This window comes from Enterobacter sp. Y17, assembly GCF_019730495.1.
Lineage (GTDB): Bacteria > Pseudomonadota > Gammaproteobacteria > Enterobacterales > Enterobacteriaceae > Enterobacter > Enterobacter asburiae_B.
In genome coordinates this window covers 1-57,671 of the sequence record NZ_JAASKP010000004.1, presented here as the reverse complement: position 1 = coordinate 57,671, position 57,671 = coordinate 1, and the positions used below count along the sequence as shown (strand labels likewise).

At 56.2% G+C, this 57,671-nt stretch carries 48 protein-coding genes and 1 pseudogene (1 of these 49 running past the window's edge); 22 read left to right on the top strand and 27 right to left on the bottom strand.

All coding sequences use genetic code 11. The features are described 5' to 3' along the window. From arnC to HCH49_RS17810, 3 genes are all read right to left on the bottom strand, one after another. A protein-coding gene (arnC, locus tag HCH49_RS17820) for an undecaprenyl-phosphate 4-deoxy-4-formamido-L-arabinose transferase (RefSeq protein WP_047059886.1) crosses the window boundary here: on the bottom strand, positions 1-57 show its 5' end (the start). 927 nt of this gene lie to the left of the window's left edge; only the first 57 of its 984 coding nucleotides appear in the window; the start codon lies at positions 55-57; the stop codon falls past the left edge of the window. Position 58: 1 nt separating this feature from the next. Then, positions 59-1,198 (bottom strand): UDP-4-amino-4-deoxy-L-arabinose aminotransferase, encoded by a 1,140-nt coding sequence (gene arnB, locus HCH49_RS17815; protein WP_221703121.1) that lies wholly within the window; start codon positions 1,196-1,198, stop codon positions 59-61. 326 nt (positions 1,199-1,524) lie between these two features. Next, a complete protein-coding gene (locus HCH49_RS17810; RefSeq protein ID WP_008503103.1) occupies positions 1,525-2,028 on the bottom strand; it encodes a phenolic acid decarboxylase in 504 nt (167 codons plus the stop codon). 99 nt (positions 2,029-2,127) lie between these two features. Here HCH49_RS17810 and HCH49_RS17805 point away from each other — a divergent pair, with 99 nt between their 5' ends. Both HCH49_RS17805 and HCH49_RS17800 read left to right on the top strand, forming a co-directional pair. Then, positions 2,128-3,009: a LysR family transcriptional regulator gene (locus HCH49_RS17805; protein WP_032662157.1), complete on the top strand. Its 882-nt coding sequence runs from the start codon at positions 2,128-2,130 to the stop codon at positions 3,007-3,009. Positions 3,010-3,041: 32 nt separating this feature from the next. Then, positions 3,042-3,836, top strand: a complete 795-nt coding sequence (locus HCH49_RS17800) for an SDR family NAD(P)-dependent oxidoreductase (protein ID WP_217073236.1) — start codon at positions 3,042-3,044, stop codon at positions 3,834-3,836. 5 nt (positions 3,837-3,841) lie between these two features. Here HCH49_RS17800 and HCH49_RS17795 read toward each other — a convergent pair whose 3' ends face one another. Next, entirely contained in the window at positions 3,842-4,369 is a 528-nt protein-coding gene (locus HCH49_RS17795; RefSeq protein ID WP_045403295.1) for an NlpC/P60 family protein, read from the bottom strand. Positions 4,370-4,608: 239 nt separating this feature from the next. Here HCH49_RS17795 and HCH49_RS17790 point away from each other — a divergent pair, with 239 nt between their 5' ends. Further along, entirely contained in the window at positions 4,609-5,271 is a 663-nt protein-coding gene (locus tag HCH49_RS17790) for an HAD family hydrolase (RefSeq protein ID WP_014885577.1), read from the top strand. Between the two features lie 60 nt (positions 5,272-5,331). On the opposite strand, the gene HCH49_RS17785 is transcribed toward HCH49_RS17790, so the two are convergent. Then, on the bottom strand, positions 5,332-6,357 hold the full coding sequence (locus HCH49_RS17785) for a TerC/Alx family metal homeostasis membrane protein (RefSeq protein ID WP_024908851.1): 1,026 nt from the start codon (positions 6,355-6,357) through the stop codon (positions 5,332-5,334). Positions 6,358-6,523: 166 nt separating this feature from the next. After that, positions 6,524-6,922: a potassium channel family protein gene (locus HCH49_RS17780; protein ID WP_221703119.1), complete on the bottom strand. Its 399-nt coding sequence runs from the start codon at positions 6,920-6,922 to the stop codon at positions 6,524-6,526. Positions 6,923-7,239: 317 nt separating this feature from the next. Between HCH49_RS17780 and HCH49_RS17775 the strand changes: the two genes are divergently transcribed. Next, positions 7,240-8,574: an MFS transporter gene (locus HCH49_RS17775; protein ID WP_205916384.1), complete on the top strand. Its 1,335-nt coding sequence runs from the start codon at positions 7,240-7,242 to the stop codon at positions 8,572-8,574. 37 nt (positions 8,575-8,611) lie between these two features. Here HCH49_RS17775 and HCH49_RS17770 read toward each other — a convergent pair whose 3' ends face one another. Continuing rightward, a complete protein-coding gene (locus tag HCH49_RS17770) occupies positions 8,612-9,349 on the bottom strand; it encodes an IclR family transcriptional regulator (RefSeq protein ID WP_033146857.1) in 738 nt (245 codons plus the stop codon). A gap of 169 nt (positions 9,350-9,518) precedes the next feature. Between HCH49_RS17770 and HCH49_RS17765 the strand changes: the two genes are divergently transcribed. After that, on the top strand, positions 9,519-10,211 hold the full coding sequence (locus HCH49_RS17765; RefSeq protein WP_058842012.1) for an RraA family protein: 693 nt from the start codon (positions 9,519-9,521) through the stop codon (positions 10,209-10,211). Further along, a complete protein-coding gene (locus HCH49_RS17760; protein WP_094934863.1) occupies positions 10,211-11,149 on the top strand; it encodes an NAD(P)-dependent oxidoreductase in 939 nt (312 codons plus the stop codon). The genes HCH49_RS17765 and HCH49_RS17760 overlap by 1 nt, the downstream gene beginning before the upstream one ends. Positions 11,150-11,181: 32 nt before the next feature. Here HCH49_RS17760 and HCH49_RS17755 read toward each other — a convergent pair whose 3' ends face one another. Further along, positions 11,182-12,378: an NAD(P)/FAD-dependent oxidoreductase gene (locus HCH49_RS17755; protein ID WP_033147086.1), complete on the bottom strand. Its 1,197-nt coding sequence runs from the start codon at positions 12,376-12,378 to the stop codon at positions 11,182-11,184. Between the two features lie 228 nt (positions 12,379-12,606). On the opposite strand from HCH49_RS17755, the gene pitA reads away from it, so the two are divergent. The 3 genes from pitA to HCH49_RS17740 all read left to right on the top strand — a co-directional run bounded on the left by pitA (position 12,607) and on the right by HCH49_RS17740 (position 15,056). Further along, the gene (gene pitA / locus HCH49_RS17750) at positions 12,607-14,106 is read left to right on the top strand and encodes an inorganic phosphate transporter PitA (protein WP_023309552.1); all 1,500 of its coding nucleotides are present in this window, start codon (positions 12,607-12,609) and stop codon (positions 14,104-14,106) included. Positions 14,107-14,281: 175 nt separating this feature from the next. Beyond that, entirely contained in the window at positions 14,282-14,671 is a 390-nt protein-coding gene (locus tag HCH49_RS17745) for a polymorphic toxin type 44 domain-containing protein (protein ID WP_029740249.1), read from the top strand. Continuing rightward, on the top strand, positions 14,649-15,056 hold the full coding sequence (locus HCH49_RS17740) for a hypothetical protein (RefSeq protein ID WP_221703117.1): 408 nt from the start codon (positions 14,649-14,651) through the stop codon (positions 15,054-15,056). The genes HCH49_RS17745 and HCH49_RS17740 overlap by 23 nt, the downstream gene beginning before the upstream one ends. A gap of 43 nt (positions 15,057-15,099) precedes the next feature. On the opposite strand, the gene uspB is transcribed toward HCH49_RS17740, so the two are convergent. Then, complete coding sequence (gene uspB, locus HCH49_RS17735; RefSeq protein WP_003861224.1) at positions 15,100-15,435, bottom strand: universal stress protein UspB; 336 nt, start codon at positions 15,433-15,435, stop codon at positions 15,100-15,102. 282 nt (positions 15,436-15,717) lie between these two features. Between uspB and uspA the strand changes: the two genes are divergently transcribed. Next, positions 15,718-16,155: a universal stress protein UspA gene (gene uspA, locus HCH49_RS17730; RefSeq protein ID WP_003861223.1), complete on the top strand. Its 438-nt coding sequence runs from the start codon at positions 15,718-15,720 to the stop codon at positions 16,153-16,155. 96 nt (positions 16,156-16,251) lie between these two features. On the opposite strand, the gene rsmJ is transcribed toward uspA, so the two are convergent. Together rsmJ and prlC are read right to left on the bottom strand one after the other, a co-directional pair. Further along, positions 16,252-17,004 carry a 16S rRNA (guanine(1516)-N(2))-methyltransferase RsmJ gene (rsmJ, locus tag HCH49_RS17725; protein WP_029740252.1) on the bottom strand — a complete coding sequence of 251 codons (753 nt, stop codon included), beginning with the start codon at positions 17,002-17,004 and terminating at the stop codon, positions 16,252-16,254. Positions 17,005-17,011: 7 nt separating this feature from the next. Further along, complete coding sequence (gene prlC / locus HCH49_RS17720) at positions 17,012-19,054, bottom strand: oligopeptidase A (RefSeq protein WP_048976969.1); 2,043 nt, start codon at positions 19,052-19,054, stop codon at positions 17,012-17,014. 214 nt (positions 19,055-19,268) lie between these two features. Here prlC and HCH49_RS17715 point away from each other — a divergent pair, with 214 nt between their 5' ends. The 3 genes from HCH49_RS17715 to HCH49_RS17705 all read left to right on the top strand — a co-directional run bounded on the left by HCH49_RS17715 (position 19,269) and on the right by HCH49_RS17705 (position 23,366). Then, positions 19,269-20,111 carry a 23S rRNA (adenine(2030)-N(6))-methyltransferase RlmJ gene (locus tag HCH49_RS17715; RefSeq protein WP_032640380.1) on the top strand — a complete coding sequence of 281 codons (843 nt, stop codon included), beginning with the start codon at positions 19,269-19,271 and terminating at the stop codon, positions 20,109-20,111. A 71-nt stretch (positions 20,112-20,182) separates the two neighbouring features. Then, a complete protein-coding gene (gene gorA / locus HCH49_RS17710; protein ID WP_033146863.1) occupies positions 20,183-21,535 on the top strand; it encodes a glutathione-disulfide reductase in 1,353 nt (450 codons plus the stop codon). 181 nt (positions 21,536-21,716) lie between these two features. Beyond that, positions 21,717-23,366, top strand: a complete 1,650-nt coding sequence (locus tag HCH49_RS17705) for an alpha,alpha-trehalase (protein ID WP_033146864.1) — start codon at positions 21,717-21,719, stop codon at positions 23,364-23,366. A 127-nt stretch (positions 23,367-23,493) separates the two neighbouring features. On the opposite strand, the gene HCH49_RS17700 is transcribed toward HCH49_RS17705, so the two are convergent. Then, complete coding sequence (locus tag HCH49_RS17700) at positions 23,494-25,080, bottom strand: STY4199 family HEPN domain-containing protein (protein ID WP_087823654.1); 1,587 nt, start codon at positions 25,078-25,080, stop codon at positions 23,494-23,496. A gap of 148 nt (positions 25,081-25,228) precedes the next feature. Between HCH49_RS17700 and HCH49_RS17695 the strand changes: the two genes are divergently transcribed. Next, positions 25,229-25,768, top strand: coding sequence for a GNAT family N-acetyltransferase (locus HCH49_RS17695; RefSeq protein WP_094934860.1), 540 nt, complete (start codon positions 25,229-25,231; stop codon positions 25,766-25,768). A gap of 71 nt (positions 25,769-25,839) precedes the next feature. Further along, positions 25,840-25,938: pseudogene (locus HCH49_RS22405) on the top strand (lysozyme); the annotation flags it as partial. A 97-nt stretch (positions 25,939-26,035) separates the two neighbouring features. On the opposite strand, the gene HCH49_RS17690 reads toward HCH49_RS22405, so the two are convergent. Beyond that, the gene (locus HCH49_RS17690) at positions 26,036-26,794 is read right to left on the bottom strand and encodes an SDR family NAD(P)-dependent oxidoreductase (RefSeq protein WP_094934859.1); all 759 of its coding nucleotides are present in this window, start codon (positions 26,792-26,794) and stop codon (positions 26,036-26,038) included. Between the two features lie 119 nt (positions 26,795-26,913). Here HCH49_RS17690 and HCH49_RS17685 point away from each other — a divergent pair, with 119 nt between their 5' ends. The 3 genes from HCH49_RS17685 (at position 26,914) to HCH49_RS17675 (ending at position 30,474) form a co-directional block, all read left to right on the top strand. After that, a complete protein-coding gene (locus HCH49_RS17685) occupies positions 26,914-27,813 on the top strand; it encodes a LysR family transcriptional regulator (protein WP_048976957.1) in 900 nt (299 codons plus the stop codon). Positions 27,814-27,865: 52 nt separating this feature from the next. Next, entirely contained in the window at positions 27,866-28,891 is a 1,026-nt protein-coding gene (gene yhjD, locus HCH49_RS17680) for an inner membrane protein YhjD (RefSeq protein WP_047059925.1), read from the top strand. A gap of 260 nt (positions 28,892-29,151) precedes the next feature. After that, the gene (locus HCH49_RS17675) at positions 29,152-30,474 is read left to right on the top strand and encodes an MFS transporter (protein ID WP_023309582.1); all 1,323 of its coding nucleotides are present in this window, start codon (positions 29,152-29,154) and stop codon (positions 30,472-30,474) included. A gap of 106 nt (positions 30,475-30,580) precedes the next feature. On the opposite strand, the gene HCH49_RS17670 is transcribed toward HCH49_RS17675, so the two are convergent. Then, on the bottom strand, positions 30,581-32,623 hold the full coding sequence (locus HCH49_RS17670) for an AsmA family protein (RefSeq protein WP_214538962.1): 2,043 nt from the start codon (positions 32,621-32,623) through the stop codon (positions 30,581-30,583). A 65-nt stretch (positions 32,624-32,688) separates the two neighbouring features. Then, the gene (gene pdeH / locus HCH49_RS17665) at positions 32,689-33,462 is read right to left on the bottom strand and encodes a cyclic-guanylate-specific phosphodiesterase (RefSeq protein WP_039263033.1); all 774 of its coding nucleotides are present in this window, start codon (positions 33,460-33,462) and stop codon (positions 32,689-32,691) included. Positions 33,463-33,691: 229 nt separating this feature from the next. On the opposite strand from pdeH, the gene HCH49_RS17660 reads away from it, so the two are divergent. Then, positions 33,692-34,621 (top strand): sugar kinase, encoded by a 930-nt coding sequence (locus tag HCH49_RS17660; RefSeq protein ID WP_214538963.1) that lies wholly within the window; start codon positions 33,692-33,694, stop codon positions 34,619-34,621. Positions 34,622-34,965: 344 nt separating this feature from the next. On the opposite strand, the gene HCH49_RS17655 is transcribed toward HCH49_RS17660, so the two are convergent. The 9 genes from HCH49_RS17655 to bcsR all read right to left on the bottom strand — a co-directional run bounded on the left by HCH49_RS17655 (position 34,966) and on the right by bcsR (position 50,831). Next, positions 34,966-36,459 (bottom strand): M16 family metallopeptidase, encoded by a 1,494-nt coding sequence (locus HCH49_RS17655; RefSeq protein WP_033146870.1) that lies wholly within the window; start codon positions 36,457-36,459, stop codon positions 34,966-34,968. Between the two features lie 227 nt (positions 36,460-36,686). Next, positions 36,687-37,973 carry a dicarboxylate/amino acid:cation symporter gene (locus HCH49_RS17650; protein ID WP_023309587.1) on the bottom strand — a complete coding sequence of 429 codons (1,287 nt, stop codon included), beginning with the start codon at positions 37,971-37,973 and terminating at the stop codon, positions 36,687-36,689. A 159-nt stretch (positions 37,974-38,132) separates the two neighbouring features. Further along, a complete protein-coding gene (gene hmsP / locus HCH49_RS17645) occupies positions 38,133-40,139 on the bottom strand; it encodes a biofilm formation regulator HmsP (protein ID WP_064673669.1) in 2,007 nt (668 codons plus the stop codon). Between the two features lie 119 nt (positions 40,140-40,258). Continuing rightward, positions 40,259-43,741: a cellulose synthase complex outer membrane protein BcsC gene (gene bcsC, locus HCH49_RS17640; RefSeq protein ID WP_221703116.1), complete on the bottom strand. Its 3,483-nt coding sequence runs from the start codon at positions 43,739-43,741 to the stop codon at positions 40,259-40,261. After that, the gene (gene bcsZ, locus HCH49_RS17635; RefSeq protein WP_033146873.1) at positions 43,723-44,829 is read right to left on the bottom strand and encodes a cellulose synthase complex periplasmic endoglucanase BcsZ; all 1,107 of its coding nucleotides are present in this window, start codon (positions 44,827-44,829) and stop codon (positions 43,723-43,725) included. The genes bcsC and bcsZ overlap by 19 nt, the downstream gene beginning before the upstream one ends. Before the next feature lie 6 nt (positions 44,830-44,835). Beyond that, positions 44,836-47,256 carry a cellulose biosynthesis cyclic di-GMP-binding regulatory protein BcsB gene (gene bcsB, locus HCH49_RS17630; protein ID WP_045143092.1) on the bottom strand — a complete coding sequence of 807 codons (2,421 nt, stop codon included), beginning with the start codon at positions 47,254-47,256 and terminating at the stop codon, positions 44,836-44,838. A 10-nt stretch (positions 47,257-47,266) separates the two neighbouring features. Next, a complete protein-coding gene (gene bcsA, locus HCH49_RS17625) occupies positions 47,267-49,882 on the bottom strand; it encodes a UDP-forming cellulose synthase catalytic subunit (RefSeq protein ID WP_221703115.1) in 2,616 nt (871 codons plus the stop codon). Next, the gene (bcsQ, locus tag HCH49_RS17620; RefSeq protein WP_029740463.1) at positions 49,879-50,631 is read right to left on the bottom strand and encodes a cellulose biosynthesis protein BcsQ; all 753 of its coding nucleotides are present in this window, start codon (positions 50,629-50,631) and stop codon (positions 49,879-49,881) included. The genes bcsA and bcsQ overlap by 4 nt, the downstream gene beginning before the upstream one ends. An 11-nt stretch (positions 50,632-50,642) precedes the next feature. After that, on the bottom strand, positions 50,643-50,831 hold the full coding sequence (gene bcsR / locus HCH49_RS17615; RefSeq protein WP_008503237.1) for a cellulose biosynthesis protein BcsR: 189 nt from the start codon (positions 50,829-50,831) through the stop codon (positions 50,643-50,645). A 175-nt stretch (positions 50,832-51,006) separates the two neighbouring features. On the opposite strand from bcsR, the gene bcsE reads away from it, so the two are divergent. Genes bcsE through bcsG form a run of 3 tightly spaced genes read left to right on the top strand, consistent with a single transcriptional unit; the run spans position 51,007 to position 54,432 of the window. Beyond that, on the top strand, positions 51,007-52,569 hold the full coding sequence (bcsE, locus tag HCH49_RS17610) for a cellulose biosynthesis c-di-GMP-binding protein BcsE (protein ID WP_221703114.1): 1,563 nt from the start codon (positions 51,007-51,009) through the stop codon (positions 52,567-52,569). Then, positions 52,563-52,760 (top strand): cellulose biosynthesis protein BcsF, encoded by a 198-nt coding sequence (gene bcsF, locus HCH49_RS17605; RefSeq protein WP_024908822.1) that lies wholly within the window; start codon positions 52,563-52,565, stop codon positions 52,758-52,760. Before bcsE ends, bcsF begins: the two co-directional genes overlap by 7 nt. Next, on the top strand, positions 52,753-54,432 hold the full coding sequence (gene bcsG, locus HCH49_RS17600; RefSeq protein ID WP_221703113.1) for a cellulose biosynthesis protein BcsG: 1,680 nt from the start codon (positions 52,753-52,755) through the stop codon (positions 54,430-54,432). Before bcsF ends, bcsG begins: the two co-directional genes overlap by 8 nt. A 48-nt stretch (positions 54,433-54,480) precedes the next feature. Here bcsG and HCH49_RS17595 read toward each other — a convergent pair whose 3' ends face one another. The 3 genes from HCH49_RS17595 to murB are packed head-to-tail and all read right to left on the bottom strand — an operon-like array spanning position 54,481 to position 57,477. Next, a complete protein-coding gene (locus HCH49_RS17595) occupies positions 54,481-55,473 on the bottom strand; it encodes a glycosyl hydrolase family 8 (protein WP_064673665.1) in 993 nt (330 codons plus the stop codon). 16 nt (positions 55,474-55,489) lie between these two features. Next, positions 55,490-56,452: a bifunctional biotin--[acetyl-CoA-carboxylase] ligase/biotin operon repressor BirA gene (birA, locus tag HCH49_RS17590; RefSeq protein WP_033146880.1), complete on the bottom strand. Its 963-nt coding sequence runs from the start codon at positions 56,450-56,452 to the stop codon at positions 55,490-55,492. Further along, on the bottom strand, positions 56,449-57,477 hold the full coding sequence (gene murB / locus HCH49_RS17585) for a UDP-N-acetylmuramate dehydrogenase (RefSeq protein ID WP_221703112.1): 1,029 nt from the start codon (positions 57,475-57,477) through the stop codon (positions 56,449-56,451). The genes birA and murB overlap by 4 nt, the downstream gene beginning before the upstream one ends. Positions 57,478-57,671 lie beyond the last annotated feature (194 nt).

Here is a 57,671-nt window from a genome sequence, read left to right as displayed (position 1 = left end):
CTCGTTATAAACCGGGATTACCACGGAAACTTTTTGTACAGTCGGTGCACTGAACATATCAATGTCCTGCAAGCTGATGGAGTGCGGTAATGACGCGGGTTGTGTCGTCATGAGTCATGTCCGGGAAAAGAGGGAGAGAACAAATACGCGCGCTATTCCATTCAGAATTCGGGAGCGATACATCAGGAAAACGCTCGCGGTAGTATTTTTGGGTGTGCGCCGCGCGGAAGTGGAGGCCGGTACCGATGCCTTTCTCTTTCAGCGCCGCCATCAGGTTGTCGCGGGAAATTCCGCAGCGCGCTTCGTCAACGCGAATAATAAACAGGTGCCAGGCGTGCACGTGCGGCCATGACGGAATGGTGAGCGGCTGGAACGGCGTATCGGCAAGCTCACGCAGGTAGCGTTCAGCAATTTCCTGGCGGCGTCTGTTGGCCTCTTTCAGCTTGCCTAACTGCACCAGCGCCAGCGCGGCGTTGATGTCTGCCAGGTTGTATTTATAGCCCGGCGCGATCACTTCCGCCTGCGGCGCGCGGCCGTGCGTCTGGCGGTCATAGGCATCTACGCCCAGGCCATGGAATTTCAGGCTGCGGATCCGCTGCGCCAGCTGGGCATTATCCGTGACGACTAAGCCGCCTTCCGCGCAGGTCATATTTTTAATGGCGTGGAAGGAAAAAATCGCGGTCCCTTTCCAGCCCACATGACGGTTCTTGTAATACGTTCCGGCGGCATGGGCCGCATCTTCAATAACCGGAATACCGTGACGTTCGCCGATGGCATGAATGGCGTCGATTTCACACGGCGCGCCGGCATAATGAACGGGAATAATGGCTTTGGTAAGCGGGGTAATGGCGGCTTCAACGGCTTCTGGCGTCACCATTAATGTATCTTTGTCCACATCAATCATGACCGGTGTGGCACCCAGCAACACGATCATATTCAGCGTGGAGACCCAGGTCTGGGAAGGGGTAATGACTTCATCGCCCGGGCCAATATCCAGCGCCATCAGCGTGACGTGCATACCTGCGGTGGCTGAACAGACGGCAATCGCATGCTGATTCCCGGTAAGCTGACAGAATGCCTCTTCAAGTTCCTGATTCTTTGGCCCTGTGGTGATCCAGCCCGACATCAAAACGTCCTGAAGCGCCGCAATTTCCTCAGCGCCCATCGACGGCCGCGAAAAAGGCAGAAAATCACTCATTATTAATTTCCTTGCAATAAAAATGGCATGTTTTTGATATTAACCAAATGCCAGCCCGTTTATTTCAACGAACCATAAACTTATATCAAAGTAGCTCTCTTTCCTTAGGGAAAAATTAAGACAACGTTTGCAACGTTATAAGACAACTAGCAGCTAGTTGAAAAACAACAAGTTAAATTAATATTAAATATTTTTAATGTGATCTTTTGCAACATTTTAAAATGGATTCATTTAAACCAATCATCAACAAACAAAAAAAATCCCGGCCATTTCAAAATAATATGAAATAGCCGGGAACTTTTCTTTTTAGTTAATTGTCGCGCTTATTAGAGATTATCTGGAAAGTTTTTCGGTAATTCACTGGCCGCACAGGCAATAACGCTTTCATTATTGGCACCGCAGTCGCGCACAAAGGTGATCGTAGCGAATTCATCAATCACTTCCGTTGGATACGCCGGACCCGCATCGCGATAGCTGTTCATCAGCGGAATATGGTCGTTCTGGAAGCAGACGGTTTTTTCCGGGTTGTTCATGACCCAGCGTGGGAAGAAGATGGTGCCGTGGAACAGCTTGTCGCCCAGGTTCACGATCAGGCTGACGTCGGTACCGGTTGGTTCGGTCCAGGAAATTTTATAGATGCTCTCGCCTACCCGCACGATATAAGCCTGCTGATCTTTCACCCAACGGTTGGCCACAAGACCGCTGTGAATACGGTAATCAAGCGTGGTCTCATTTTTTACGTAAATCTCGTAGTTCCAGCCGTTATCGTAGGTATATACAAGATGTTTACCAACAAAGCCGCTTAAGTCGTGTTTGTCGAAGGTGTTCATAAGATGTCTCCTTTGTTTTGATGAGACGATCGTACCCCTTCAAAAAATGAATGAATAACGCTATGTTTTAATCAAATTCATCCAAATTTTAGATAAATCATGCATAAGACGACGCTGGAACAATGGGCTTTACTGGAAAGAGTGGTGGAAGCGGGCAGCTTTGCCAAAGCCGCGGAAGAAACCCACCGCAGCCAGTCCTCGGTGAGCTATAACCTGTCGCTGCTGCAGGAGCGACTCGGCGTGGCGCTGCTGGTCCCGGAGGGGCGACGGGCGGTGTTAACTCCGGCCGGAGAGCTTCTTCTCAACCAGGTTAAACCGCTGCTGAAAGCGTTTTCGTACGTTGAGACGCGCGCAGCGACACTTCGCAACGGGATGCGAACGCGGTTAGATCTGGTGGTGGACTCCATTTTCCCGCGCCGCCGCCTGTTCGCTATTCTTCGTCAGTTCCAGCAGCAGTATCCGCAGACTCAGGTACGTCTGACCGAGGTGCTGGAAAATACCCGCGCCGATGCCATTAACGACGAAGCCGATGTGATGGTCTTAACCCGCCGCCAGGACATTACCGGGCTCGGAGAATGGCTGATGAATATCGACTTTGTTGCCGTGGCCCATTCCCGGCACCCCTTGTTTCACCTCGACGCGCCGCTAAATGATGAGATGCTGCGCCCGTGGCCGCTCATCCAGATTGCGGACAGCCAGCCCGCCGCGCGTGCTGCCGGCGAGTCGTGGACCTTCTCCACCATCGATGCCGCGATTGAAGCCGTCGTCTCTCAGGTCGGCTACGGCTGGCTGCCAGAGGAACGCATCCAGACCCAGTTGGATCAGGGTGTACTAAAACGGCTGCCGCTGAGCCACGGCGCGCGCAGGGCAACGCCGCTTCACCTGATTGTTAAACGTTCCCTCGCCCCGCTTGATGAACAGGTTGAGACGCTGTTGCGCCTTTTTAGCCAGGAGCCGTCATCCTCACCTGCTACGCTTTAAGGTCCGAACGTTAAAACGATAAGGAGCAGATGATGAAAATCGACTTTGCGGGGAAAGTGGCGCTGGTGACCGCCTCAACCGGCGGGATCGGATTCGCCATTGCCAGAGGTCTGGCAGAAAGCGGTGCGGAAGTGATCGTCAATGGCCGCAGCACGGAATCGGTGAATAAAGGCATTCAGCAGCTCCAGCAGGTGGTGCCGGGCGTACAGGTGCGCGCCGCGATTGCCGATCTCAGCACGGCGGAAGGGGTCGAGTCGCTTCTGAAGGTGGCGAATAACGTCGATATTCTGGTCAACAACGCCGGGATTTACGGCCCGCAGGATTTCTATGCCACCGACGATGAAACCTGGGAGCGTTACTGGCAGACCAACGTGATGTCCGGCGTGCGTCTGTCCCGCGCCCTGCTGCCGGGCATGGTGCAGAAAGGCTGGGGACGCGTGGTGTTTATCTCCTCCGAGTCAGCCTGCAATATTCCGGCGGATATGATCCACTACGGCGTGACCAAAACGGCGCAGCTCTCGCTGGCGCGCGGGCTGGCGAAGTTTGTGGCGGGGAGCGGCGTGACGGTCAACAGCGTCCTGCCGGGCCCGACGATGTCTGACGGTTTCGCCGAGATGATGAAAGATGAAATCGAAAAAACCGGCAAATCGCTGGAGCAGCTGGCGAAAGAGTTTGTGATGGCCCACCGCCCCAGCTCGGTTATCCAGCGCGCGGCCACGGTTGAAGAGGTGGCCAATATGGTGATTTATGTCTGTTCGACCCAGGCCTCCGCCACCTCGGGCGCGGCGCTGCGCGTCGACGGTGGCGTCGTGGATGACATCATCTGACGCTGTCAGGCCGCGCTGCCTGCGATGCGACGGGCGGTAATGTAGTGTGCCTGCCAGTAATCATCCGTCAGGGTTGAAACCGTTACGCCCTGACTGGTTGAGGCATGAATAAACTGGTTTTCACCAATATAAACGCCAACGTGCTTGCGGTTCGGGCCCGTCTGGAAGAAGACCAGATCGCCGGCTTTCAGGCGGTATTGCGCCACCTGCACGCCGCGATGGATCTGTTCACTCGTCGTGCGCGGTAAATTAAGATGCGCCGCATCGGTGAACAGGTGCTGCATGAGCGCGGAGCAATCTACCCCGCGATGCGTGGTTCCGCCCCACCGGTACTGGGTGCCTTTCCACTTCTGGTATTGATCGAGAATACGCGAGCGCAGCGGACCTGTTTCCTGATGCACCAGCGCAGATTTCGCCGGTGATGCCGCCAGCTCGCTGTTCATCGATAACATCGACGCTGGAAGTTGAAAGCTGAACGCAGAAAACGAAGCAAAACTTAACGTGAGGATTGAAATAAGCGATCTAAGAGTCATATCAAGAAAGAAGTAGTGAGTGAGTTTTTCCTTACCTGTGGGGGCCAATGGTTCCCCTAAATATCTTGCGATGTGGCGATAATATAGACAGCTCGTTTTTTCACCAATTGTTATCGAGGCCAAAAATGGACTCACTTTGAGATCGCAAGATCGAGAAAAAAAGAGTGGTGATATAAGGACTGTCCAGCTAAAGCAGGTAAACTGATCCGCAGAATGTGTATTTCAGCTAAGACGTATTTATGACCAATATGATTGCCGACGAGACGGTGGCTAAATCCAGCGTGCTCTCTGTCTTCGACTTTGACGGGACATTAACGCACCACGACAGCTTTATTCCTTTCCTGCGTTTTGCCTTCGGCAAACGTTACTTCGCGGGCCGCCTGGTGCGCATGGCGCTGCCCACGCTCCACTGCGTGCGTCGCAAGCTGACGCGCGATGAGCTCAAGGAAGTGCTGATTAAAACGTTCCTGACGGGCGTGGATGAACACTGGCTGCGCCAGCAGGCGGAAGCCTTTTGTGAAAAATACTGGAACAAGCTGATGCGCCCTGAAGGGGTTCTGGCGGTGGCGGCTGAGGTAAATTCCGGTGCGGAGGTGACCATCTGTTCCGCGTCCCCGGCGCTGGTGCTCCAGCCGTGGGCTGATAAGCTCGGCATTAAGCTGATTGGCACGCAGCTGGAAGTGAAAGACGGCAAGCTGACGGGGCGCATCACGGGCAATAACTGCCGCTGCGCCCAGAAGGTGGCAAGGCTGGAAAAAGTGTATGGCGATCTGAACGCCTATCATCTGCGCGCCTGGGGCGACACCCGCGGCGACCACGAACTGCTGGCGGCGGCGCAGGATCCGCACTGGCGGCACTTCCACCACCCGCGCAAGCGTCGGAATTCACCGATTAAGGGTTAGGTGCGGACCGGTGCCCTCACCCCTGCCCTCTCCCACAGGGAGAGGGAGAAAGGCGGTACATCAGGCCTCACGTTTCCCCGGGAACATCACGCTCGCAATAATCCCCAGCGCCAGCACGCCTAATACCACAAACAGACTGGCCGTCGCGCCAATGCTGTAACCGTGATGCCAGAAGTGGTCGGTGGCATTTAACCCCAGCTTGAACGCCACGAAGAACAGCAGCAGAACCACGGCTTTCTCGAGGTGCACCAGATACTGCTTCAGCGCTTCCAGCACGAAGTAAAGCGTACGCAGGCCGAGAATGGCGAACATCATGGCGCTGTAGATAATCAGCGGCTCGCGGCTCACGGCAATAATGGCCGGCACGGAGTCAAACGCGAACATGACGTCAGAGAGTTCGACGACGGCTACGCAAAGCAGCAGCGGCGTCGCATAGCGCTTCGCCTTCTTCACGCGTCCGACCATCACGTCCTGGTTTTCCGGCTTTTCAAGCTCCGCATCCACCTCTTTCTGGGTCAGAATAAAGGCGTTGCTGCTGATTTTCGGCCAGACCGGATAGAAGCGCTTCACCAGGCGATAGGCGAGATGACCCGAGTAATCTTCCACTTCGTCGCTCTCTTCATTGCGCCTGAGCATCATCACCGCCGTCCAGCCAACGACCAGCGCGAAGATCACCTCAACGTACGGCCCCAGGCTTAACAGGCTGGTGCCGATAGCCACAAAGATGCCGCGGAAGACTATCGCCCCCAGCACGCCCCAGTAGAGCACGCGGTGACGGTACTTATCCGGCACGCCGAACCAGGCGAAGATTGCCATCATCACAAACAGGTTATCGACGGAGAGCACCTCTTCCAGCGCGTAGCCGGTGAGGAACAGGCTCGCCATCTCGGCGCCGTGGTGAACATACAGGAATCCGGCGAAGGCCATCGCCATCATGACCCAGAAAATGGACCACATCGCCGCGCTTTTCAGCGAGACGGGTTTATCGTGACGGTGCATAAAGAGGTCGATAAACATCGCCCCTACGGCCATCACCACAAAGACAACAACGGTTTCCGTCGGGAAACCGAGATGAGCAGCAGACATACAAAACCCTTTTGGCAGACAAAACACAACACCATGCAAACTGGCGTAAACCAGGAACAGAAAAGGGCGGGCCGTTAATCAGCCTCTTCGCCCTCAAAGTCGCGGCCTTCCGGCCACGCAAGGAGGAGTACTTTACCTTACCAGGCGGGGATCGTGCATCTGCCGTTTAGGCGCTCATGCCGCGCAAACGCTGCAGCACCGCCACCAGAACCGCGACAGACCAGCCCACCATCAACGCGCCCACCAGCCCTTCCACCCCGCCGATGAGCCGCCAGTGCTGGGGTAACGTGACGTCGCCGTATCCCACGGTAGCGTAGCTGACCAGTGAAAAAGAGAAGCTGGTGTTCCAGTCATTAAACGCGTCGATGACAAAATAAAACGCAGCAAACAGTCCGGCCTCAAGGAGGTGGGCGAAGATCATGGAGATCACGATACCGACATTGCGTAAAACGATGCGTACCGCCGAATCGACTTCTAATTTGATGAACTTTAAAACGCCAAACATCCACAGCGAATGGATCACCACGGTAAGGGTAAGCAAAATAATAATACTGAGTAGCTGCATGATGCGTGCTCGACCAAAAGGAATCTGGCCCCGCGAACGAGGCGGGGCACCTGGTCGAAGCTTAGTTGAATGACGAGGAAAAGTTGGTGCAATAATTGCGTTGCGTGATTATCTCCCTTGCAGCGTGCCCTCTTTGCGGCTGGTTCGACTGCTGTGAGCGATATATCTGCAGCGCACTATCTGTGAGTCACCTCTTATTTACATCATTTAAACCTTCCATTAACTGGATAAAAATAACGCGCCGTCGCTATAGTGGTTTTGTTTAATAAAACTGAGTTGTACCTAATAAAACAAAGAACAAACCCTGCGAGGACACAATGACAGAACATTTACGTAACGGCGCTACCGCCACCGAGGACATAGAAAGAGAGACGATGCGGAAGGTGATCTGGCGTATTCTCCCGTTTCTGATTGTCAGTTACCTGGTCTCCATTATCGATCGCGGGAATATCGGCATGGCTTCGCTGCAGATGAATGAGGACCTTGGCCTCAGCAAAGCCGCGTTTGGCTTCGCCAGCAGTCTTTATTTCGTGGCCTATTTTTTGTTTGAAGTACCCAGCAACCTGGCCATGCAGAAAGTCGGCGCCCGGCTGTGGATCCCGCGCATTATGATCAGCTGGGGCATCGTCTCCATGTGTATGTCCCTGGTGCAGAACACCACGTCGCTCTATATCGTCCGTTTTCTTCTCGGTGCTGCAGAGGCGGGCTTCTTCCCGGGCGTCGTGCTGTATCTGACCTGGTGGATCCCGTCCCGCTACCGCGCACGCATTATTGCGTCCTTTATGGTCGCCATCCCGCTCGCTAACTTCATCGGCTCCCCGCTTTCCGGGTTGATACTGTCACTGGATGGATGGCTGGGTCTTCGCGGCTGGCATCTGCTGTTCATTATTGAAGGCTTGCCGGCGGTGCTGCTGGGTATTGCAGCCTGGTTTATTCTCCGGGATCGCCCTCATCAGGCGAGCTGGCTCAGCAGCGAACAGAAACAGTGGCTGGAAACCACGCTGGAAACCGAGCGTAGCCAGCAAAAGAACATTGGACACCAGACGACGTGGCAGTTGCTAAAGCATCGTCAGATCTGGCTGATGGCGCTGATTTACGCGGGTGCATCTTCCGCGGGCACCACGATCAGCGTCTGGTCTCCTCAACTGCTGAAATCCTTCCATCTGGATAACCTTGAGACAGGTCTGTTTAACGCCATTCCTTACGGTCTGGCATCGGTTCTGATGATTGTATGGGGACGGAATTCCGATCGTACCAACGAACGCCGCTGGCATACCGCGCTCACGCTGTTCATGATTGCCGCCGGCGTGTTCGCCGCCTTTGTAAGCGTCTCGCTGTCTGCCACGATCGTTATCCTCAGCATTATGCTGATAGGCGCTTATTCAATGAAAGGGCCTTTCTGGGCGCTGGCGTCCGGTTGGATGAGCAGTACCTCAGCGGCGGCGGGACTGGCCGCGATTGGCGCCATCGCAAACCTGATAGGTGGGGCGGTGATGGTAAACGCGTACGGCATTATCAATGAGCGGACAGGCAGCTACACGCTGGCAATGCTTCCGCTGGCCGCGCTGTGCGTGGCCGGGGGTATCGCGGTGCTCATTATGGGGCGGCAGGCCCGCCGCGCTCAGCTACACGAAAAACAGGTCACGCATTAACGATGACAGAAGCGGGACATTTGTCCCGCTTCTGCGTTTAAAGATTTTCTTCCGCCGCGTCGCTCGTTTCACCAAAGAACTGCTGACAGAAGGGCTTGCTGGCGCCCATTTTCTGCGACAGACGGCTTGCAGCCGCCTTCATCAACTGCCCTATTTCCTTCTCACGACGATCTTCCGTCAGCCGCGAGATGGGGCCGGTCAGGGCTAACGCCGCAACCAGCTTGTCGTGAACGCCGAAGACAGGCATCGCAAACGCAGCGGTATGGGGGTCGCGCGCGCCTGACGTGTAGAATGGGAGTTCAGCGTCTCCCTCCGGCAGGCTTTCATTGAGCCCCCAATGGCGTAATACCTTACTGATGGCCGAATTATCGAGCGGGAACTGGCTGCCGGGAAGATTGCTGTGTCGCAGGCCATGCGACGCTTCAGCGCGAAACAGGCAAAGCCGCTGCCCTCCCTCCAGCACATACCAGCTGGCACTCTCCTGAGACGCCAGGGATAAGGCCTGAAGCTCTGGCTGAACCACCCGGGAAAGATGGAAAGATTGTTCATACAGCTTGCCGAGGTAAAGCAGACGTGGGCCCAGCGCATAATTGCCGTCTTCATGCCTGACGACGTAATTCATCCGTTCAAGAGAATTCATCAAGCGGTAAACCGTGGTTTTGTGATAACCCGACAGCTGTGCCAGCGCGGTCAGCGTCAGGCTCTCATCTCCAGGACGGAAGCAATCCAGTAAAGCCAGCGCTTTTTCAACCGCTACAACGCCTTCATTCCCCATCATTATCTCCTTTTTAGCCCGGCAGTGAGTGTACCTCAAATTTTGTGAGTCACTTCGTGTTTACATCACAAACGCCACCTCGGGTCTGGCTAAAAGGAAAGCAACACCGCTATAGTTGTTTTGTTCTGTACACCTGCATTGTACTCAGTAAAACAATATGGAGGCATTTATGTCCGTTAATGAAAAAAAACCGATTAATCGCCATTTCGAGCGCGTTTCTGCCGAGGACGTACGTCGGGCGGCCGAGTATCAGGCAGCTATTCTGGCCGACGTGGCCGGTCGCCGCGGTACGCTTCATGGCCGCATCAAACCGCTGGCCCCACACATGTCCGTTGCGGGTCCGGCCATCACCGTTGAAGTCCGCCCGGGTGATAATCTGGCGATTCATGCCGCGATGGCGGTGGCGCAGCCCGGCGATGTCCTGATCGTCGATGGCAAAGGCGACCTGAGCTGCGCGCTGCTTGGCGAAATCATGGCCACTCAGGCTCAGGCGAGCGGCATTGCGGGCATTATTATTGATGGCGCTGTACGTGACGCCGACACCCTGAGCAAAGGTCACTACCCCGTCTTTTCTGCCGGTTTGAACCCCTGCGGCCCGACAAAGTTAATTTCTGGCCGGGTTAATCATCCCATTTCAGTCGCCGGGGCGACGGTTCAGGCCGGGGATCTTGTTGTCGCGGATATCGACGGCGTGGTCGTCATCCCGCGCGATGAGGTTCAGGAGGTTATCGCTCTGGCAAAAGAAAAGCTGGAGATGGAGACCCGGCGTCTTGCCGCCATCCGTGAAGGCGATTTACGTCCACACTGGCTTGATGACGCGCTTCGTAAGGCAGGTATGTTGAGCGACGAGGAGACGCTGTGATGGGGGGCAAAGACGTAGTGCTGGTTACCGGAAGCGACCTGGCGGAGCAGGCCATGGTGATGTTACAGGGCTTTGAGGTAGTGTTTGCGGGCCGCCAGCCCACAGAAGATGACCTGATCGCGCTGTGTAAACGACACAATCCTGTGGCGATCCTGGTACGTTACGGCAGGATCACCGAGAAAGTTATGGATGCCGCCCCGGCTTTGCAGGTTATTTCCAAGCACGGAAGCGGGATCGATGTGATAGACCAGACGGCAGCGGCCGAGCGCAACATCGCCGTCCGGGCTGCGCCAGGTGCAAACGCGGCGGCAGTGGCTGAACATACCTGGGCGCTGATCCTCGCCTGCGCAAAGTCAGTGGTGCCTCTGGACAAGCGGCTGCGAGACGGGCACTGGGATAAGGCGACGCATAAATCCATTGAACTGGAGGGCTTAACGTTAGGGCTAATTGGGTTGGGTGCTATCGGCTCGCGCGTGGCGACTATTGGTCACGCTTTCGGCATGAAAGTGCTGGCTTACGATCCCTATGCTAAGACTATGCCTGCCCTGTGCGAACGCGCAGAAACGCTGAACGGACTTCTTTCCCGTTCCGATGTCATCTCTTTGCACTGTCCGCTGACCGATGAGAATCGGGGGATGATCAATAGCGAAACGCTCGCACACTGCAAGCGGAACGCAATTCTGGTCAATACGGCACGCGGTGGGCTGATCCACGATGAGTCGTTACTGACGGCGCTCAGGGATGGCACGCTGCACAGCGCCGCGCTGGACAGCTTTACCCACGAGCCGCTGACCGCGCCGCACCTCTGGCAGTCCGTAGAAAACGTGGTTATTTCACCGCATATTGGCGGCGTTACCGCAGCGTCATATATCAGGATGGGGACCGTGGCCGCGAGCAATATTCTTGCTGTGACAGACGTCACCACCGTCAGCTCGTAAAGCCAACCGTGACGAGTGGCTGTGCTCTTATGTCACTTGTCTTCTGCCAGCGCCTGAGCGCACGCCCAGGCACTTGCCCATGCCCACTGGAAGTTGTACCCGCCGAGCCAGCCAGTGACGTCCATCACTTCGCCAATAAAATAGAGCCCCGGCACGTTGCGCGCTTCCATGGTGCGGGACGAGAGCTCATTCGTGTCAACGCCACCCAGCGTCACTTCTGCGGTGCGGTAGCCTTCGGTGCCGTTTGGCTGAACGCGCCAGTTTGTCAGGGTCTCGACCAGCGTTTCCTGCTCGCGGCTGTTAAGCTGCTTGAGCGACACGTCCGGGATCTGCCCCAGCGCCTGCAAACATTCCACCAGACGTTTTGGCAGCTGCATTGCCAGGGTGTTTTTGAGGCTTTGATTCGGGTGCGCGGTACGCTGCTCGTTAAGGAACGCGTCGAGATCGCAATCGGGAAGCAGGTTAACCGTGACAAACTCCCCAGGCTGCCAGTAGCTGGAGATTTGCAGTACCGCCGGGCCGGAAAGGCCGCGATGGGTAAAGAGCAGATTTTCGCGGAACACCGTCCCGTCTTCGGCGGTAATGACCGAGGGAACGGACACGCCGGACAGCGTCTGAAGCTGTTCGAGAAGCGGTTTATGCAGCGTAAACGGCACCAGCCCGGCGCGCGTGGGCAAGACTTTCAGGCCAAACTGTTCGGCAATCTTATAGCCGAACGGGGAGGCGCCCAGCCCCGGCATAGACAGGCCGCCGCTGGCGATCACCAGGCTATCCGCACTGACGGTTTCACCGTTCAGCTGCAGCGTATAGCCCTGGTCGTCACGCGCGACCTCCAGCACTTCCGTGCGCAGGCGCATGACGACGCCGCCCTTCTCGCACTCGGCCACCAGCATATCGACAATCTGCTGCGCGGAGTCGTCGCAGAACAGCTGCCCCAGCGTCTTTTCATGCCACGCGATGCCGTGCTTACCCACCAGGTCGATAAAATCCCATTGGGTGTAGCGCGCCAGCGCAGATTTACAAAAATGACGGTTTTGGCTCAAATAGGCCGCGGGTTCAACATACAGATTAGTAAAGTTGCAGCGCCCGCCGCCGGACATCAGGATCTTACGGCCGGGCTTTTTACCGTTATCCAGCAGCAGCACGCGACGACCCGCCTGTCCGGCCATTGCCGCACAAAACATACCCGCCGCACCGGCGCCAATTACCACGGCATCAAACCTTTCCACGTCAAAACCCTCTTTGTTAACTGCCGCGGATTGTAAAGTTTCCTCTGTGGTCACACCAGCGTAAAAAGATATTACAAAGCCATTCCATTGAAATTTAAAGAATATCCTTTCTAGTGCTTTTCTCAAATCAGGTGGTATGTCAAAAAAAGTCTATATTTCACTTTGCCCGCCGCGCATTTGTCCTGGATAATGCGCCGCGTTCATGTCCTCAAAATGGCGTAACGTCCTATGCTACATTTGTTTGCCGGCCTGGATTTACATACCGGGCTTTTATTATTGCTTGCTCTGGTTTTTGTACTGTTTTACGAAGCGATCAACGGCTTCCACGACACTGCAAACGCAGTAGCGACGGTTATCTACACTCGCGCAATGCGATCGCAGCTTGCGGTTGTTATGGCGGCGGTATTTAACTTTTTTGGTGTTCTCCTGGGCGGGCTGAGCGTTGCGTATGCCATCGTGCATATGCTGCCAACGGATCTGCTGCTTAACGTTAGTTCTGGCCATGGCCTCGCTATGGTGTTCTCAATGCTGCTTGCTGCAATTATCTGGAACCTCGGTACCTGGTATTTTGGCCTGCCTGCATCCAGTTCTCACACCCTCATCGGCGCGATTATCGGTATCGGGTTAACCAACGCCCTGATGACCGGGACATCGGTTGTTGATGCGCTGAACCTGCCTAAAGTATTGGGCATTTTCGGCTCCCTGATCATCTCCCCTATCGTGGGTCTGGTAGTCGCGGGGGGATTGATTTTCATCCTGCGTCGCTACTGGAGCAACACGAAAAAACGTGCGCGTATCCACCTGACGCCAGCAGAGCGTGAGAAGAAAGACGGCAAGAAAAAGCCGCCGTTCTGGACGCGTATCGCCCTGATCATTTCTGCTATCGGCGTGGCCTTCTCTCACGGCGCGAACGACGGGCAGAAAGGCATTGGTCTGGTGATGCTGGTTCTGATCGGCGTCGCACCGGCAGGCTTCGTGGTGAACATGAACGCCTCGGGTTACGAAATCACCCGTACCCGCGATGCGGTCAACAACGTTGAAACCTATTTCCAGCAGCATCCTGACCTGCTGAAAAAAGCGACCGGCGTTGATCAATTGATCCCTTCTCCGGAAGCCGGTGCAACCACCGCGCCTGGCGAGTTCCACTGCCATCCGGCAAACGCGATTAACGCGCTGGAACGTGCGAAAGGCATGCTGGGCGATATCGAAAGCTACGACAAACTGGCTGTAGAACAGCGTGGTCAGCTGCGTCGTATCATGCTCTGTATCTCTGATGTGACCGATAAAGTCGCGAAGCTGCCAGAGGTGAATGGTGACGACAAACGTCTGCTGAAGAAACTGAAAAGCGATATGCTCAACACCATTGAGTACGCGCCAATCTGGATCATCATGGCCGTCGCGCTGGCGCTTGGTATCGGTACGATGATTGGCTGGCGTCGTGTGGCGACCACCATCGGCGAGAAGATCGGTAAGAAAGGCATGACCTATGCGCAGGGTATGTCCGCGCAGATGACGGCGGCAGTGTCTATCGGTCTGGCGAGCTACACCGGTATGCCGGTATCCACCACCCACGTACTCTCTTCATCCGTGGCAGGTACCATGATTGTTGACGGTGGCGGTCTACAGCGCAAAACCGTGACTAACATTCTGATGGCCTGGGTGTTCACCCTTCCGGCCTCAATCCTGCTGTCTGGCGGTTTGTACTGGATTTCGCTGAAGCTGATCTAATCGGTTTAGTGCGACAAAAAAGCGGGTCAGGAAACTGACCCGCTTTTTTTATGGCAGCTTTTTTCCATGAAGTGTTTGATAACATGAGGATTTCCTGAACATTTTTTGTTCAATTTTAAAACACAGAAAAAACTATCATGGCGGCCAGAAGAAAAATCCAGACAAAGGAGAATGTATGGCTTCTGTCCCTATCTCAGGACCGGGTTCAATCGTTATAGCGAACAATATGCGTGAGGCACGCCTTAACGGAATGTCACGCAATATGGCTACGCCCTCAACGTATTATTGGTTCTACCAAAAAGTCCGAAATGGCGGTCCCTGGGATTATAAAAAATTCGACCCTTATTTTGCTGCATTTGGTAACTTCAACTTCGGAGCCGCCGGTACTGCGGCAGGTATCCCTGCAAACATCCTCCTTATGGGGGCAGGCTGGGCTCAAGGCCGGGCAGGTACCTCAAAACCGGAATGGGGAAAATGGTACGAAAAGCCGCCTTACGGAGACGACCCAACGGACCAACGCAACATCAGAGAAGGAATAGAGTATGCCATTCAAAACGGCTATTAAATGGATTCATCGCCTTGTTACCTTTTCACTTCTGGTTCTGGTCATTGGATTTTTCTGGTTAAACCATCAGCCCAATCAGCGAAATAGCGATGAGCTACAGCGCGTTTATAAATTATCCGATAGCGTCTGGCTCTATATGACCGTGAACAATCAGGGTGGCACAACCGTACCACCAATCTACCGTTACTATCTCTCGGGGGCGCTTGCAGGGAAAGACCCTGATATTATCCATCAGCTTGCGATGAAGTATCCGGTAATCGAAGGTACAGGCACGATAACCTCGGCCAGTATTGATACAAGCGGGGAAGTGAACATTGCCTATAGCGGAAAGGTTATTTCGATTGAGAACAATATCTCCAGTCTCCGGTTCTCAGTTAAGCCCTGAGCCAGATGAAAGAAGGCGGGGCTTTCCCCGCCTGCTGTGATGCTCAGTGCCAAATCATCAATGCAATCATACTGACTACGACCAGCCCGCACAGGGCACTGGTCAAAATGAACTGACGACGCAGGCGCTCGCAGCGACGAATAAACTCTTCATCGTGATGATCGCGGTAGCGCTGGTAGTAGATGTACCCCACCAGACGCATCTGCTTGCTGGGCTGTCCATGCGAGGTGAAGAACCCTCCACCGTCCACATACTGATAAAGCAACGGATCGCAACCACGAAGTACCACTAACAGCGCACGTAACGATGAGAAGTAGCGCGCCATATTCACTATGCAAACCACGCATAACGCCCAAAACAATGCGACGGTGCTAATCATACATCCTCCCCGGCGTCCGCCCACGAAGCAAGGCTCCTGAGCTACCGCACCCCAATGCCCTGACAGACAGTTCAGTGAAAGAATGACCAAAATCGATCCGGTTCGCGTTTTAATATCCGAACGGCTCATTTAACAGTGTAGGAGATCCGTTAATTTTTTTGCCACAAGGTTAATCGTTATCAACACCAAAGCTTGAAAAATATGTTTAACTGGGCCGTAATGAAAGTATCAGACGACGGCATTCTCACTTAGTCATCGATAACTTAAGGAAGGAGTAACACTATGGCTTACAAACACATTCTCATCGCGGTTGACCTCTCTCCGGAGAGCAAAGTGCTGGTTGATAAAGCGGTATCCATGGCACGTCCCTACAACGCGAAAGTTTCGCTGATTCACGTTGACGTGAATTACTCCGACCTCTACACCGGTCTGATCGACGTGAATCTTGGCGATATGCAGAAACGCATCTCCGAAGAGACTCACCATGCCCTGAGCGAACTCTCCACCAACGCGGGCTATCCGATTACCGAAACCCTGAGCGGCAGCGGCGACCTGGGCCAGGTGCTGGTTGATGCGATCAAGAAATACGATATGGACCTGGTGGTTTGCGGTCATCATCAGGACTTCTGGAGCAAGCTGATGTCTTCAGCGCGCCAGCTGATTAACACCGTTCACGTGGATATGCTGATTGTTCCACTGCGTGACGAAGAAGACGAGTAAGTGCGTTAAACTCCCCTCACCCTAACCCTCTCCCAAAGGGAGAGGGGATAGATCGAGGACACAGGCCGGGTAAGGCGAAGCCGCCACCCGGCTTTTTTATTCCGGCGTACCCGGATAAATATCAAACCGGTGCCCTTTGGTGGTCACCGCGTTAGTGGTCGCAACGTCCGCCAGCGGCGGCGCATAGTCCGGGCGCTTTACCACCACCCGCTTCGTGGCAAGCTGACGAGCCGGCTCCAGCAGGCCATCGGCATCCAAATCAGGCCCCACCAGCGACTGAAACACCCGCATCTCTTTCTTCACCAGCGCGCTTTTCTGCTTATGCGGGAACATAGGGTCGAGATAGACCACCTGCGGGCGCGGGGTGATATCCGTCAATGCCGTCAGGCTGGAGGCGTGGATCAGCTGTAGTCGTTCCTGCAGCCACGGGCCGACTTCCGGGTCCGCATAGCCCCGCGCTAGTCCATCATCGAGCAGCGCAGCGACGACCGGATTACGCTCCAGCATCCGCACGCGACAGCCGACAGACGCCAGCACAAACGCATCGCGCCCCAGCCCCGCCGTGGCATCGACCACGTCCGGGAGGTAGCTCCCTTTGATGCCGACCGCTTTGGCCACCGCTTCGCCGCGACCGCCGCCGAACTTGCGCCGGTGCGCCATCGCGCCGCCGACAAAATCGACGAAAATCCCGCCGAGCTTCGGTTCGTCGCGCTTGCGTAATTCGAGATGTTCCGGCGTCATCACCAGCGCCATCAGGTTTTCTTCATCGTGCTCCAGCCCCCAGCGGGCCGCCAGAACAGATAAGGCGCCGTCTCCGGCGCCTGTTTCATCTACTAAGCAGATCTTCACGTAACAATCAGCCTTTGATCCCGTAATGCTCAAGCATCGCGTCCAGCTGCGGCTCGCGTCCGCGGAAGCGTTTGAACAGCACCATTGGCTCTTCAGACCCGCCGCGGGTCAGGATGTTATCGAGGAACGACTGGCCGGTTTCGCGGTTGAAGATCCCCTCTTCTTCGAAGCGGGAGAAGGCATCCGCGGCCAGCACGTCGGCCCACAGGTAGCTGTAGTAGCCCGCCGCGTAGCCGCCGGCGAAGATGTGGCTGAACGCGTGCGGGAAGCGGCCCCAGGTTGGCCCTGGAATAACGGCAACCTGCTTTTTAATCTCGGCCAGGGTCTCAAGGATTTTCGCACCCTGCTCCGGGCTAAACTCGGCGTGCAGGCGGAAATCGAACAGGCCGAACTCCAGCTGGCGCAGAATGAACATCGCCGCCTGGTAGTTTTTCGCCGCCAGCATTTTATCCAGCAGCGCTTTCGGCAGCGGCTCGCCGGTCTCATAGTGACCTGAGATAAACGCCAGCGCGTCCGGCTCCCAGCACCAGTTTTCCATAAACTGGCTTGGCAGCTCGACCGCATCCCACGGCACGCCGCTGATACCGGCTACGCCTGCGGTTTCGATGCGGGTCAGCATGTGGTGCAGACCATGACCGAACTCGTGGAAAAGGGTGATCACTTCGTCGTGGGTGAACAGCGCCGGTTTGCCGCTTACCGGACGGTTGAAGTTACAGGTCAGGTAGGCGACCGGTTTTTGCAGGGAACCGTCGGCTTTACGCATCTGGCCCACGCAGTCGTCCATCCACGCCCCGCCGCGCTTGTTCTCACGCGCGTAGAGATCGAGGTAGAAGCTGCCGCGCAGCTCGTTTTTCTCATCATACAGCTCGAAGAAGCGCACGTCCGGGTGCCAGACGTCGATATCGGTACGCTCTTTGGCGGTGATGCCATAGATGCGCTTTACCACTTCGAACAGGCCGTTAACGGCTTTGTTTTCCGGGAAGTACGGGCGCAGCTGCTCGTCGCTGATGCTGTAGAGGTGCTGCTTCTGTTTTTCGCTGTAGTACGCGATATCCCACGGCTGCAGCTCGTCCACGCCGAACTCGGCTTTCGCGAAGGCGCGCAGCTGGGCCAGCTCTTTCTCACCCTGCGGACGGGCGCGTTTCGCCAGATCGGTCAGGAAGTCGAGCACCTGCTGCGGGTTCTCCGCCATTTTGGTGGCGAGGGATTTATCCGCGTAGTTTTCGAAGCCCAGCAGCTGCGCCAGCTCGTGACGCAGGGCGAGGATTTCCGCCATTACCGGGCTGTTGTCCCACTTACCGGCATTCGGCCCCTGATCGGAGGCGCGGGTGCTGTACGCGCGGTACATCTCTTCGCGCAGGGCCTGGTTGTCGCAGTAGGTCATCACCGGCAGATAGCTCGGGATATCAAGCGTCAACAGGAAGCCTTCCTGCTCTTTCGCTTCGGCCTGGGCTTTTGCCGCCGCCAGCGCGCTTTCCGGCATACCGGCCAGCTCAGCTTCGTCGGTAATCAGCTTCGTCCAGCCCATGGTGGCGTCGAGCACGTTGTTGCTGTACTGGTTGCCCAGCTCGGACAGACGCGCGGCAATTTCGCCGTAGCGGGTCTGCTTCTCTTTTGGCAGGCCAATCCCGGACAGCTCAAAATCACGCAGGGCGTTATCGACCGATTTTTTCTGCGCCGTGTTCAGTTCGGCATAGTGGTCGCCGTCGCGCAGGTCGCGGTAGGCTTTGTACAGCCCTTCGTGCTGCCCGACCCAGGTGCTGTACTCAGAGAGCAGCGGCAGGGTCTGCTCGTAGGCTTCGCGCAGTTCCGGGCTGTTTTTTACCGAGTTCAGGTGGCTCACCGGGGAGAAGATACGCCCCAGCACGTCGTCCACTTCGGCCAGCGGCTGACACAGATTTTCCCAGGTGTACGGCGCGCCCTGCGCTACCACGCTTTCTACCGCCGCGCGGCAGTTGTCCAGCGATTGCGTAACGGCTGGAACAACATGCTCAGGGAGGATTTTAGAAAACGGCGGCAACGAAAAAGGCGTCAGTAATGGATTGGTCATAAACGCTGTCCTGTTGAAATAGGTGAATGAAGCGCGCATCCGGCGCTGTGCATATGAGATCTAGAATGGGGTTAAGTGTAGAGGATTTCAATGCCGGACGTTGCGCTTTCGCGGCGGTGGAAACTTTTCTGTATACTGTGGCGATACGCTCTATTTTTGCCCGATGGCGTTACGCTTATCGGGCCTACGTTTACTACCTGGAACACATTCATCCATGCTCAGTTATCGCCACAGCTTCCACGCAGGCAACCACGCCGACGTCCTTAAACACACCGTTCAGAGCCTGATCATCGAATCGCTCAAAGAGAAAGAGAAGCCGTTTCTCTATCTGGACACGCACGCGGGCGCGGGCCGTTATCAGCTGAGCGGCGAGCATGCCGAGCGTACCGGTGAATATCTGGAAGGGATTGCCCGCATCTGGCAGCAGGACGATCTGCCTGCCGAGCTGGAGCCTTACATCGGCGTAGTAAATCACTTCAACCGCAACGGCCAGCTACGCTACTACCCTGGCTCACCGCTGATTGCACGCCAGCTGCTGCGCGAGCAGGACAGCCTCCAGCTGACCGAACTGCATCCGAGCGACTTCCCGCTGCTGCGTTCCGAATTCCAGAAAGACAGCCGCGCCCGCGTGGAAAAAGCCGACGGTTACCAGCAGCTGAAGGCCAAACTGCCGCCGGTTTCCCGTCGTGGCCTGGTGCTGATCGACCCGCCGTACGAAATCAAAACCGACTATCAGGCGGTGGTAACCGGCATCCACGAAGGCTACAAACGCTTTGCTACCGGCACCTATGCCCTGTGGTACCCGGTGGTGCTGCGCGCGCAGATCAAACGCATGATCAAAGACCTGGAAGCGACCGGCATCCGCAAGATCCTGCAGATCGAGCTGGCGGTACGCCCTGACAGCGATCAGCGCGGCATGACCGCCTCCGGCATGATTGTGATCAACCCGCCGTGGAAGCTCGAAGCGCAGATGAACAACGTGCTGCCGTGGCTGCATAAAACGCTGGTCCCCGCCGGTACAGGCCACGCCACCGTCAGTTGGATCGTGCCGGAGTAATCGCAGTCATCGGTGGAAACTATTGATTTCAGGTATACAATCGCGGCAATTCACGATTAAGGACAAAAGCAATGACTAAGCATTATGACTACATCGCAATCGGCGGCGGCAGCGGCGGCATCGCCTCCATCAACCGTGCGGCCATGTACGGCCAGAAGTGCGCGCTGATTGAAGCCAAAGCGCTGGGCGGCACCTGCGTGAACGTGGGTTGTGTACCGAAGAAAGTGATGTGGCATGCGGCGCAGATCCGTGAAGCTATCCATATGTATGGCCCGGACTACGGCTTTGACACCACCATCAACCGCTTCGACTGGGACAAACTGATCGCCAGCCGTACCGCCTACATCGACCGTATTCACACCTCGTACGACAACGTGCTGGGTAAAAATAACGTCGATGTTATCCACGGTTTCGCCCGCTTTGTGGACGCGAAAACGATCGAAGTGAACGGCGAGACGATCACCGCCGATCACATCCTGATCGCCACCGGCGGTCGTCCGAGCCACCCGAACATCCCGGGCGTGGAATACGGCATCGACTCCGACGGTTTCTTCGAGCTGCCTGCCCTGCCAAAACGCGTTGCCGTTGTTGGCGCGGGCTATATCGCGGTGGAACTGGCTGGCGTGATTAACGGCCTGGGCGCGGAAGCGCACCTGTTCGTACGTAAACACGCGCCGCTGCGCAGCTTTGACCCGCTGATTGTCGATACGCTGGTTGAAGTGATGAACACCGAAGGCCCGACCCTGCACACCAACGCCGTGCCAAAAGCGGTGGTGAAAAACGCGGATGGTAGCCTGACGCTTGAGCTGGAAGATGGCCGCAGCCAGACCGTCGATTGCCTGATCTGGGCGATTGGCCGTGAACCTGCGAACGATAACTTCAACCTGGGCGTGACGGGCGTGAAAACCGACGAAAAAGGCTATATCGTCGTCGATAAATTCCAGAACACCAGCGTACCGGGCATTTATGCGGTCGGCGATAACACCGGCGCGGTTGAGCTGACGCCGGTCGCCGTTGCGGCGGGCCGTCGTCTCTCCGAGCGCCTGTTCAACAACAAGCCGGACGAGCATCTGGACTACAGCAACATCCCAACCGTGGTCTTCAGCCACCCGCCAATCGGCACCGTCGGCTTAACCGAGCCGCAGGCGCGCGAGCAGTACGGCGACGACCAGGTGAAAGTGTATAAATCGGCATTTACCGCGATGTACACCGCCGTCACCTCTCACCGTCAGCCGTGCCGCATGAAGCTGGTCTGCGTAGGTCCGGAAGAGAAGATTGTCGGTATCCACGGCATCGGTTTCGGCATGGACGAGATCCTGCAGGGCTTCGCCGTGGCGCTGAAGATGGGCGCAACCAAGAAAGACTTCGACAACACGGTGGCCATCCACCCTACGGCCGCGGAAGAGTTTGTGACCATGCGTTAATCCTGATGCCCCTCTCCGGAGGGGCATTTTTTTAACATTCATAAATCGTTGCAAAACGAATGCTCCGAAAATAGTGATCTACCGCACATATCCCTCCCCATCTACCGAAGCGAATGTCTACGCTTATAAGACGCCCGGATAAACCTGTCTTTTGAACACACAACCGGAGGTCCCTATCACCATGTTCAACCAGAAACTACAGGCTACCGAGAACATCGAGTTCGAGATTGCAGAAGAGCTGCGCTACGAGACCGATCCCTGCGAGTTGAAACTGGATGAAATGATTGAGGCGGAGCCGGAACCCGAAATGATCGAGGGGCTACCCGCCTCCGATGCGTTGACGCCCGCAGACCGCTATCTTGAACTGTTCGAGCATGTGCAGTCGACGCGGCTGTTTGCGGACAGTAAAACCTTCCCCGACTGCGCGCCGAAGATGGATCCGCTGGATATCCTGATCCGCTACCGCAAGGTCAGACGCCACCGGGATTTCGACCTGCGCCAGTTTGTGGAGAACCACTTCTGGATGCCTGAAACGTACGGCACAGAATATGTCTCCGACCCGGGACTCTCCCTGAAAGAGCATATTGATAACCTGTGGCCGGTGCTGACGCGCGAGCCGCAGGATCATATTCCCTGGTCTTCCCTGCTGGCCCTGCCGCAGGCCTATATCGTCCCCGGCGGGCGATTCAGCGAGACCTACTACTGGGATTCCTATTTCTCCATGCTGGGGCTGGCGGAGAGCGGCCGTAACGATCTGCTCAAATGTATGGCGGACAACTTCGCCTGGCTGATTGAACGCTACGGGCATATCCCCAACGGCAACCGCACCTATTACCTCAGCCGCTCACAGCCGCCGGTCTTTGCCCTGATGGTGGAGCTGTTCGAGGAGGACGGCGTGCGCGGTGCGAAACGCTATCTGGATCACCTCAAAATGGAATACGCCTTCTGGATGGACGGCGCGGAGTCGCTGCTGCTTAACCAGGCTTACCGCAGTGCTGTGCGCATGCCGGACGGTTCACTGCTCAACCGCTACTGGGACGACCGTGATACCCCGCGCGACGAATCGTGGATTGAGGACGTGGAAACTGCCCGCCACTCGGGTCGTCCGCCCAATGAGGTATATCGCGACCTGCGCGCGGGTGCGGCGTCCGGCTGGGATTATTCGTCCCGCTGGCTGCGCGATCCGTCGCGGCTCGCCAGCATCCGCACGACGCAGTTTATCCCCATCGATCTGAATGCCTTCCTGTTCAAGCTGGAAAGCGCTATCGCCAACATCTCCGCGTCGAAAGGGGATAAAGAGACGGCAGAGGCGTTCCGCCAGAAAGCCAACGATCGCCGCGCGGCGGTGAACCGCTATCTGTGGGACGAGGAGAGCGGCTGCTACCGCGATTACGACTGGCGACGCGAAGAGCTGGCGCTGTTTTCTGCCGCCAGCATTGTGCCGCTATATGTTGGAATGGCGACGCACGAGCAGGCAGAACGTTTGTCGGATGCGGTCAAGGCGCGTCTGCTGACGCCGGGCGGAATTCTGGCGACCGAGTACGAAACCGGCGAGCAGTGGGATAAACCCAACGGCTGGGCGCCGCTGCAGTGGATGGCGATTCAGGGGTTCAAGCAGTACGGCAACGACTCGCTGGGCGATGAGATCGCCTGGAGCTGGCTGCATACGGTGAACCATTTTTATAAGACGCATCACAAGCTGATTGAGAAGTACCACATCGCCAGCAGCACGCCGCGCGAAGGTGGCGGGGGTGAGTATCCGCTGCAGGACGGTTTCGGCTGGACGAACGGCGTGGTGCGGCGGCTGATTGGGTTGTATGGGGAGCCTTAAGCGGGGTGCGGTCTGGTGCCCTCACCCCTCACCCTAACCCTCTCCCCAGAGGGGAGAGGGGACTGCACGGTGCGCTCTTCATCTCCCTCGCCCCTATGGGGAGAGGGCTGGGGTGAGGGGAAAAATTTTAGCGAATCACCTCATAAATGGCAGTCTGAATAGACTGCCATTTTTTCGTGGTGGCATCCGGCTGCGACTGCGCGCGCCGTGTGGCCATGTCGAGATCGTGCTGCTGGCGTTTCACCACGGCAGGTACGGTGCAGAAAGCTTTGAGATACTCTTTACGAACCGAGGTCAGAGACTCGCCGTTCGACATGGCGTGGCTGAGCGTGTTGATGAAGCGACGGCACGGCTTCTCTTCCACCATGTTCTGGCGGTAGCGTAACATCAGCTCCAGCACATCGTCATAGCCTGCCGACATCGCCTCTTCGGTCCAGGACAGCTTCCAGTCCATACCGCCCTGCAAAAATAGCAGGGTTACGCGGGTATCGTTGCGGTTAATGGCCGAGCGGAAATTATTCTCGTCCCAGGTGACCCCCATGCGCGTGAGCGTTTCGCGCGAAGAAGGCGTCTCGCGCATTTCCTGCGGAGGAGCCGCTTCAGCCGCGCTGGCGGTTGCAGGCTGCGGTTTGCTGCTGGTCACCAGCCAGAAGCCCCCTGCCACGATGGCAATCACCATGACGCCAACCGCCCCCCATAGCGCACCGGAAATGAGCTGCTCGCGTTGTTCAGGGGTACGCGGCGCGCGCTGGGTCGGCTTTTCAATGGTGTCACGGACTTCAAACAGATCCCCACCGGTGACCCGATCCATTTTCTGCGCCTTTTCCCAGAAGGTATGCAATTCGCTGGCATCTACCGCCATGAATCCGGCCGGATTGACGCGCGTTCTCCCCTCTTCAAACGCGCGCTGAACGGGCCGCGCGATCTGCGCGTAGTAGCTATCCAGCAGCTGAATTTGCGCCGAGCTTAACGTTTTCTGAACGGTGATGCTGTTGCGGATTTGCCGGATGTCATCGAGGAAGGTTTGCAGCGTTTTGCGCGGTTCAACCAGCAGCGTCAGCATGGACGGGTCGCTGAACAGCGAAGCGTAATAGCGGCTGAACTCTTTTTTATCCACCAGCATCTGCGCCAGTTCACTGAACATCATGCCGCTCAGGACATCATTGATCTCGCCAAGCTTCAGCCAGCGCCGTACGCGGTCAGCGTTAAACAGGGTCTTTAGATGGTTGTTCAGCCGCACCTGATCGGGCCAGGCCTGCTGGATGAGTCCTTTAATCATCAGCTCAATCGCGCGTACCTGCTTGTGCGCCTGCTGCTGGAGTTCGCTTCCCGGTGCCAGGTCGGTGCTGTAGGTCAACAGCGGCTGCTGCAGGCGAAGATGTTCCAGCGCGGTCACAAACCGCATCGCCGCAATAAGCTGGTTTTCACTCACATCCTGTCCGCTTTCATACTGCGGAACGCGCTGCTGCAGCAGGCGCAGCTGGAGCGTAAATTCCGACATCTCGGCATCATTGAGGTTGAGTTTTTTCGCAACGGCTCCCCAGCCGCCCAGAGCTAATCGCGCGCTGTCGAGTTGTTCCAGAAACCAGCGTGGATCTTTTCCCTCAGAAGCATGTACATTCAGAAGGAGTAAAATTTCCACCGACGCATGGCGAATGACCGCCAGACAGTGTTCAAACTGTTCGCGAATATGATGTGATGTGCTGAGAGTCATTGTTTTCCTTAAGCGACAACGAAGACATCCGGAATGGGCACGAAATGCCCTTTATTCTTTTTATTTATACGCGGTTAACCATACCTGACTTTCTGTTGAAATAAAGTGACAACCCTAAAATGATTTAAAATGTTTCAGGAGAATCTGAATGCCGGTTTTAATTACCTCTCGCCTGACCTGTTCGCCCCTGCAGGAGCAAGACTGGCCCTTTTTTCTGGCGCTACAGCAGCACCAGGACGTGATGCGCTTTGTGGCGGAAGGCCGCCCCGTCGCGGCGATCCGCGAGGCGTTTGATTCGCGCCTGGCCCCATGGGCACCGGGCAGCGCGCACTGGCTTTGTCTCGTCGTGCGTGACATCGCCTCACAGGCCCCGCTGGGTGTTACCGGGTATATTCATCGGGAGGAAGACTGCGCCGAAGTGGGCTTCCTTTTCGCACCCGAGGCGCAGGGGAAAGGTTACGGCTTTGAATCCCTGAAAGCGCTTTGCGATTACGCTTTTCATCAGGGCGGTATACGGCGACTCACCGCCACCGTCACCGCGGGAAATGTCGCGTCAAGACGCCTGCTGGAAAAAGCCCGCTTTCGTCTGGAAGGTGAATTACGCGAGAGCTATTACCTTGCGGGGCGCTGGCAAAATGACTGGCTATTTGGTTTATTACAGCAGGAATACCTGAATAATAATTCCTGACCAACCGCTTTTTAGCAGATATTTCCCGGACGTCGTTTCCTCTTCAGTGTCGCTATTAAGAGGAAACGAATATCAAACGTCATTCGCTGAAAATATTTTCTGCCGCCATTGCGTTAATAAATAATCATCAGGGTCTTTCTCTTGAGAAATATCGTGATGAAAAGGGGTTATCGGCTATGGCTGCCTGCGTTCTTTATCACTGTCAGTATGCAGACACATCCATACTAAGGGTTTCATTAAGGGGTTCCTTCCCCTTAAGCCCGTGTATCACAGGAACATACCGCCTGATACTTCAATACGTTGCGCATTCATCCAGCCCAATTTATCGCTGAGCAGTGCCGCAATGGCATCGCCAATATCGTCCGGCAGCCCCACCCGGCCCAGCGCCGTCTGCGAGGCCAGAAGCTGATTCAGCTCCGCGTTGTCGCGCACGCGTCCGCCGCCAAAGTCGGTTTCAATCGCGCCCGGCGCAATGATATTGACGGAAATTCCGCGCGCGCCCAGCTCTTTCGCCTGATAACGCGTCAGCACTTCCATCGCCCCCTTCATGGCCGCGTAGGTCCCAGAGCCCGGCTGGGTAAAACGGGCCAGCCCGCTTGAGACGTTGAGGATACGCCCCCCGTCGTTAAGCAGCGGCAGCAGGCGCTGGGTCAGGAAGAAAGGTCCTTTGAAATGAATGTTCAGCGCTTCATCAAACTGGGCTTCCGTCGTGTCGGCATAGGGCGCATATAAACCCGTTCCGGCATTGTTCAATAAATAGTCAAAGGTTTCGCGCTGCCAGGCGGTCTTAAGGGTTTCCTGAAGCTGTCGGGCAAAATGATCAAAACTCGTGATATCCCCGACGTTGAGCTGTAATGCCGCTGCGTTGACGCCTTTTTCCTGAATTTCATGCACAACATCCAGCGCTTCCTGCTGGCTACGATTGTATGTCAGGACAATTCCCGTTCCGTCTGCCGCCAGCTTTAACGCAGCGTTTTTACCCAGACCACGGCTACCACCCGTCACTAATGCGATACGTTCACTCATCATAAACCTCGTTTTGGCTGTTAAGGAGATTGAGAAAGAGCTTATTAGGTGATAGAAAATCAATAAAGATGGGTTAAAACGCTTCACTGTTTCAACAGAAACAACAATGAGCTTCCTCTATGGATAAAATTCACGCAATGCAGTTGTTCGTCCGCGTCGCGGAACTGGAGAGTTTTTCCCGCGCGGCCGAAACATTAACCCTGCCGAAAGGCAGCGTCTCGCGGCAAATTCAGGCCCTGGAAAACCGGCTTGGCACCCAGCTATTGCACCGCACCACGCGCCGCGTCAGCCTGACGCAGGACGGCATGGTCTATTACGAACGGGCAAAAGATCTGCTGGCAAACCTTGATGAACTCGACGGTATGTTTCAGCACGATCCCTCCAGCATCAGCGGTCGGCTCCGCGTGGATATGCCCGTCGGCGTTGCTCGAAATTTAGTCATCCCCAAACTGCCTGCTTTTCTGCAGCACTATCCGGGCATTGAACTGGAGCTCAGCAGCAGCGATCGTCTGGTGGATGTGATCCGCGAAGGGTTTGATTGCGTGGTGCGCGTCGGCACATTGAAGGATTCAGGGCTGATTGCCCGTCCGCTGGGCAAGCTGTCGGTGATTAACTGCGCCAGCCCGGATTATCTGGCGCGATTTGGCTACCCGGAAACGCTCGACGATTTAGGCTCGCACGCCGTCATCCACTACGCCGCGATGCTGGGAACCCGCCCGCAGGGCTTTGAGTTTTATAATGGCAGTACGACGCAGTGGATAAAAACGGGCGGGGTGTTAACCGTCAACAGCACGGAAACTTACCAGGCTGCCTGTCTCGCCGGGCTGGGCATTATTCAGGTTCCGCGGGTTGGGGTGCGCGATTTACTGCGCGCGAAGAAACTGATTGAGATCCTCCCGCAATACCGGGCCGAACCGATGCCTGTCTCCCTGATTTACCCTCACCGCCGCAACCTCTCCCGCCGGGTCCATCTGTTCATGGAGTGGCTTACCGAACTCACAAAAGCTTACGTGGACTAGCCGCAAGCTATAATTCAAAAACACATCCAGCTCAACGAAAAGGAAAATGCGCGTGACGCCGGAAAACAACCCGCAACGACCCACCCAACATTTAGAGTATGAGCCCATCAAAAAGATGGAAACCGAGCCTGAAGCGCCCGCAACGCCGGGAACAGCCAGCAAAGCGCTGGGTACGGTTACCAGCATGGCAGAAAAGATCCAGCAGCTTCCCATGATTGCGCACCTGATACGCGCCACAGAACGGTTTAATGACCGCATGGGGAACCAGTTTGGTGCCGCCATCACCTATTTTTCCTTCCTGTCGATGATTCCCATCCTGATGGTGTCGTTTGCGGCAGCCGGTTTTGTGCTCGCGTCGCACCCGACGCTGCTGCAGGATATCTTCAGTAAGATCCTGAATAACGTCAGTGACCCAACCCTTGCCAGCACGCTCAAGAGCACCATCAATACCGCCGTTCAGCAGCGTACCACCGTCGGCATCGTCGGTTTGCTGATTGCCCTTTACTCCGGCGTTAACTGGATGGGCAACCTGCGCGAGGCCATTCGCGCCCAGTCGCGCGACGTCTGGGAGCGTAAGCCGCAGGACCAGGAGAAAATCTGGGTGAAGTATCTCCGCGATTTTGTTTCGCTGATTGGCCTGCTCGTCGCGCTGATCGTGACGCTTTCCATTACCTCCGTGGCGGGCTCGGCGCAGCAGATGATCATCTCCGCGCTCTATCTTGATTACATCGAATGGCTCAAGCCCGCCTGGCGCGGCATTGGGCTGGCCATTTCCATCTTCGCCAACTACCTGCTGTTCTTCTGGATCTTCTGGCGCTTGCCCCGCCATCGTCCGCGCAAGAAGGCGCTGATCCGCGGCACGTTGATTGCGGCGATCGGCTTTGAGGTGATCAAAATCGTGATGACCTACACGCTGCCGTCGCTGGTGAAATCCCCTTCCGGCGCGGCGTTTGGCTCGGTGCTGGGACTGATGGCCTTCTTCTATTTCTTCGCCCGTCTGACTCTGTTCTGCGCGGCATGGATTGCCACCGCCGAGTACAAAGGCGACACGCGAATGCCCGGTAAAACGCACCGCTAGCCCCGCTCTCGGGCTGAAATTTCAGCCCGATTCATCATTTCAGCATATAAATCCAGTCCGTAACTTTTATTTAACTGAAAACCAGTTTAATTGACTGATATTTAAAATCTGTGAAGCATTTCATAGACGCGTTTTCGCTGGCCTGAAAATTATCCGCTTTTTGTTGCTTTTATCACCAGCACGCGGCTTTGTTACAGATTGAAATGTCGCTTTTGCTGTGCGTAATATGGCCTTTCGTTCGACAAAAATAAGAAAATATTATGCAAGCAACAGCCACCACACTCGACTCAGGAACGGAAAACGTTCCGGTAAACTCGCGCAATAAAGTTGTCGTCGCCTCGCTGATTGGCACCGCCATTGAGTTCTTCGACTTTTATATTTATGCCACCGCCGCGGTCATCGTCTTCCCGCATATTTTCTTCCCTCAGGGCGATCCGACGGCGGCCACGCTGCAGTCTCTGGCGACCTTTGCCATCGCGTTTGTTGCGCGTCCGATTGGCTCTGCGCTGTTTGGACACTTTGGCGATCGCATTGGCCGAAAAGTCACCCTGGTGGCCTCGCTGCTGACGATGGGCATCTCCACCGTAGCCATCGGTCTCCTGCCGACCTATGAAACCATCGGCATTCTGGCGCCGGTCCTGCTGGCGCTGGCGCGTTTCGGTCAGGGTCTGGGGCTGGGCGGTGAATGGGGCGGCGCGGCGCTGCTGGCCACCGAGAACGCCCCGGCGCGCAAGCGCGCGCTGTACGGTTCATTTCCGCAGCTGGGCGCGCCGATTGGCTTCTTCTTTGCCAACGGGACGTTCCTGCTGCTCTCCTGGCTGCTGACGGATGAACAGTTCATGAGCTGGGGCTGGCGTCTCCCGTTTATCTTCTCAGCCGTGCTGGTGCTGATTGGGCTGTATGTGCGTGTTTCGCTGCATGAGACTCCTGTTTTTGCGAAAGTGGCCGCAGCGAACAAGCAGGTGAAAGTGCCGCTGGGTACGCTGCTGACCAAACACGTCCGCGTGACCGTGCTGGGCACGTTCATCATGCTGGCAACCTATACGCTGTTCTACATCATGACCGTCTACTCCATGACGTTCAGTACCGCCGCCGCGCCGGTTGGGCTGGGGCTGCCGCGTAACGAAGTGCTGTGGATGCTGATGATGGCGGTGATCGGGTTTGGCGTGATGGTACCGATTGCGGGCCTGCTGGCGGATAAATTTGGTCGTCGTGCGAGCATGATTACGATCACCACGCTGATTATTCTGTTCGCGCTGTTCGTCTTCCCGCCGCTGCTGGGTTCAGGTAGCCCGGCGCTGGTGATGGCCTATCTGCTGATTGGCCTGAGCCTGATGGGGCTGACCTTCGGCCCGATGGGCGCGCTGCTGCCTGAGCTGTTCCCGACGGAAGTGCGTTATACCGGCGCGTCGTTCTCCTACAACGTTGCCTCTATTCTGGGCGCGTCCGTTGCGCCGTATATCGCCACCTGGCTGCAGGCGAACTATGGTCTGTTCTATGTGGGCGTCTATCTGGCGGCCATGGCGGCGCTGACGCTGATTGCGCTGCTGCTGACTCACGAGACGAAGCATCAGGCTCTGTAATTCACTGCGGCCTGATGCCCTCACCCCGCCCCTCTCCCACAGGGAGAGGGAGAAAGTCCCGTAGGCCGGGTAAGCGCAGCGCCACCCGGCAAAAACAGGCCGCACCTTACTTCTTCATCTGCGACAAAATAGTCCGGCACTGATTGGCCTCGCCTTCTGACGGCGAAATCAACGCCAGCAGCGCTGCGGCCGGGGTGACCAGCGTCGCCAGGGCCGCAGCCACCGCACCGCGCGCAATCAGCGGTCCGGGCTTCACGCCCGCCTGCGGGTTTTTGAAGGTCCCGCGCACGTAAAGCGGCGAGCGCAGAGTGATGATGCGGATCCCCTTACTTTCCGGGTCAATCGTCAAATCAAGCTGCTCCGAGGCCATGCTGGCGGTCCCGGTCACGTTAATCACCGCGTTTTCCGTGTCGAAGGCAAATATCTGCGGGCGCGCCACGCCGTTAACCAGATCCAGATTGGCCGCCGCGCAGTTCACCCGCACCTCGTCATCACCGAAGATTTGCCCGATGACGTAGTTACCGACGTTCAGCCCCAGGATCTCCATCAGGTTTCGGCTCACCAGCCCGTCGTTCATCAGCAGCTTCAGGTTACCATTGCCGCTGCCCAGCAGCGCCGCCACCGAGTTCCCCACACCGCGAATGTCGGCATCACCGTTCATTTCACCGAGGGTTTTCTGCATCAGCTCTACGTTCGGCATAAGCTCTTTCAGCTTCAATCGACGCGCCTGGATCTCCGCCCGTCCCTGCATCGGCTTCTTATCGCCTTCCAGATGAATGTTCGAGGAAATTGTCCCGCCCGCCATGCCGAACTTCAGCGGCTGCAGGCGCAGGTCGGCATTTTTGAGGAGAATATGGGTCGAAAGATTGCTGATCGGCAGCGTACTGCCATGTTCAATTTTTCCGCCTTTGAAGCGCACATCCGCATCCATCACGTTCCATTTGTCTGTTTCGAAACGATCGTATGGCAGCACTTTGCCCGCAGGCTGAACATCCTTTTTGACCTCTTTCGACCTGGTACCTTTACCCGAGTCCACGCCAATCAGCGGACCAAGATCGGCCAGACGCAGCTGACGGGACTCAACATCCCCTTCCAGTTTCGGGCGCGGTTTTCCGGTGGTGTAGGTCAGCGTGCCGTGGATGTCGCTGTCGCCGATACGGCCGTTGAAGTCCCGGTAGTCAAAAACGGACGATTTTTCGGTATCGATTTTGGCGACCAGATGCCCGTCCGTTTCGAACGGCGGGGTATCCGGCAGCAGCACGCCGGTCAGTTCATACAGCTCGCCCAGTGAATCGCCGGCAAATTTAAGCTGAAGATCGACGCCCCCCATATTCATCGGGTCGTTGACCGTGCCCACGAACGCCACGCGGGTGTTACCGGAACGGAAGTCCGCCTGCACCGGGAACGGCGTGCCTTCGCTCCGCAGCGCCAGCATGCCGCCTATTTTCCCTTTACCGCTGAGAGGCCGATCGTTGTAGCGTCCTTTTGCCGTCAGGCCGAAGACATAGTCGCCTACGCTTGCCGCGTCGCCTTTTGCTTTCGTGCCCGTGACCTCGCTAAACGGCAGCGGTTTGCCCAGCGGATCGACGAGGATCTCCACATCCGCCTTGCTGACCTTATCGTCGATGGCGATCCGTCCGCGATCGAAAAGAATATTGTCGAGACGGAATGACCAGGAAGAAGGCTGGGCATTCGGATCTTTTTCGCTGTCGCTGGCAAGGTTAAACGTCCAGTTGTTGTTTTTTTCTGAGAGTCGGATCAAGCGCGCATCGGGCTGCTGAAGTTTGATCCACGGCAGATAAACCGTTTTGGTGAGGAGCGCCAGCGGAGCCAGCGTGGCTTCAACGCGCGGCAGGTGGATCATGGTGACGTCCGGGATATCCGGCGGGTTGCCGAGAATGATGTCGTCGGCATGGACGTGAGGCCAGGGGATCCAGCTGCGCCAGCCGGGCTCCTCTTTCTGACGCTCCCATACCACCCCTAAATCGCCGCGTATGGCGAAGGGGCGGTTCAGTTCGGTTGAGACTTTCTGGTTGATGGTCGGCTTGAGACGGTTCCAGTCAAACGTCGCAATAATGATGGCGACGACCACGATCAACAACAAGAAAATCCCTGCTGTCCAGGAGATTACCCTGGTTGTTCTCGTCATTTTTATCCCCTTTCCTGATGACCTGTCCTGTAAAACTATAGTCCAGACAAAGGGAAGCGGGCTTATCAGAGGGTCGTTATAACGCTATCGAGGCGATCCATGGGTACCGGGCGGGAGAGATAATAGCCTTGCGCCGCCGCTGCGGGAGAGTTTTGCACATCACGCCACTCTTCCAGTGTTTCCACACCTTCAACAATCACGCCCTGGCAATAGCGGTTCATCAGCTGTAATAACAGCGTAAACAGATTCCGCCCTTCCGGGGTCTGACGCAGCATAATGAACAGGTCGCGGGCCACTTTGATGTAGTCGTAGCGCACCTCACTCAGGGCGGAGAAGTTCGCCATGCCGGTGCCAAAGTCATCCAGCCACAGCGGGCCGTATTCGCATATCGACGCAAACGAGGAGTCCTGCGGCAGGCGGACATGCTCCACCAGCTCAAAGCGCATCCACGGCAGGGTGGCGATCAGCTCCTGCAATTTTGCGTTCTGACGCAGCGCAAGCAGGGTTGGACCATCGACGTTCACCGAGGCGAGGATATCGTGCCGTTCGAAAAAGGACTGCTTCGTTGCCAGCATACGAAGCTGTTCTTCCAGCACGTCCAGGCGCTGGCGAACGGCAACTTCGGCAAAATAGCGATCCGGCGCGATGCGCTGAGTAGGGTTTGAGGGATGCGTAACGACGGTCAAAATTTCAATTGCCATCAGTCGACCATCTGTTCGGTAGATCGGCTGATAGGTGTACGCACGCTCACATTGCAGCCAGTAGCGATGCTCCTGCAAGTTCTCAATACTTGCCTCAGGCGTAGTGCTCAGCCGCTGGATAACCTGCTCTGACTTCATTTCAGATGTCCTGTTGTTGGGATAGCCTTTCTGGACTCGTCACAGGATTATCGGCGCGACAATTGAGAACTTTATGTTCAATTCACCGGGAAAATGAAATTAAGATGACAGAAATGCGCGGGAACACGCGCTGGCTCAAATAAAATAATGGAACGTTGTTTTAATATAGTTGACCGGTTAATTCACTCAGCGCACACTGCTGATAATTCTTCTGTTCAGGTTCACGACTATGTCCAAAAAAATTGCCGTGATTGGCGAATGCATGATTGAGCTGTCACAAAAAGGCGCGGAAGTCAGCCGCGGATTTGGTGGCGATACGTTAAACACGTCCGTTTATATTGCCCGTCAGGTCGCGCCTGAGGCGCTCACCGTGAACTACGTGACCGCCCTGGGTACGGACAGCTTCAGCCAGCAAATGCTGGAGGCCTGGCAGAGTGAACATGTCGAAACGTCGCTGATTCAACGTATGGAGAACCGCCTCCCGGGGCTTTATTACATCGAAACCGACAGCACCGGCGAACGCACGTTTTATTACTGGCGTAACGAAGCCGCGGCCAAATTCTGGCTGGAGAGCGACGCGGCCGCGGCCATCTGCGAAGAGCTGGCGACCTTTGACTACCTCTATCTGAGCGGGATTAGCCTGGCGATCCTGAGCCCTACCAGCCGTGAAAAACTGCTCTCGCTGCTGCGCGAATGCCGTGCAAACGGCGGCAAGGTTATTTTCGATAACAACTACCGCCCGCGCCTGTGGGCCAGCCGCGAAGAGACGCAGCAGGTCTATCAGCAGATGCTGCAGTGCACCGACATCGCCTTCCTCACGCTCGACGATGAAAACGCTCTGTGGGGTGAGAAACCGGTAGAGGACGTGATTGCACGCACGCAGGCGGCAGGCGTGAGCGAAGTGGTGATTAAGCGCGGGGCGGATTCGTGCCTGGTCGCGGTGGCGGGCGAAGCGCTGGTTGACGTTCCGGCGGTGAAGCTTGCCAAAGAGAAAGTGATTGATACCACGGCGGCCGGTGATTCATTCAGCGCGGGATATCTGGCGGTACGGCTGACGGGTGGAACGCCGGAAGCGGCGGCACAGCGTGGGCACCTGACGGCCAGCACTGTGATTCAGTATCGCGGGGCAATTATTCCGCGCGAGGCGATGCCTGTTTAAAGAGGCTGCGGGCTGATGCCCTCACCCTAACCCTCTCCCACGGGGCTGAGGGTTCCCCACAAAATAATGCCAGCACGGACGACCCCCTCTCCCTTGAGGGAGAGGGCTGGGGTGAGGGGGAACATACGGCTCTGGTGGTCATTCCGTTCACTTTATGTTCCTTGCTACTCTGTAACAACATGACTTGTGAACGTGCCAGGGTGGCTCAGGGCATCGCTGTAAGTCATTCATTTACCTGAAGCAACATTCATCGCTTCAGGTAAAAAATTACTGGGGATTACTCTCCCCACAGGGAGAGTGGACGATGAACACCCCCTCCCTGTGGGAGAGGGAATGTTTAAGCATTACTGCCCTTGCGGAATATCCGTCGCGTCCGGATGTAAATCATCAGCCGTGGCGGCCTGCGCTGGCTGCGGCGCGGTAGCCATAATGGAATCCCAGGTCTTCTGAAGTTCCTTCATGTCATATTCCGGCTCGCCCTTCGGTTGCAGGAGGATCAACGCCATCTCCTGCGACAGCTGCTGACGAAGGTCCTGATTGAGCATCTCGACGGTCAGACCGTTCAGGAAGTCCTGACGCAGTTTCTGGTACTGTTCCGGCGCAATGTCCACCACCTGATTCTGCAGGGAGCGAATACGCTGGCTGATCAGAATGTCGGTATCGGCGCGAGCGTAGGTCGCAAACAGCTTCTGCAGCTCGAGTTTTTTCTGCGCCACGAGAGCGTTGAATTCCTCTTCGGAAAGCCCCTCTTTACGCACTTTTGCCAGCTCTTTTGCGACCACGCCCAGATTGGCATTCAGCTTATCGCCCGGCGATTCAACGTTGATGGCGCACTGCGCACGCTGGAACAGCACGCGGCAGTCAAAGCCAAGACCGATATTCTTCACGTTGTTCTTGCTCAGCGTCTGCTGAACGTGCCAGAACAGCGCTTCACGCGCCAGATCGGCACGCCAGTAGCGTAACATCGCCGCAGACTCGCGGATTGGCTGCCAGGCGTTATCCCACATGACGGAGAGGCGATCCTGACGCACGGCGTCCGTCATAATGCTGACAGGCTCTGCACGCAGCGGAGAGAGCGTCGGGACAGGGGCTGGCGTTTCACGCTTGCCTTTCAAATCACCAAACGCTTTGTTGATCTGCTCCACCACCGCGCGGCTGTCCACGTTACCCACCACGATAAGCGTCATCGCATCCGGGGTGTACCACTTCTGGTAGAACGATTTTACCTGTTCGGCGTCCACCGGCTGTTTCAGCGGTTCGGCCGGGTCATGTCCCAGCAGCGTCGAGCCCTTCAGGCGGTAACGCCACCAGCCCTCTTTGGTATCCCCGGGCCAGGTCGCCACCATGTCACTGTTGCTCAGCGCATAGTTGACGGTGTCCGGCGTAATCGCCAGATTGCCAGAGGCATCGGAGAGATACGTAAGCGCTTCTTTAAGCAGGTCGTTACGGTTATTTGGCAGGCTCAGGTTAAACATAGTGTAGTCATACGAGACCACAGCCGGAGGGAGTGGGCGTTTCGGATCGATGGCCTGCTGCCAAAGCGAACGCACCTGAACCGCTTGCAGGCTGCCGCTCTGCGTGAGCGCCAGCCGTGGAATAAAATGGCTAAAACCGGTTTGCTGAGTGCTTTCCGCGAGGGAACCGGTATTAATGGACAGACGGATTTCTACACGGTCACTGGGACGTTGCGGAGTGGCTAAAACCTGCCACTGAAAACCGTTCGCTAATGTCCCTTGTTGCCAGGCCGGGTCTGGCTGGAGCGCATCTGCCTGCACATAACTGGCTGCTGCCATCATCAGCAAACCGCCGGTTAAGAGTCGAATTTTTGTGCCCTGCATGTGAACCCCTGATCAACATTCCTGGTTAAAAAAGAGTGTTTCGCGACGCGCTTCACTCTTAAAGATGACGATGAAAACACGTCGATTAGACCGCGCGTTCGGCAAAACGTCACGGTCAGAAGTGAAATATACCCAAAAAAAATCTTGTCGAATTATGACAGGTACGAACAGTTATTATGCGCAGGAGCCCGCATCCCGACAAGGGAATACGGGCATTTGTGACAAGATTAAGAGGTTAAGCCAGGATTTTTGCTGTCAGTTGAACGGTTATTCAGAGTATCGTCGAGCTTTTTGTGATCCAGCTCTTTCACCCATTTCGCCACCACCACCGTCGCCACGCCGTTACCCACCAGGTTGGTTAACGCACGCGCCTCTGACATGAAGCGGTCGATACCGAGAATCAACGCCAGACCCGCCACCGGCAGGTGACCCACAGCGGAAATAGTAGCAGCCAGCACGATAAAGCCACTGCCCGTAACGCCTGCCGCGCCTTTAGAGGAGAGCAGGAGCACCACCAGCAGGGTAATCTGATGGAAAATATCCATATGGCTGTTGGTCGCCTGAGCGATAAACACGGCCGCCATCGTCAGGTATATCGAGGTGCCGTCCAGGTTGAAGGAGTAGCCCGTCGGGATCACCAGCCCGACCACCGATTTACGGCACCCCAGCTTTTCCATCTTGTCGAGCATACGCGGCAGCGCGGATTCTGAAGAGGAGGTCCCCAGAACGATCAGCAGCTCTTCGCGGATGTAACGGATAAATTTGAAGATGTTGAAACCCGTCGCGCGGGCGATGGAGCCCAGCACCACGACCACGAAAAGGATACAGGTGATATAGAAGCAGATAATCAGCTGACCCAGCTGCACCAGCGTACCGACGCCATACTTACCGATGGTGAAGGCCATCGCGCCGAAAGCACCGATCGGCGCCAGGCGCATGATCATATTGATGATGCCGAAAATCACCTGGGAGAAGCTTTCGATCACATTAAAGATAAGCTGGCCTTTGCTGCCCAGACGGTGCAGAGCAAAGCCAAACATCACGGCAAACAGCAGAACCTGCAGGATGTTTCCGCTGGCGAACGCGCCAATGACGCTGCCCGGTATCACGTCCAGCAGGAAGGCCACCACGCCCTGATCCTTCGCCTGCTCGGCATACACTGCGACCGCTTTGGCATCCAGCGTTGACGGGTCTACGTTCATCCCCGCGCCCGGCTGCACCACGTTGACGATGATCAGACCGATAATCAGCGCAAGGGTACTGACCACTTCAAAATAGAGAAGCGCCACTGCACCGGTACGACCGACCGCCTTCATGCTTTCCATGCCAGCGATGCCCGTCACGACGGTACAGAAGATCACCGGAGCGATGACCATTTTGATGAGCTTAACGAACGCGTCGCCAAGCGGTTTCATTTGCGCGCCCAGCTCAGGGTAATAGTGACCCAGCAGAATACCGATGGCGATGGCTGTCAGGACCTGGAAATAAAGACTTTTGAAGAGTGAGGTTTTCATAAGGTGTCCTTGGGAAGAAAAACCACAGGCTTTGTAAGGTTATGGTTAACCTGCGGCTTTAAAATAACACCCACATAACAGGACAGAAATAAACTCAGTTCAAATTTGAAACACAAATGTTAAGAACTTTGAGCTGGCTCGCACAAGCCAGCAACAACATTACACTTTTGCGTTATTGTCAGCACCAGAAAGGTATCGTTCTTCAAAGACATCCGAAGGAACAGCAGGGGCAAAAAGGAAGCCTTGTCCGCTCTCCACGCCCGCCTCTGCCAGCCAGGCGCGTTGCGCTTCGGTTTCAATTCCCTCGGCAATAAGATGCAAATTGAGGCTGCGCGCCATCTGGATAATCGCCTGCACCATGCTGCTGTCGCCCGGCAGACCGTCGACAAACGCTTTGTCAATTTTGAGCACATCCACCGGAAGGGTTTTCATGTGCTGAAGCTGACGCAGCCCGGCGTATCCCATGCCAAAATCGTCCAGCGCAATGCGAATGCCGGCATTACGCAGCGGTTTCAGAATTGCGACTGCCTGATTAGGGTCGTCGATGCGTCGGCTCTCCGTCACTTCCAGAGTTAACGTATCAGGCTTGATTCGGTAACGATGGATCAGCTCCAGCATCTCTGAAACCATGGTTGGGTGCATCAGCTGCAGGGCAGACAAATTGACCGACAGCGGCAGCGTCACGCCGCGCTCCTGCCAGGCGGCAAGCTGACGGCAGGACTCCTCCAGCACCCAGTAGCCGACGGTAACCATCAGGCCACAGGACTCAATGCGCTCAATCAGCCCTTCCGGCAGCTCCCATGAACCATCCGGCTGCTGCACGCGCAGCAGTGCCTCGGCGCTTTTCACTTCTCCCGTCAGCAAATTCACCTGCGGCTGTAGCCAGAGGGCAAACTGGCGGTTATCCAGCGCGGTCAGGATGTCGCTCTCTTCCGTCAGGCGCTGCTGCGCCTTTTCCATCTCTTCCGGCGCGAAGAACTGGATCTGATTTTTCCCTTTGCGCCGGGCGGTGAACGCCGCCGAGAACGCGCGATGATAAAGCTGCTCTGCCGTTAAATCGCCATAGTACATCGCAATACCGATACTGGCGCTTGGACGAAGCTGGATACCCTGAATGGGCAACCGCTCATTAATGACAGTGAGTACTTGCTGACCTAAGGTGATCGCATGCCAGGGTTCTTTTACGCCGTTGGCAATCACCACCAGGTCGTAACCGCTGACCTGGGTCAGCACCATGCGCGGGGCAAGGACAGACTTCACTTTCTCCACCAGGGTCAGCAGCAGCATTTCGCGCTGGCTCTCCCTGAGCACGCCAGCCGTATCCTGCAGGGTTTCACAGGCGATAACCATCAGCGCCGTGGTTTGCTGACGGGCAACGGTCTGCTCCAGCATCGCCATCAGGAAGGCTTTATTGGGAAGCTCCGACACCGGGAAGCGCGTGGCGCTGCTGTTTAACTCATCCTGCTGGCGCTGAATGCGCTGCTGGTTGAGGTTGTAGCTGCGCACCAGCATGCCTATCTCATCGTCATGATGCAGACGCGGCAGCTCAAGCTGATGCCCCATCTGATCCTGCGGCGCAAGCGTATTCAGCTCGCGGGCGATACGGCGTAGCGGATGAACAATCAGCCGGTTAATGCACCAGGTAAGCGCCACGCTGAGAATAAGCGTCATAAGTAAGCAAGTGGTCACTAACGTAACCACCCAGCTCATGACGAATTTATACATGCGGTAGGAATCCGCCTGTAATACCAGGTAGGCCAGCGGCTGCGGATTGGCAGGGCGTTCAAGCGAATAAACGGGCAGCGAAATCTGCACCGGCAGTTCAAACAGGCGCATCACCATCATCGGGACGGGACGCTCCGGGATAAAGCTCATCCGCAGCGCCTGAAACTGATTGGGCAAGACCACATCGGCGCGGCTAACGACGCCGGCAGGCTGAATGCGTTTTAAAATGGTTTCCGCTTCGGGAATATCCCCTTTCAGGATAGCGGCAGAGAGCGGGCCGCGCACCGATCGCGCGATACTTTCTAACTGCGAAGCCGTGTTATAGCGATTCTGCTGTACGGAATGAAACAGCAAAATTACGCAGAAGAGCAGTACAAACAGCACGGTGACGGCAGAAACCATCGCCATCTGTTTGATTGTTAAGGAACGGCTGACACGCAAAATGACTCTCCACAAAACTCGAAGCGCAGGGCGCGCCAGGGTGTAAACCTGGCGCGCCTGAGTATACCCGATTGCCGCGCTATTAAGAGAGACTTACAAATGGATTAAGGATAATCCGATTACCAGTCCGCGTAAGGGATGAGCGGCTGCGGCGGTAAGTCCATATCGCCCTGCCAGCCTGCAGCAGAGTAACGCACATAGATCAGCGCATGGCTTGGGGTATAGTCTTTCGCTTCCTGAATATCCACGCCCATGCCCACAAACCAGTTGGACGTTACGCGGCGTTCGATAATGGCCCGCGCGGTATAACCCGTGCCAGAGGAACTGCTGCCGGTTTCCATCACGCCCCGGTCGGTATAGCGGTCTGGCTCATCGGTCGGGATCAGATTCTGGATCGGGTAGCGCAGTTCGTCTTTGGTTTTCGAGTGAGACCAGGACACCGAGCCGCCCAGCTCCCAGGACCAGTTCTCCGTGCGTTTACGCCAGGTCACCGGCAGTGCGAAGGAGACATACTCCTGCGGGCTGTAGTAGCCGCCCTGACCCAGGGTATAACCGCTCAGGTCTTTGTCGTAGTGCCAGAGCATATTGGAGACGCCGACCGTCAGGCGCTCGTTGTTTTTATTAATGAGCTTGTAGTAGTAACCCGTCATCCAGCGGACGCGCCAGTTATCTTCCACATTTTTACCCGTCAGCGTTTCCGCGTTCAGGCTTGACCAGACGCCGTTCGCTTCCCCTTTGTCATAGCTCATGCTTACGCCGCCACCGGTGGCACGTACGCCGCCCCAGGTGGTGCCGGTGTTGGTATCTTTTTGCCCGGCGAACGCCAGCAAAGAGCTGGAGATGGGGCGGCGATGGGCGTTAACGGTATAGCCGATGGGGCCCAGATCGCTGCTGTAGCTGATGCCGCCCACCACGTCGACGACGTCAAAGCCCATTGGCGTGGTGCCAATATCCATCGCCCAGGTTTTATTCTGCCAGCCGACGGCGACGCTTGCGCCATTGTCGGACTGATGGGTGTTGCCGCTACACGGCGTTTCGTAGCAGGTCCCCCATTTTGGATCGTAGGTCCCGTTATTGTTATCAAATGAACCGGCGTCCATATTGACCAGATCGCTTCTGAAGAACATGCGCCCGTCAGAGAGCGGGGCATCCACCTGCAGCATGGTGGTGTGCGCTTTCAGGTCAGAATAGCCACCCGTGCCGCTGGAGCCCCAGTAGTCGTGCTGCAGCGTGACGTTAACATCCTGCTGACGGTACAAGTCACCAGCATCGCTGCGCACGCCGCGCTTCAGCCAGTCGTCTTTTTCATCGTTACGCGTCAGACGGGTGAAACTGTCGTTGTCGGCCGGACGGGTCGTCGTGATACCCGTCGACACCATCGCGTCTTTATAGGTTTCCAGCGCCTGCTGAGGCTGACCGTTTTGCGCCTGGAAACGCGCGGCATCACGTAACACCAGCGCGTTTTCCATGGAGCCGGGCTGCGATTTAGCCTGCGGAATGATTTTGTTGAAGGTCTGTTCTGCGGCAGCGGAATCGCCCAGACCTGCCTGCGCCATCGCGATCCGGCGCTGCATGTTGAGCGACAGCGGCTGGCCGTTTTGCGCGGCGGGCAGTTTCGCCAGCTCTGCGCGCGCGGCATCTTTGTCGCCCTGCGCGCTGTAAATCTCGGTCAGGCCGAGGATCGCGTCTTCGTTCTGCGGTTCACGCTGCAGAACGGCGTTATACGTCGTTTTCGCCGACGCCAGATCGCCACGCTGCTGCGCCCAGTCAGCCAGCGTCAGGTCGATGCGGGTGGAGGTCGGCTGCTGACGCAGAAGGTTTTCCGCCTCCTGCTCTTTGCCGCTGTCGCGCAGACGGTTGGCGGTTTCCAGCACCTGATTGCTTTGCAGGCGGTCGGCAAGCTCCTGAATATTGCCGTTCCACTGGCTGCGCGGCAGCGTGTCCAGATGCGCCAGCGCGGCGCGGTCCTGATCGTTACCGGAAAGATAGAGCCCGTTGGCGTACACCTGATCCGGATCGGTCGGTTTCTGGCTGGCAAGCTGACGCATAAGGGTATCCGCCTGGCTGCGCTGACCCGCGCTGTAGAGATCGCGCGAGAGACGATAGGTTATCCAAACGTCGCCGGGAGAGAGCGCCAGACGACGGCGCTGAATCTCTGCCGCCTGGGCGTATTTTCCCTGATTTTCCAGCTGTTCTGCCTGAGCGGAGAGCTGCTCGTTGGTCAGACTGCGTTCAATATCATCAATGCTCCGGCGCTGGCTGGCGGAGAGAGACTGGATAAACTGCGAGGCCTTCTCCGGGGACTGCGCGCGGTAAATATTAGCCAGGCCGCGGACCGCATTGCTGTTGCCGCTGTCCATACGCAGCGCCTGGCGATAGTAACGTTCCGCCGCGTCATTATCTTTACGCGCCGCGGCGGCATCGCCCAACCCCAGCACGGCATAACTGTCGGTATTGTCGATACCGCGCGCCTGCTGATAGTAACGCTCCGCCTGCGCAGGGTTATTCGCCTTCAGGGCCGCATCGCCCTGCTGGATCAGCAGCCAGTAGCGGTTGACCTTCAGCAGACTGTCCCATTTACGCCGGTTATCGCTCTGGGGATCGAGGGCAATCGCCTTTTCAAACTGCGCCACCGCGCGGGCGCGGTCGCCTTTCTGGGAATAGGCCTGGCCAAGGGCACCCACCGCTTCACTGTCGGCATGGTTGGCGCTGACGGCTTTTTGCAGTTCCGTGACCGCCTTACTTCCCTGCCCGGCATCCACCGCCGCCAGCCCTTCCGCTTTCGCGCGGAACGCCGGGTCAGCGAGCTGTTTTTGCTGTTCTTCGAGCTGGGCACGCGCCGCCGCGACGCTATCGCCGTCACTGAATACGCTCAGGTATTTTTGCAGCGCGCTGACGCTGGCGCTGCTGGCAGGCTGGCCTTTGATTTGGTCATACCACATATCAGACGCCTGGCTGCGCCCGTTGGTCGATTTAGCCATATCCTGCAATACCGCAAAGCCTTCGTCACGGCGTCCGCTCTGGAACAAAAGCTGGGACAGCGTCGCCTGCAGCTGTGTATTTCCGGGGCTGCTGGTGTTGATTTTCTTGAGCTGGTTAATGGCCGCATTCCGGCGAGCGGGGTCTTTCGCCACGACGTTCCAGTATTCCGTCGCCACGTCGCCGCCCGGCGGGTTGCCGTCAAACAGCTTGTCATAGGCTGCAATCGCCTCCTGCGTGTGTCCCGTGGTGGCGAGCAAACGCGCCTGCTGGAGCTGCTGGCGGCCATCCGGCGTGGACAGCAGCATCGTGTTGCGTGATGACTGGTATGCACTTGAGCCCGGCGCGATCCCTTTCAGACGATCCAGCTCTTTTTGCGCACCGGCGTTATCGCCCTGGCGCAGCAGGTAGCGAAAGCGTGCGGCAATGACGTCAGGGTTGTTCGGGTCAATCAGCTCAAGACGGTAAAGCGACTGACGAACCAAATCCTCACGCTGTGTCGATTCGCCCAGCCGAACCTGTTCCAGCAGCTGTTTCTGCTGCGGAGAGTTGGCGGCTTCAGCCATCGGCATCAGTGCCAGGCCAAGCGATAAAGTGAGTAGATTTACTGTGAACTTGCGCATTCCTGGCCCCAATCCGGTATTAATTCACCTTTTGCGGTGAAGCGAAAACGATGCTGATCCCATCCTTGCCCAAAGAGAGTCAGCACGTAGCTGTAATAGGCATTGTTATCGGGAAAATGGTCCGCAACGCGCTGGCGCTGAACCGCCTGGGCATCACGTTGTTGTAAAAACGGCAGCATGGCGGCAGAGAACCCGACCGGGCCATTCCCGGTGCGTTTACCCGTCGCCACATCCACTTTCTCCGGCGGCACACCCCGTTTCATTGTCTTTGCCGCCATCGGCTGGAAGCGCGTCAGCAGCCGGGCTTTCTGAGGATCTTTATCACTCATCATTCCCACCCAGAGATAAACGCGGATGGCGTCGTAGCCGCCCACCAGCGATTTATCCTGCTGTAACCGCCAGCCTTTGTTTTTCTGATACTGAACCCAGTCCGGCGAAAACCCTTTCGGCGCGCTCTCCAGCAGCAGACGCTGATTGGTTTCACGAAGCTGGGTCCACGGCGGACCAAAGCGCGTGAAATAACTCGCTAACTGCGGAGGAAGATAGCTGGGGTTAAAACGCCAGACGTTTTCATCGGCAAAACCGACTTTACCGGGAAGCAGCATTGCGCCGAGCCCCGGCACTTTCACCACTTCCTCACTGACAATGCGTTTCAGCAGCGCCTTACCCGTGCGGGTATAGTCCGGATGTTTCCACAACCGGCCCGCTTCGAGCAGAGACCAGGCGATCCAGACATCGGCGTCAGAGGCGGAGTTGGTATCAATCACCGCCCACGTCTCTTTATCTTTCTGGCCCCATAGCCAGGCGGGCAGATGGTCGTTGAGATTGCCGCTGGCAAGATTATCGCGCGTCCAGGTCAGCAGCTGGTCAAACGCGCTGCGATCGTTCGCCGCAAGGGCAAAGAACAAGGCGTAGCTTTGCCCTTCAGAGGTCGTAATTTTGCGCGTGTCGCTGGGATCAACGACACGCCCGCCCTCACTGATGTAATCCTTTTTAAACTGCTCCCAGGCAGGCCAGGTACAGGCGGCGCGAAGAGGAAGCGCCGCCAGCATCAACGCTGCTAATGCACACCAGCGAAAGGCTTTCATCACATCTTACTCATCCGGGTTCAGGCGACGACGGCTGATGATACGCAGCAGACGCCACAGCACCCATGCCAGCAAGACCACGCTGACCGCCGCCAGGATGGCGAGCAGAACCGGATGGTTAGCCAGCGCATACCACAGGCGTTCGAACCACGGCAGATGGCCCACGTAGTACACGTCGCCCACGCGCAGGCTATTGACGCCGGACTCACGGATCACCGACACGGATCCAAACATCGCGGCACGTTTACCGCTGTCGTTCATGGCCGTATTGAGCAGTTCATACCCGCGCGGGCTGTCCGCCAGGAGAGCCACCACGCTACGCTGTTCGTTGTAAGGTGACTGGAAGCCCACCACCGCGGCCATTGCCCCCTGAGACGTTACCGTCGTCTGCGCGCTGGCCTGACGGTCGTTCATATCCGGCATAATGCTCGGGAACTCGGTCTGACGCAGCGGCGTGTTAACCCAGGACTGGGCCGCTTTCACCAGCAGATCGATACGTTTGTCATCCTTCAGCTTATCCGGAATGGTACCGATCACCATGATGTCAGCATCTTTGTTCTGGATCTGGCTGCCATCGTCCGTCAACGTGACGTTAATCGCCGGTAATCCCGTCTGTCCCCCAACGGTCGCCATGGTATCCAGCAGGGTCGTGACCTGCCCTTCGCTTGGCGCTTTTGGCATCACAACGATGGACTCAGAGAGATCGGCCATGCGGCTGAACGGGAAGCCTGCGTTAGCAAAGGCGCGCAGATCCGGCATCGCCAGGAAGTGATAGTACTTCGAGAAGTCGATGGTCGACTCATCGCCAATCACGACGTGGTTCTGTACGGGCTGGAAGGTGATGCAGTTTTCCGCCGAACCGCCAGGCGTCGGGTTCATGTACTGGAAGTCAAAGCGCAGCTGGTTTATCGCGCCCAGCTTCAGTGCCGGAATGGAGACATCCGTTTTACCGTCCAGCAGCCCCTGCAACACCGGCAGGCGAAGCATCAGGCGGTTAGTATCCTGCGTGCTTTGCAGGCTGAACGACTGCAGGAACTGGTTGTTCAGGCTGATATCCATGCGCGAGCTGTCTTTGGTCGCTGGCGCGGTATAACGGTAGTTCAGATTGATATCAATGCCGTTGGTACGCAGCAGATACAGATCCGGCGGCAGATTCAGTGACAGGCTAATCGGCGCTGGCTCAAGCCCCGTCGCCTGCAGCTGTTCTTCATAGGTTTTCAGTTCGCCAAATGTCACCGCACGGTCGGTACGCACCCAGTTTGGCGCATCATAAGGTTTACGCGCCAGCAGCGGTTTGACCTCATCCACTACAACGCTGTTGCCACGGAAAAGGACGTTGCCCTGGGCAATCGCTTTTGCTGCCTGCACCAGATCTTTATCATCACGGCCAAACACCACCAGCAGCTTCACGTACGGGTTTTCCGGGTGGCTTATCATCTCAACGGTCGGCGCTTTGACGTCCGGATGATCGCGCAGGAAGGCCGGGCGTTTCGCGTTGGTCGCAAACACAATGGCATTTCTGTCCGGCAGTTTGTCATACATCGCCGGGAAGCTCTGTCCACGCCAGCCAGCACGTGAACCAAACCAGGACGCCACAATGGTGGCCGCCAGCTGCTCGGTCACGTCCGGGGATGATGCAAACACCATCGGCAGCGTGAGCGGACGGTTATCACGCGGATCGAAGAACGGAACCGGGAATGCCGAGAGATCGTTTTTCAGCGCCAGCGACTGGTAGGTCATCTGCAGCGAGGAGTTACGCCCGACGTCCATCCACAGCGTGTTGCTGGCAGGGTTTTCGCAGACATCGCGGTAGTGGCCGACAAATTCCAGACGGATACGGTTAAAGTCGGTGATGAACAGCGGGTTGATCGGCACCTGCGCCTGGGTTTTCTTGCCCAGCTGCTCTTTGGTGACCGGCAGTACGTCCATCAGCTCATCATTCAGGTAGACCTTCAGCTGGGACTGCGTCGGCAGCAGAGACGGCGACGGCGTGTATTCCAGGTTCAGCACCGCATTAGAAACGACCTCATCGCTACGCATGCCAAACTCAATGCCGCCGTTAGGGTTGATGCCGCGCAGCACCATACTGCCCGGAGGCGGTGCAATTTGCGCGAAGGTCAGCTTCACGTCCCGCGACGGCGCATTGTCCGCAACGACGGGCGCATTCGCCCCCCGGACGCCAGGCATCACCTGCCCGATGACCTGGCCGTCTGCCGGCAGGGTGTTCCCCTCCGTTGGCTGGTTCGGCATGATATTTTCTGTTTGACCAGGTGCCGCGGTGACAACCGGATCGGTTGCTTGCGCGACGACAGGTACCGTTGGCGCAGGCGTTGCCGCTGCGTTACCAGGAGCTGCGTTAGCCATTGTTGCGGGGAGAACATTCATCCCCATTGCCACTGCACATAACCAGGAAAGTTTTGTTTTCATCGCGTTATCATCATTGTTGAGCCATAACCGGGTCCGCCTGCTTCGCCTCATCCCGCTCAGGACGACGAGGAATGAACGACACGACCCAGGAAACCAGCGAAGTAAGTGACCGGAAAATTAATTTCACCGACGACGGGGCGAATTCTGCAAGGTGACGATAGCCACGGAACCCCAGCTTCAGAATATCCAGCAGGCTTTCCAGAGGTTTATCTTCCGGGAAGCTGTCCTGCCAGAGAGCCCACGTATCCGCGCGGGCAAACGTACATTGCACAAAATCGATATGTTGCTTTTTGGTCAACGGCATCAGCTGCAAACCGACTTCATTGCCCGCCACGCGCACAACCTGCGTCGGGAAGACATACTCCTGCTGGCCGCGCTTAAGCAGCAGGTTAACTTTCTGGCCTTCCAGCACCTTCGCCTGGCCGTTGATTTTGATCCCCAGACCACCGTCAGAGAAGTCGTGCACGGTACAGGAGAAGAGGTGGCCATCTTCACGGGCGATCGCCGCAGGCATGCAGATTTCAACGCGATGCGCGCGACGAACCTGTTTACTCTCCACCGACACCGCTACCGCGCCGCCGAGGATAATCAGGTTGTAGAAGACCCAGGCCATACTCACAAAGACGGTCAGGATTTCGTTTTCCGGGCCGTAGAAGTAACGCCAGATACCGGCGATGACGCCAACGATATTCAGCAATACCAGGAAGATATACGGACGGGAGATCACCCAGTCGACGTACTCTTCTTCCACCAGGCCGCCCTTGGCGGTGACGTTAAATTTCCCTTTGTGCGGGTTAATCAGCGCCACCATCGTCGGCGGTGCGATATACCAGGCCAGCACCGTTTCGTAGATTTCACTCCAGAAGGAATGGCGGTATTTACCCTGTATCTTCGAGTTCGTCAGGCTCGCGTGGATCATGTGCGGCAGAACAAACAGCGCAATCATCAGCGCCGGGGCGTAAATGATATAAGCGTGAAGGAGCAGGAACGCCAGCGGCGCGGTCAGGAAGATCAGCCGCGGGATACCGGATAAGAAGTGGAACATGGCGTTGACGTAGCAGAGACGTTGCGCCAGCTTGAGCCCTTTACCAATCAGTGGGTTATCGAGACGGAAAATCTGCACCATGCCGCGCGCCCAGCGAATACGCTGACCAATGTGCGCCGACAGTGACTCCGTTGCCAGACCGGCAGCCTGCGGAATACGCATATACGCAGAGGTATAGCCACGACGGTGCAGGCGCAGAGAGGTGTGCGCATCTTCAGTAACTGTTTCGACGGCGATACCGCCAATTTCATCCAGCGGCTTACGGCGGATAACCGCACAGGAGCCGCAGAAGAAGGTGGCATCCCACATGTCGTTTCCGTCCTGCACCAGGCCATAAAACAGGGTGCCTTCGTTCGGGGTTTTGCGGAAGCGGCCAAGGTTACGTTCAAACGGATCCGGCGAGAAGAAGTGGTGCGGCGTCTGCATCATCGCCAGCTCTTTCTCCTTCAGGAACCAGCCCATGGTCATCTGCAGGAACGAGCGCGTCGGCACGTGGTCACAGTCAAAGATCGAGACAAACTCCCCTGTGGCATACTTCAACGCGTTGTTGATGTTCCCGGCTTTCGCATGTTCGTGAGTCGGTCGGGCGATGTACTCGACGCCAACCTCCTCTGCGAACTGGCGGAACGCCGGACGGTTGCCGTCATCCAGGATCCAGACCTTGAGCTTGTCTTTCGGCCAGTCGATGCCCAGCGCGGCATAAATGGTGTTTTTCACCACGCTCAGATCTTCGTTGTAGGTCGGTACAAAGAGATCAACAGACGGCCACTGCGCGGTGTCTTTAGGCAGCGGAACCGGCTGGCGGTTGAGCGGCCAAATGACCTGGAAATAGCCCAGCACCAGCACGATCCAGGCGTAGGTTTCGGCAAACAGCAGCACCAGGCCGCACACCAGGCTGACCGGGTCGTCCCAGTTCAGGGTTGAGGTATAACGCCACCAGATGTAGCGACAGGAGACGGTCAACGACAACACAATCAGCATCAGCGCCGAGAAGCGGCCCGGAATACGGCGGACCAGCAGCGCCACGCTCCACAGCAGGATCAGGAAGGTGAACTGCGCCAGAGGGTTGAAAGGCTGCGTAATACAGACCAGCGCCAGAATGAGCGAGAACACGACGATCACGCCGAGGATAAAACGCCGCAGGCCCGGGTGAAGATGCCCGAGCTCTTTATGGTTATCCAGATGGCTGGTCTTATCGCTTACGCTGTTGGGCAGTTTATCCAGCCACTGGTGGTAGCGCTCACGTAACTGCTGGACGCGGGAGAAGCTGCGCCAGTGCGGCGTTATTTTCTCTGAGCGGGATGACGTGACCACCAGCCAGATGGCCTGAATGAGATATCGCGCCGGATCCAAAGGACGCGGCCGGTTGGGATTAATGTGCGGATATAGCTCACTGTGCCGGGCACGTATGCGCTGCCAGCGCGGGTGTTCGAGTGGAATAAACATCCAGGCCAGAATCATCCAGAAACAGCCGAGCGCGGCGCTAAATGCCGAAGCACCGTGCCGGCGGAAATGCCGGTAATGTTCGCTCAAACGCGAACTGACCGGTGGGATGAGTAACCAGCTGGCGAGACGACTCATACAGAACTCCCTGCATGCTCCGCCCTGTTGGCGAAGTTCAGCAGACACCAGTTAGCCAGCGTCAGGATCTCTTCTGCCGCCAGTGAATCGCTGCGGTATTCGCCGAGCGGTTGCTTAGACGCTAGGCATTCCGCCATCCCCTCATCACGATGGATGACAATGGGAAGCAGACGGCGCTGGCTTTGCAGCCAGACCTGATACAGATCGTCCTGGATCTGGCTGCCAATGCGCAAATCGTTAATCAGAAGGTGAGCGTTCTGAGGCAGCCCCTGCTGATGCAGGCGGATATGGCAGTTTGCATCGACGTTGACGATGGAAAGTATATGATCGCACTGGGCGATTAGCTGTCGGGTCAGCGTGCCGGCGCCGTGCGGCAGATCCAGCAGGATCCACTTGTAGTGCCCCTTTTCTTTCAGGGTTTGCAGCGCCAGCGTGAACTGCGAAAACAGGCGCTGATACGCGGCTTCATTCTCGCGTTCCGTGGTGCTCAGTTGTCCAAACGGCAGCAGATCAAGCTGGGAGGTATAGCGCATCCCTGCATCCTGCCAGTCTTTATCATCAAGCAGTGCCCGGGCCCAGCCTTCTTCACGAGAAAAGTCGACGTTAAACGACATACGCAACAAATTATCGGCGCAGGCGTCAATAACCAGCACCGATTCACCTAAAAGCTGTAATGACCACGCCAGCGCCGCGGTAACTGATGTGGTACCCACACCGCCACGGACACCCTGTAATCCGAGTATGGCCATCAATGGCTCCCTTATTGTTGATGGGCGAATTCAGCTAATAACGGCCAGCGTTTAATAGCCGCGGCCAACTGTTCCCGCTGGGAAATATCGGTGTAATCTATTTCAGGTAAAGAAAAGGCCTGCGTCAGCGCCAGAAAATCGTTTTGGAATGTGTAACCCAGAGTCGAGTCGACTGGGGTTCCAGGTTCGTTATTATCCATTCTTTTTCCATCCCTTTAAGGAAAATCGCACGCTAAAGAAGTTGCGGGGCTTCCTGCCCTGACAAATTTCATTTACATGCTAAATCTGATGTTCTTTAATTTCAATGTTAGGTTTATTTCTACGCTTTCGCTAGTAAACTGAGATACAGATAAATTAGACGAAAAGAGGGACACCGTGGACTCCATATTTTCTATTGGCATCCAGTCATTATGGGACGAATTGAGCCACATGCCAGTCGGAGGAGTCTGGTGGATTAATACGGACCGTAATGAAGATGCTATCAGTCTGGTAAACCAGACAATTGCTGCTCAGGATAAGGATTCCCGCGTGGCCGTCATTAGCATGGGCGAAGATCCGAAGAAAATTATTACGCTTGAAAGTGGTCGCGGCCCCCAGACGGTGCGATTATTTTCCATGACATCGGAAGCCGATAGTCTATACTTTTTGTCCCGCGACGTTCAGTGCTCTATTGATCCGGATCACTATTTAGTGATTCTGAAATGCGCAAATAACGTCCTGCAAAATATGCCCGCTGAAAAACTGCTGCCCTGGCTGGAAAAAATCAATAAATGGGCAAAATTTCAAAATTGCACGCTATTGATAGTCAATCCCGGCAGTAATAATGACAAGCTGTTCTCACTTTTAATGGGCGAATATCGCTCCCTGTTCGGTCTGGCAAGCGTTCGTGACCAGGCAGGCAGCTATCTCTACGATATTGCATTCTGGTGTAATGAAAAAGGCGTGAGCGCCAGGCAACAGCTTACGCTGAAACATATTGAGGGCGAGTGGCACCTGGCGCAGCAGGAAGAAACCGTGGTGCAGCCGCGCAGTGATGAAAAACGCATCCTGAGCCATATCGCGGTTTTAGAGGGGGCACCCGCCCTGTCGGAAAACTGGACATTGTTTGATTCTAACGAAGCCCTTTTCCATGAAGCCCGCACAACCCAGGCGGCAAACCTTATTTTCTCGCTGATGCAGAATAACCAGATTGAGACGCTGGCACGACAAATCCACACCTTACGCCGCCAGCGCGGAAGTGCGTTGAAAATCATCGTGCGCGAAAATAATACCAGCCTGCGCGCCACCGATGAGCGCCTGCTTCTGGGCTGCGGCGCCAATATGGTTATTCCATGGAATGCGCCGTTGTCACGCTGCCTGACGCTTATCGAAAGCGTTCAGGGCCAGCAGTTTAGCCGCCACGTACCGGAAGATATTTCCACGCTGCTCTCCATGACGCAGCCGATGAAGCTGCGTGGGTACCAAAAATGGGATACCTTCTGCGACGCCGTGGGCAACATGATGAACAACACGCTTCTTCCTGCTGACGGAAAAGGGGTCATGGTTGCTCTGCGTCCTGTACCGGGTATTCGCGTTGAACAGGCTCTCACCTTATGTCGCCCGAACCGTACAGGGGACATCATGACCATTGGCGACAATCGCCTGGTGCTGTTTTTGTCCTTCTGCCGGGTAAACGATCTCGATACGGCGCTTAACCACATCTTCCCTCTGCCTACAGGGGATATTTTCTCGAACCGTATGATTTGGTTCGAAGATAATACGATTAGCGCGGAGCTGGTGCAGATGCGTGCGCTCCAGCCTGAACAATGGGTTAAGCCGCTCGCTATCAAGAGCGATGCCAAACCGATCCTCAATGCCAGACATGATGGACACGTCTGGCGTCGGGTTCCGGAACCCCTTCGCTTATTAACAGACAACGCGGAGAACGCATCATCATGAACATCAGCGATATCATTCAACTGGTTATATTCTGTGCGCTGATCTTTTTCCCGCTTGGCTACTATGCGCGCCATTCCATCCGCCGTATCCGTGATACGGCCAGAGTGCTGTTTATTAAACCTCGCTATGTAAAACCAGCCGGAACACTGACACGGGCATCACACGTCAAGGCAGACCGAAAACATGACTAATTCTACCTATACCGCTTCGTCACCCTCGCCGCTCTGGCAATACTGGCGCGGCCTTTCCGGCTGGAACTTCTACTTTCTGGTGAAGTTTGGCCTGCTGTGGGCAGGCTATCTGAATTTCCATCCCCTTCTAAACCTCGTGTTTATGGCCTTCCTGTTGATGCCGCTGCCGAATATCAGGTTACATCGCTTGCGCCACTGGGTCGCTATACCTGTCGGCTTTGCGCTGTTCTGGCATGATACCTGGCTACCGGGGCCGGACAGCATTATGAGCCAGGGGTCGCAGGTGGCGGGCTTTAGCGCCAGCTATGTCCTCGATCTGACCGAGCGTTTTATTAACTGGCAGATGATTGGCGCGGTATTTGTGCTGCTGGTTGCCTGGCTGTTCCTGTCACAGTGGATCCGCGTCACGGTGTTTGTCGTCGCGATTATGATCTGGCTTAACGTGCTGACGCTGGCTGGGCCGAACTTTTCGCTGTGGCCTGCCGGTCAACCGACCACCACGGTGACCACCACAGGGGGAAGCGCGGCGGCAACCGTCACAACGGCAGGCGATACGCCTGTGGTGGGCGATATCCCAACCCAGACCGCACCGCCGACCTCAACCAATCTGAACGCCTGGCTCTCCAGTTTCTATACCGCGGAAGACAAGCGACAGACTAAATTCCCGGAAGCGCTGCCGGCGGATGCTCAGCCGTTTGAACTGCTGGTGATCAACATCTGCTCTCTCTCCTGGGCCGACGTGGACGCCGCCGGTTTGATGTCTCATCCTCTGTGGTCACACTTCGATATTCAGTTTAAAGATTTCAACTCTGCCACCTCGTACAGCGGCCCGGCGGCGATCCGCCTGCTGCGTGCAAGCTGTGGTCAGACATCGCATAAAAACCTGTATCAACCCGCCGGCAACCAGTGTTATCTGTTCGATAACCTCGCAAAGCTGGGCTTTACGCAGCACCTGATGCTGGGGCATAACGGCCAGTTCGGTAACTTCCTGAAAGAGGTGCGCGAACAGGGCGGCATGCAGGCACCGCTGATGGATCAAACCGGTCTTCCTGTCTCTCTGCTGGGCTTCGACGGCTCGCCCGTTTATGACGATACTGCCGTCCTGCAGCGCTGGCTGCAGACCATCGAAAAAGACAGCAATCCACGCAGCGCGACGTTCTTTAATACCCTGCCGCTCCACGACGGTAACCATTTCCCGGGCGTGAGCAAAACGGCTGATTATAAAGTGCGTGCGCAGAAGTTCTTTGACGAGCTGGACGCGTTCTTCACGGAGCTGGAAAAATCGGGCCGTAAAGTGATGGTGGTTGTGGTACCTGAGCACGGTGGTGCGCTGAAAGGTGACAGAATGCAGGTGTCGGGTCTGCGTGATATCCCAAGCCCGTCCATCACCAACGTGCCTGCCGGCATTAAATTCTTTGGTATGAAGGCACCGCATCAGGGCGCACCGATTGAGATTACACAGCCAACCAGCTATCTGGCGATCTCAGAGCTGGTTGCCCGCGCCGTTGACGGGAAGCTGTTTGTGGAGGATAGCGTGAACTGGGATCAGCTCACCAGCAACCTGCCGCAAACCGCAGAGGTCTCAGAAAACGCTAACGCGGTCGTCATTCAGTATCAGAACAAACCGTACGTTCGCCTGAACGGCGGGGATTGGGTACCGTATCCGCAGTAACAAGGTATGACTTCCCTCTCCCCATCGGGGAGAGGGATAATGTCGACATTATTGCTGGGCGATCCACACCAGCATTTTCAGACTTGCCGAATAGTAGTCGTCTTTAGAGGTGATTTCGGGTTCACCGGAAGACTGCCCCATCGTGAAATCACGTACAGCCAGCAGGCCGCCTTCCATCATGTAGGGCGCATATTCGTTGGTCGCGACGTTAACCCAGGCGGGCGTTTGTTCCCGGGGGAACTGACCGAACCAGGCCTTCCACGGCGTCAGCAGTGGGCTTTGCTTATCAGACCAGGCAACGTACAGCGGAACACGAATCGCGTCATAGCTCATTCGCGGCGGCCAGCCTTTGGCAGGAGCCAGCTTGCCACCTGATGCCAGTGAAACCCAATCAGTGGGCAGATTCGCTTTACCCGAGCCCATTTTCCCCAGCAGGCGTTTCCCGTCCTTAATCAAATCGCGCCAGACCGGCAAATGGCTGCGTCTGGCGAAAGCTTGCCAGGCCGGAAACACGAAATAGGAAGGATTAAGGACGACTTCACCCTCAAGCTTAAACCCCTGGACGCCGGGCAGCATCACGCGGTAACCGGCATAGCGGATCACGCTGTGGTCAATCAGTGCTTTGGTAATTGCATCCGATGCGGCGCTGTAGCGCTTGTCATGCCAGCGGGCGTCGGCTTTCAGCAACGCCCAGGCAATCAGCACGTCGCCATCTGCAGCGTTGTTTTTGTCGGCGACCGGGTTGGACTCTGCGGGGTTATAGCGCCAGTAAAACAGACCATTTTCTTTGTTCTTTAGCCGACTGTCTGTCCATTGCCAGAGCTTATCGAACGTGGCTTTATCGTCGTTGGCCACCGCCATCAGCATGGCAAAACCCTGACCTTCCGTATGCGACACGCCGCCATTACCGGTATCAACAATACGGCCTTCCGGTTTGAAAAAGCGGGCCTTGTAACTCTCCCAGGCCCGATCCGCATGAGAGAGAGGCGAAAACAGCACACTCATCATGACGGCCAGCGTTGCGCAGACGGGTTTTCGCATAATTAACTCGATCCGGTTATTCGGCACTTCGCAGTGAAATCTCACCGCCCATCCAGGGTTTGATCACGCCATCCTGCTCAAGAAGCAGCGCGCCCTGTGCGTCAATACCGCGGGAAGTTCCGTAGATCTCTTTATCACCAATCAGCAATTTCACCGGGCGGTTGATGAAGTTATCCAGCTTTTCCCAACGAGACAGGAACGATGCCAGCCCTTCCTGCTCAAAAAGCGTGAGTGAACTGCGCAACTCTTTAATCATACGCACGGCAAGGGTGTTGCGATCGATGACGATCCCCGCCTCCTGGAGGTTAGTCCAGGCCTGATTCACCACATCATTTTGTACATTGCGCATTACCATGTTGAGGCCTGCGCCGATGACGATTTGCGCTGCATCGCCCGTTTTTCCCGTCAGTTCGACCAGAATACCGGCAAGTTTACGATCGTTGAGGTAGAGGTCATTAGGCCATTTAACGCGTACTTTATCCGCCCCCAGATCGTGCAGCACTTCCGCCATGACGATGCCGATGACCAGACTCAGACCAATGGCAGCGGCCGGGCCCTGCTCGAGTCGCCAGTACATGGACAGATAGAGGTTAGCGCCAAATGGCGAAAACCATTTGCGACCGCGACGGCCGCGACCGGCCTGTTGATATTCAGCAACGCAGGCATCGCCGGATTTCAGCTCAGGCAGACGATCCAGAAGATACTGGTTCGTCGAATCAATCACCGGCAGCACCGCAACATTGCCGTGTCCGATCTGGCTGCGGATCGCTTCTTCATTCAGCAATTGAATCGGTTCCGGCAGGCTGTAGCCTTTTCCGGGAACCGTGAACACATCAACACCCCAGTCGCGAAGCGTCTGGATATGTTTATTGATAGCAGCACGGCTCATGCCAAGCTGCTCACCCAGCTGCTCGCCAGAATGAAACTCACCGTCAGCAAGGATGCTAATCAGGGTTAAGGGAACGGTATTGTCCTTCACGCGATAGCCTCCACGGCATTAACTTCGCCTGTGCAGCCAATGAAGCGAACTTCTGGCTCCAGCCAGACGTTAAATTTTTCGCCCACACGCTGACGAACATAATGAGCCAGCTGTACAACATCATCGCTGGTCGCATCGCGTTGATTAATCAGCACCAGAGCCTGCTGCTGGTGAACGGCAGCACCGCCTACTGAAGTGCCTTTTAGCTGGCATTGATCGATAAGCCATCCTGCGGCAAGCTTCACGCTGCCATCAGCCTGAGGATAACGTGGCGCGGCTGGCCATCCTTCAAGAAAGACTTTTGCATTTTCGCTGCTGATAACCGGGTTTTTGAAGAAGCTTCCTGCGTTTCCGTTTACTTTTGGATCGGGAAGTTTGGTCATCCGCATATGGCAAACGGAATCAAAAACGTCGCGGGCGGTTACGGTAGCCGGATCGAGACGCGTTAAATCCCCGTAGGTCAACACAGGCTGCCAGTCCTTCGACAGACGCAGGCCCACGGCAACAATCACGTAGCGATCCTGATATTCATGTTTGAAGATACTGTCACGATAGCCAAACCGGCACTGTTCCGCCGTTAAACGCTTTGCCGTTCCGGTTGCCAGTTCGATGCAGTCGACATATTCACAGACATGTTTCAGTTCGATGCCGTAGGCACCGATGTTTTGAATAGGTGACGATCCGGCGCAGCCTGGAATAAGCGCAAGGTTTTCCAGGCCCGGCATCCCTTTTTCGAGGGTGAATTGCACCAGATGATGCCAGTTTTCTCCGGCCCCCACGTGCAGGTGCCAGCTGTCGGCACGCTCTTCCACATCAATTCCCATGATGCGGTTAACGATCACCGTTCCCGCAAAATCATCGAGAAACAGGACATTACTTCCTTCGCCCAGAATCAGTACGGGTTCGTTATTTTCAGTTGCGCTTTGCCATGCATCCAGCATTTGCTGTGCAGTATCGGCACGTACAATTTGTTTAGCATTGCGTTGAATGCCAAAGGTATTCCAGGGCTTAAGGGAGTGGTTCATAGACGCTATCCTGATGCAAAAACGCAGGTAGTTTACCGTATAAGCAGGGCGTTGGGGGATTAGTTTGTGCAGCGTATAAACGCAAAAAGGCCATCCTTGCGGATGGCCTCTTCACTTATTTGATGCCTGGCAGTTCCCTACTCTCACATGGGGAGACCCCACACTACCATCGGCGCTACGGCGTTTCACTTCTG

What these genes read in the sequence shown, in the direction of transcription:
- arnB (WP_221703121.1), bottom strand. Translation starts at nt 1,198, where the DNA reads ATGAGTGATTTTCTGCCTTTTTCGCGGCCGTCGATGGGCGCTGAGGAA.
- HCH49_RS17810 (WP_008503103.1), bottom strand. Translation starts at nt 2,028, where the DNA reads ATGAACACCTTCGACAAACACGACTTAAGCGGCTTTGTTGGTAAACAT.
- HCH49_RS17805 (WP_032662157.1), top strand. Translation starts at nt 2,128, where the DNA reads ATGCATAAGACGACGCTGGAACAATGGGCTTTACTGGAAAGAGTGGTG.
- HCH49_RS17800 (WP_217073236.1), top strand. Translation starts at nt 3,042, where the DNA reads ATGAAAATCGACTTTGCGGGGAAAGTGGCGCTGGTGACCGCCTCAACC.
- HCH49_RS17795 (WP_045403295.1), bottom strand. Translation starts at nt 4,369, where the DNA reads ATGACTCTTAGATCGCTTATTTCAATCCTCACGTTAAGTTTTGCTTCG.
- HCH49_RS17790 (WP_014885577.1), top strand. Translation starts at nt 4,609, where the DNA reads ATGACCAATATGATTGCCGACGAGACGGTGGCTAAATCCAGCGTGCTC.
- HCH49_RS17785 (WP_024908851.1), bottom strand. Translation starts at nt 6,357, where the DNA reads ATGTCTGCTGCTCATCTCGGTTTCCCGACGGAAACCGTTGTTGTCTTT.
- HCH49_RS17780 (WP_221703119.1), bottom strand. Translation starts at nt 6,922, where the DNA reads ATGCAGCTACTCAGTATTATTATTTTGCTTACCCTTACCGTGGTGATC.
- HCH49_RS17775 (WP_205916384.1), top strand. Translation starts at nt 7,240, where the DNA reads ATGACAGAACATTTACGTAACGGCGCTACCGCCACCGAGGACATAGAA.
- HCH49_RS17770 (WP_033146857.1), bottom strand. Translation starts at nt 9,349, where the DNA reads ATGGGGAATGAAGGCGTTGTAGCGGTTGAAAAAGCGCTGGCTTTACTG.
- HCH49_RS17765 (WP_058842012.1), top strand. Translation starts at nt 9,519, where the DNA reads ATGTCCGTTAATGAAAAAAAACCGATTAATCGCCATTTCGAGCGCGTT.
- HCH49_RS17760 (WP_094934863.1), top strand. Translation starts at nt 10,211, where the DNA reads ATGGGGGGCAAAGACGTAGTGCTGGTTACCGGAAGCGACCTGGCGGAG.
- pitA (WP_023309552.1), top strand. Translation starts at nt 12,607, where the DNA reads ATGCTACATTTGTTTGCCGGCCTGGATTTACATACCGGGCTTTTATTA.
- HCH49_RS17745 (WP_029740249.1), top strand. Translation starts at nt 14,282, where the DNA reads ATGGCTTCTGTCCCTATCTCAGGACCGGGTTCAATCGTTATAGCGAAC.
- HCH49_RS17740 (WP_221703117.1), top strand. Translation starts at nt 14,649, where the DNA reads ATGCCATTCAAAACGGCTATTAAATGGATTCATCGCCTTGTTACCTTT.
- uspB (WP_003861224.1), bottom strand. Translation starts at nt 15,435, where the DNA reads ATGATTAGCACCGTCGCATTGTTTTGGGCGTTATGCGTGGTTTGCATA.
- uspA (WP_003861223.1), top strand. Translation starts at nt 15,718, where the DNA reads ATGGCTTACAAACACATTCTCATCGCGGTTGACCTCTCTCCGGAGAGC.
- prlC (WP_048976969.1), bottom strand. Translation starts at nt 19,054, where the DNA reads ATGACCAATCCATTACTGACGCCTTTTTCGTTGCCGCCGTTTTCTAAA.
- HCH49_RS17715 (WP_032640380.1), top strand. Translation starts at nt 19,269, where the DNA reads ATGCTCAGTTATCGCCACAGCTTCCACGCAGGCAACCACGCCGACGTC.
- gorA (WP_033146863.1), top strand. Translation starts at nt 20,183, where the DNA reads ATGACTAAGCATTATGACTACATCGCAATCGGCGGCGGCAGCGGCGGC.
- HCH49_RS17705 (WP_033146864.1), top strand. Translation starts at nt 21,717, where the DNA reads ATGTTCAACCAGAAACTACAGGCTACCGAGAACATCGAGTTCGAGATT.
- HCH49_RS17700 (WP_087823654.1), bottom strand. Translation starts at nt 25,080, where the DNA reads ATGACTCTCAGCACATCACATCATATTCGCGAACAGTTTGAACACTGT.
- HCH49_RS17695 (WP_094934860.1), top strand. Translation starts at nt 25,229, where the DNA reads ATGCCGGTTTTAATTACCTCTCGCCTGACCTGTTCGCCCCTGCAGGAG.
- HCH49_RS17690 (WP_094934859.1), bottom strand. Translation starts at nt 26,794, where the DNA reads ATGAGTGAACGTATCGCATTAGTGACGGGTGGTAGCCGTGGTCTGGGT.
- HCH49_RS17685 (WP_048976957.1), top strand. Translation starts at nt 26,914, where the DNA reads ATGGATAAAATTCACGCAATGCAGTTGTTCGTCCGCGTCGCGGAACTG.
- HCH49_RS17675 (WP_023309582.1), top strand. Translation starts at nt 29,152, where the DNA reads ATGCAAGCAACAGCCACCACACTCGACTCAGGAACGGAAAACGTTCCG.
- HCH49_RS17670 (WP_214538962.1), bottom strand. Translation starts at nt 32,623, where the DNA reads ATGACGAGAACAACCAGGGTAATCTCCTGGACAGCAGGGATTTTCTTG.
- pdeH (WP_039263033.1), bottom strand. Translation starts at nt 33,462, where the DNA reads ATGAAGTCAGAGCAGGTTATCCAGCGGCTGAGCACTACGCCTGAGGCA.
- HCH49_RS17660 (WP_214538963.1), top strand. Translation starts at nt 33,692, where the DNA reads ATGTCCAAAAAAATTGCCGTGATTGGCGAATGCATGATTGAGCTGTCA.
- HCH49_RS17655 (WP_033146870.1), bottom strand. Translation starts at nt 36,459, where the DNA reads ATGCAGGGCACAAAAATTCGACTCTTAACCGGCGGTTTGCTGATGATG.
- HCH49_RS17650 (WP_023309587.1), bottom strand. Translation starts at nt 37,973, where the DNA reads ATGAAAACCTCACTCTTCAAAAGTCTTTATTTCCAGGTCCTGACAGCC.
- bcsC (WP_221703116.1), bottom strand. Translation starts at nt 43,741, where the DNA reads ATGCGCAAGTTCACAGTAAATCTACTCACTTTATCGCTTGGCCTGGCA.
- bcsZ (WP_033146873.1), bottom strand. Translation starts at nt 44,829, where the DNA reads ATGAAAGCCTTTCGCTGGTGTGCATTAGCAGCGTTGATGCTGGCGGCG.
- bcsB (WP_045143092.1), bottom strand. Translation starts at nt 47,256, where the DNA reads ATGAAAACAAAACTTTCCTGGTTATGTGCAGTGGCAATGGGGATGAAT.
- bcsA (WP_221703115.1), bottom strand. Translation starts at nt 49,882, where the DNA reads ATGAGTCGTCTCGCCAGCTGGTTACTCATCCCACCGGTCAGTTCGCGT.
- bcsQ (WP_029740463.1), bottom strand. Translation starts at nt 50,631, where the DNA reads ATGGCCATACTCGGATTACAGGGTGTCCGTGGCGGTGTGGGTACCACA.
- bcsR (WP_008503237.1), bottom strand. Translation starts at nt 50,831, where the DNA reads ATGGATAATAACGAACCTGGAACCCCAGTCGACTCGACTCTGGGTTAC.
- bcsG (WP_221703113.1), top strand. Translation starts at nt 52,753, where the DNA reads ATGACTAATTCTACCTATACCGCTTCGTCACCCTCGCCGCTCTGGCAA.
- HCH49_RS17595 (WP_064673665.1), bottom strand. Translation starts at nt 55,473, where the DNA reads ATGCGAAAACCCGTCTGCGCAACGCTGGCCGTCATGATGAGTGTGCTG.
- murB (WP_221703112.1), bottom strand. Translation starts at nt 57,477, where the DNA reads ATGAACCACTCCCTTAAGCCCTGGAATACCTTTGGCATTCAACGCAAT.